The sequence below is a fragment of the Pseudoflavonifractor sp. SW1122 genome, from assembly GCF_012027765.1.
Lineage (GTDB): Bacteria > Bacillota > Clostridia > Oscillospirales > Oscillospiraceae > Enterenecus > Enterenecus faecium.
The window spans coordinates 1-57671 of sequence record NZ_SJOS01000004.1 but is presented as its reverse complement, the minus strand read 5'-3'; the positions used below and the strand labels follow the sequence as shown (position 1 = coordinate 57671).

Annotated in this window: 44 protein-coding genes and 1 pseudogene (1 of these 45 running past the window's edge); 40 read left to right on the top strand and 5 right to left on the bottom strand. The window is 59.4% G+C overall.

All coding sequences use genetic code 11. From position 1 onward, the window contains the following. From E0L15_RS01940 to srtB, 16 genes and pseudogenes are all read left to right on the top strand, one after another. Positions 1–508: the 3' portion of a hypothetical protein gene (locus tag E0L15_RS01940; RefSeq protein ID WP_168124378.1), read on the top strand. The gene continues 629 nt to the left of window position 1, outside the view; 508 of the gene's 1137 nt are visible here — the last part of the coding sequence; its start codon lies beyond the left edge, outside the window; it ends in the stop codon at positions 506–508. 52 nt (positions 509–560) lie between these two features. Then, entirely contained in the window at positions 561–905 is a 345-nt protein-coding gene (locus E0L15_RS01935) for a hypothetical protein (protein WP_087369089.1), read from the top strand. Positions 906–1242: 337 nt separating this feature from the next. Then, positions 1243–3225 carry an InlB B-repeat-containing protein gene (locus tag E0L15_RS12205; RefSeq protein ID WP_206020523.1) on the top strand — a complete coding sequence of 661 codons (1983 nt, stop codon included), beginning with the start codon at positions 1243–1245 and terminating at the stop codon, positions 3223–3225. 249 nt (positions 3226–3474) lie between these two features. Beyond that, the gene (locus E0L15_RS01925) at positions 3475–5280 is read left to right on the top strand and encodes an LPXTG cell wall anchor domain-containing protein (RefSeq protein WP_168124377.1); all 1806 of its coding nucleotides are present in this window, start codon (positions 3475–3477) and stop codon (positions 5278–5280) included. A 1197-nt stretch (positions 5281–6477) separates the two neighbouring features. After that, positions 6478–6947: pseudogene (locus E0L15_RS01920) on the top strand (lysine--tRNA ligase); the annotation flags it as partial. Between the two features lie 119 nt (positions 6948–7066). Further along, positions 7067–7939 (top strand): hypothetical protein, encoded by an 873-nt coding sequence (locus E0L15_RS01915; protein WP_168124376.1) that lies wholly within the window; start codon positions 7067–7069, stop codon positions 7937–7939. Positions 7940–8132: 193 nt separating this feature from the next. Beyond that, the gene (locus E0L15_RS01910) at positions 8133–8987 is read left to right on the top strand and encodes an undecaprenyl-diphosphate phosphatase (protein ID WP_087229391.1); all 855 of its coding nucleotides are present in this window, start codon (positions 8133–8135) and stop codon (positions 8985–8987) included. A 196-nt stretch (positions 8988–9183) separates the two neighbouring features. Next, on the top strand, positions 9184–10071 hold the full coding sequence (locus tag E0L15_RS01905) for a hypothetical protein (protein ID WP_168124375.1): 888 nt from the start codon (positions 9184–9186) through the stop codon (positions 10069–10071). A 400-nt stretch (positions 10072–10471) separates the two neighbouring features. Beyond that, positions 10472–16867, top strand: a complete 6396-nt coding sequence (locus E0L15_RS01900; RefSeq protein WP_168124374.1) for a family 43 glycosylhydrolase — start codon at positions 10472–10474, stop codon at positions 16865–16867. A gap of 9 nt (positions 16868–16876) precedes the next feature. Next, positions 16877–18790 (top strand): family 43 glycosylhydrolase, encoded by a 1914-nt coding sequence (locus E0L15_RS01895; RefSeq protein ID WP_168124373.1) that lies wholly within the window; start codon positions 16877–16879, stop codon positions 18788–18790. Positions 18791–18808: 18 nt separating this feature from the next. Further along, positions 18809–22018, top strand: coding sequence for a LamG-like jellyroll fold domain-containing protein (locus E0L15_RS01890; RefSeq protein ID WP_168124372.1), 3210 nt, complete (start codon positions 18809–18811; stop codon positions 22016–22018). Between the two features lie 186 nt (positions 22019–22204). Further along, on the top strand, positions 22205–23863 hold the full coding sequence (locus tag E0L15_RS01885) for an ABC transporter ATP-binding protein (protein ID WP_168124371.1): 1659 nt from the start codon (positions 22205–22207) through the stop codon (positions 23861–23863). Positions 23864–23878: 15 nt separating this feature from the next. Then, positions 23879–24448, top strand: a complete 570-nt coding sequence (locus tag E0L15_RS01880) for a DUF4886 domain-containing protein (protein WP_168124370.1) — start codon at positions 23879–23881, stop codon at positions 24446–24448. Next, positions 24445–25584 carry an exonuclease SbcCD subunit D gene (locus E0L15_RS01875; protein WP_168124369.1) on the top strand — a complete coding sequence of 380 codons (1140 nt, stop codon included), beginning with the start codon at positions 24445–24447 and terminating at the stop codon, positions 25582–25584. Before E0L15_RS01880 ends, E0L15_RS01875 begins: the two co-directional genes overlap by 4 nt. Beyond that, a complete protein-coding gene (locus tag E0L15_RS01870; RefSeq protein WP_168124368.1) occupies positions 25581–28358 on the top strand; it encodes an SMC family ATPase in 2778 nt (925 codons plus the stop codon). Before E0L15_RS01875 ends, E0L15_RS01870 begins: the two co-directional genes overlap by 4 nt. Positions 28359–28433: 75 nt before the next feature. Continuing rightward, complete coding sequence (srtB, locus tag E0L15_RS01865) at positions 28434–29237, top strand: class B sortase (RefSeq protein WP_087229419.1); 804 nt, start codon at positions 28434–28436, stop codon at positions 29235–29237. A gap of 43 nt (positions 29238–29280) precedes the next feature. Here the strand turns inward: srtB and E0L15_RS01860 are convergent, their stop codons facing one another. Further along, positions 29281–29985: a hypothetical protein gene (locus tag E0L15_RS01860; RefSeq protein WP_168124367.1), complete on the bottom strand. Its 705-nt coding sequence runs from the start codon at positions 29983–29985 to the stop codon at positions 29281–29283. 506 nt (positions 29986–30491) lie between these two features. Between E0L15_RS01860 and E0L15_RS01855 the strand changes: the two genes are divergently transcribed. The 21 genes from E0L15_RS01855 to E0L15_RS01755 all read left to right on the top strand — a co-directional run bounded on the left by E0L15_RS01855 (position 30492) and on the right by E0L15_RS01755 (position 51448). Next, a complete protein-coding gene (locus E0L15_RS01855) occupies positions 30492–31763 on the top strand; it encodes a potassium transporter TrkG (RefSeq protein WP_243155353.1) in 1272 nt (423 codons plus the stop codon). A gap of 13 nt (positions 31764–31776) precedes the next feature. Next, entirely contained in the window at positions 31777–32424 is a 648-nt protein-coding gene (locus tag E0L15_RS12610; protein WP_087229428.1) for a TrkA family potassium uptake protein, read from the top strand. Beyond that, positions 32421–33191 (top strand): RNA methyltransferase, encoded by a 771-nt coding sequence (locus E0L15_RS01845; RefSeq protein ID WP_168124365.1) that lies wholly within the window; start codon positions 32421–32423, stop codon positions 33189–33191. Before E0L15_RS12610 ends, E0L15_RS01845 begins: the two co-directional genes overlap by 4 nt. Positions 33192–33216: 25 nt before the next feature. Continuing rightward, positions 33217–34461, top strand: coding sequence for a DNA-processing protein DprA (gene dprA, locus E0L15_RS01840; RefSeq protein ID WP_168124364.1), 1245 nt, complete (start codon positions 33217–33219; stop codon positions 34459–34461). A gap of 6 nt (positions 34462–34467) precedes the next feature. Next, positions 34468–36792: a type I DNA topoisomerase gene (gene topA / locus E0L15_RS01835; protein ID WP_087229437.1), complete on the top strand. Its 2325-nt coding sequence runs from the start codon at positions 34468–34470 to the stop codon at positions 36790–36792. Between the two features lie 15 nt (positions 36793–36807). After that, complete coding sequence (trmFO, locus tag E0L15_RS01830; RefSeq protein ID WP_168124363.1) at positions 36808–38109, top strand: methylenetetrahydrofolate--tRNA-(uracil(54)-C(5))-methyltransferase (FADH(2)-oxidizing) TrmFO; 1302 nt, start codon at positions 36808–36810, stop codon at positions 38107–38109. Positions 38110–38127: 18 nt separating this feature from the next. Continuing rightward, positions 38128–39189 (top strand): phosphate acyltransferase PlsX, encoded by a 1062-nt coding sequence (gene plsX / locus E0L15_RS01825; RefSeq protein ID WP_087370362.1) that lies wholly within the window; start codon positions 38128–38130, stop codon positions 39187–39189. Positions 39190–39275: 86 nt separating this feature from the next. Beyond that, a complete protein-coding gene (locus E0L15_RS01820) occupies positions 39276–39509 on the top strand; it encodes an acyl carrier protein (RefSeq protein WP_087229446.1) in 234 nt (77 codons plus the stop codon). Between the two features lie 60 nt (positions 39510–39569). After that, entirely contained in the window at positions 39570–40250 is a 681-nt protein-coding gene (rnc, locus tag E0L15_RS01815; protein WP_087229450.1) for a ribonuclease III, read from the top strand. A 103-nt stretch (positions 40251–40353) separates the two neighbouring features. Further along, a complete protein-coding gene (locus E0L15_RS01810; protein ID WP_168124362.1) occupies positions 40354–41145 on the top strand; it encodes a segregation/condensation protein A in 792 nt (263 codons plus the stop codon). A 2-nt stretch (positions 41146–41147) separates the two neighbouring features. Next, positions 41148–41750 (top strand): SMC-Scp complex subunit ScpB, encoded by a 603-nt coding sequence (gene scpB / locus E0L15_RS01805; RefSeq protein WP_087229453.1) that lies wholly within the window; start codon positions 41148–41150, stop codon positions 41748–41750. Next, positions 41750–42412 carry a DUF2953 domain-containing protein gene (locus E0L15_RS01800; RefSeq protein ID WP_168124361.1) on the top strand — a complete coding sequence of 221 codons (663 nt, stop codon included), beginning with the start codon at positions 41750–41752 and terminating at the stop codon, positions 42410–42412. Before scpB ends, E0L15_RS01800 begins: the two co-directional genes overlap by 1 nt. Next, entirely contained in the window at positions 42387–42788 is a 402-nt protein-coding gene (gene ytfJ / locus E0L15_RS01795; protein WP_087370369.1) for a GerW family sporulation protein, read from the top strand. Before E0L15_RS01800 ends, ytfJ begins: the two co-directional genes overlap by 26 nt. 46 nt (positions 42789–42834) lie before the next feature. Beyond that, on the top strand, positions 42835–43971 hold the full coding sequence (locus tag E0L15_RS01790) for a D-alanyl-D-alanine carboxypeptidase family protein (protein WP_168124360.1): 1137 nt from the start codon (positions 42835–42837) through the stop codon (positions 43969–43971). A 17-nt stretch (positions 43972–43988) separates the two neighbouring features. Then, positions 43989–44693, top strand: coding sequence for a pseudouridine synthase (locus E0L15_RS01785; protein ID WP_168124359.1), 705 nt, complete (start codon positions 43989–43991; stop codon positions 44691–44693). Between the two features lie 137 nt (positions 44694–44830). Beyond that, a complete protein-coding gene (locus tag E0L15_RS01780; RefSeq protein WP_168124358.1) occupies positions 44831–45703 on the top strand; it encodes a MurR/RpiR family transcriptional regulator in 873 nt (290 codons plus the stop codon). A 32-nt stretch (positions 45704–45735) separates the two neighbouring features. After that, the gene (locus E0L15_RS01775; protein WP_347565964.1) at positions 45736–47001 is read left to right on the top strand and encodes an NAD(P)/FAD-dependent oxidoreductase; all 1266 of its coding nucleotides are present in this window, start codon (positions 45736–45738) and stop codon (positions 46999–47001) included. Next, positions 46998–47690, top strand: coding sequence for a (d)CMP kinase (cmk, locus tag E0L15_RS01770; RefSeq protein WP_087370378.1), 693 nt, complete (start codon positions 46998–47000; stop codon positions 47688–47690). The genes E0L15_RS01775 and cmk overlap by 4 nt, the downstream gene beginning before the upstream one ends. Then, positions 47687–48277 (top strand): lysophospholipid acyltransferase family protein, encoded by a 591-nt coding sequence (locus tag E0L15_RS01765; protein WP_168124357.1) that lies wholly within the window; start codon positions 47687–47689, stop codon positions 48275–48277. Before cmk ends, E0L15_RS01765 begins: the two co-directional genes overlap by 4 nt. Then, a complete protein-coding gene (locus E0L15_RS01760; RefSeq protein WP_168124356.1) occupies positions 48274–50223 on the top strand; it encodes a bifunctional 4-hydroxy-3-methylbut-2-enyl diphosphate reductase/30S ribosomal protein S1 in 1950 nt (649 codons plus the stop codon). Before E0L15_RS01765 ends, E0L15_RS01760 begins: the two co-directional genes overlap by 4 nt. Before the next feature lie 73 nt (positions 50224–50296). Continuing rightward, positions 50297–51448 carry a DUF362 domain-containing protein gene (locus E0L15_RS01755; protein ID WP_168124355.1) on the top strand — a complete coding sequence of 384 codons (1152 nt, stop codon included), beginning with the start codon at positions 50297–50299 and terminating at the stop codon, positions 51446–51448. A gap of 35 nt (positions 51449–51483) precedes the next feature. Here the strand turns inward: E0L15_RS01755 and E0L15_RS01750 are convergent, their stop codons facing one another. Together E0L15_RS01750 and E0L15_RS01745 are read right to left on the bottom strand one after the other, a co-directional pair. Then, positions 51484–53199, bottom strand: coding sequence for an ABC transporter ATP-binding protein (locus tag E0L15_RS01750; RefSeq protein WP_168124354.1), 1716 nt, complete (start codon positions 53197–53199; stop codon positions 51484–51486). Continuing rightward, positions 53196–54095 carry a helix-turn-helix domain-containing protein gene (locus E0L15_RS01745; protein ID WP_168124353.1) on the bottom strand — a complete coding sequence of 300 codons (900 nt, stop codon included), beginning with the start codon at positions 54093–54095 and terminating at the stop codon, positions 53196–53198. The genes E0L15_RS01750 and E0L15_RS01745 overlap by 4 nt, the downstream gene beginning before the upstream one ends. A gap of 176 nt (positions 54096–54271) precedes the next feature. Here E0L15_RS01745 and deoC point away from each other — a divergent pair, with 176 nt between their 5' ends. The 3 genes from deoC (at position 54272) to E0L15_RS01730 (ending at position 55997) form a co-directional block, all read left to right on the top strand. Then, positions 54272–54919: a deoxyribose-phosphate aldolase gene (deoC, locus tag E0L15_RS01740; RefSeq protein ID WP_168124403.1), complete on the top strand. Its 648-nt coding sequence runs from the start codon at positions 54272–54274 to the stop codon at positions 54917–54919. Between the two features lie 99 nt (positions 54920–55018). Next, positions 55019–55375 (top strand): sporulation initiation factor Spo0A C-terminal domain-containing protein, encoded by a 357-nt coding sequence (locus E0L15_RS01735; protein ID WP_087229490.1) that lies wholly within the window; start codon positions 55019–55021, stop codon positions 55373–55375. Between the two features lie 25 nt (positions 55376–55400). Continuing rightward, positions 55401–55997, top strand: coding sequence for a carbohydrate-binding family 9-like protein (locus tag E0L15_RS01730; RefSeq protein WP_168124352.1), 597 nt, complete (start codon positions 55401–55403; stop codon positions 55995–55997). 51 nt (positions 55998–56048) lie between these two features. Here E0L15_RS01730 and E0L15_RS01725 read toward each other — a convergent pair whose 3' ends face one another. Then, positions 56049–56858 (bottom strand): putative ABC transporter permease, encoded by an 810-nt coding sequence (locus E0L15_RS01725; protein ID WP_279280422.1) that lies wholly within the window; start codon positions 56856–56858, stop codon positions 56049–56051. Continuing rightward, positions 56855–57403 (bottom strand): DUF4364 family protein, encoded by a 549-nt coding sequence (locus E0L15_RS01720; RefSeq protein WP_087229499.1) that lies wholly within the window; start codon positions 57401–57403, stop codon positions 56855–56857. Before E0L15_RS01720 ends, E0L15_RS01725 begins: the two co-directional genes overlap by 4 nt. Positions 57404–57671 lie beyond the last annotated feature (268 nt).

Sequence of the window (57671 nt, the reverse complement as noted above, 5' to 3'; positions counted from 1 at the left end):
CGAGGGGATGTTCGCCGCGTCGGTGGTGGACTTCGGAAGCGTTGATATTGCCGCAGGACTGCCGGTAGGATATATCATCCCCTGGGCGGACGGCGGCTACTACATGGCATACAACGTCATGGCGGTCACCGCCGCGAAGGATACCTTCATCGAATGGGAGAGCGTCCTCACCAAATGCCTTGGAACGCTCGCCTATTCTGAGAGTTTCGTAAAAGCCACTGAGCAGGCCGGTGAAGAAAAGGTGGCGATGTCAAAGGAAATCAGCCGCATCACCAATGAGAGGCTGGAAATCATCATGGCGGCCTGGGAGGACCGGAACGTCGAGCAGGACATCACCAGCCAGATGCAGAGCGACGAAACCGGCGGCTACGAGCGCGTGTACGACACGCAGACCGGCGAAATCTACCGGGCGGAGGCCGGATGGTATGAAAGCACCGGCAGTGACCGCTACAAGCCGGTGACTGAAACCAAAATGTATGCAGAGCCCATCAGCGGTTACATCGAATAGGGAAGCGGCGGAAAACCGCAAACAAGGAATACATGACAAGGAGGGAAACGGAATGCGTCAGGTGAAAAGGCTCCTTCCCTATGTCCGGCGGTATGTGCAGATGGCTGTTTACGATGTGCTGGACGCGGAGGGGGCGGAATACTGGAAGAATGAAAGCGGCGCGGTGGTCGCCCGGCTTTCGGTTTACGGGAACGTCAGCACCTTCAGCCTTTCGACAGAGATACAGGATGTGGGGACCGGACTGACGGTTTCCATGCGTGAACCCTGTCCCGGCCTGTCGGCCCAGGGAGAGGAACGGGCGGTGACCGCCGTAGCCGATAAGGTTGCCCAGTACCTTGAGAACGAGCTGATGATCAACCGCCGCTGTTTCGTGCAGGATCGGCATTATGCTGTGTAAGGAACAGCGGCCGGCCCCAAGCGTGAAATTCTGTCCGAAATGCAGGGCGCCGCTCTCCCGCAGAGCGCTCCAGTGCGATAAAGGGCAAAACGCCGTCTATATCGTTCTGCTGGTCTCCTGCGGCGTACTGGGAATACTGGACTGCAGGCGGAAAAAGGTGGTGGTCGAGGAATAAGGCTGAGAGATAAAACAAAACCGGCAAAAGCGCCTGCAGGCGGGGCTTCATGCAAAACCTGTCCCAGGCAGCCGGCAGGAAAAATTTTTAGAAGGGGCGCCCCTTCTATCCTTTGCTTACACCAAAGGATAAACAATCTTATTTGACAAGGAGGAAACAATCATGAAGCGAAAAATACTTGCAGGTTTGCTGACGCTTTGCATGGCGGCGGGAATGGCCGTACCGGCAGCCGCAGCCACTACGCCTGCTGAACAGGAGCCGGGCGCGGAGGGACCGCAATACACACACGTAGACCACGTTTTGAATGAGGATACGCCTAGTACCAACATGGATATACTGGTTATGCCCGGCGAGAGTTTCACCGCACAGCCCAACATTGATATTCACAAGGGCAATTGCGCGTGTATCACGGCGGACTATCAGTATTGGAAGTATGTAACTACGGTTCAATTCATGAATGCAGACCTGTATTTGGGATATGTTAATAGTCCTAATTACAGTGCTCATGAACCGAGGTATGTAAGTGATGGCTATTTAACAACCAGCACGCCGGATTTGTCAAAGCTGGAACCCATAACAAAATATTATGACAATGCGATAAAGATTGCCTATGAAAATAAGTTATTAGAGATCGACCCATCAGCCTATGGGGAAGAAGAATATAGTAATTTACAGTCCGCTTTGGAAGCGGCACGCGAACTTCCGGGGCATACTTTCAATGCAGGATATGTTAACAATACTGGTTTACCCATGCGTTTAGACGCTTGTTATGCCGGCGGTAAAAAACCCGAAGGCGAGGAAGTGGGCACAGAAGGCTGCGGACACGTCGGTCATGGGGCTGTACGATCGATGTATGGCGGAGGTTTCTCTGAGTTCTATGTTACCTTTTATGAGCCTTATTACAATATAAACTATGAAGGCGTGGAAAACTATTTTACCGAGGAAGAATTGGCGGATTTGCCTGACCGCTATTATATCCAGCGGGAAGAGCAGCAGATTGTTCTGCCAAATCCTGTTCGGCCCGGCTATCATTTTAAAAACTGGAGAGAATCAGGGTATGATATAATTATTGGTTTTGGTGAAACAATAACGGTAAAAGACGGTAAAACCTTTATAACCTTTGATTTTGAAAACGGTTTAAAAAACGGGGCAGGGGACAAAAACTTGGCGCCAATCTTTACAAGCGGCTGTACGGTTACTTTCAATCCCAACGGCGGAGCATTGAAGGACGGGGAAAAAGCTGTCCGTGAAATTGACGAGACAGGCACAGAAGACAGCAAGTTCTTCGATGTCAGCACAGTAGCTCCTGTGCGTGAGGGTTATACCTTTGCGGGCTGGTCTTTCTCGCCGTCTGGCGAACGTAACAGCATAATTGCAAACACCGCAAATTCTAACTGGTTTGCCGATTGGGAAAGCTATTACCGCAGCTTACAATACGGTGAAAACCCCGCTTCCACCAGTATCTATGACATACAGCTTTATGCTGTGTGGGAGAAAAATGTTACCGAGCTGACCGACTCCGACACCAACGTTTCCATCTCCCTGACCGACGGTGTGCCGGAGGACGCGACCCTTTCCGCTGATACTATCGCGCAGGAAAGCGTACTGGGAAGCCGTCCGGAACTGAAAGAGGAGCTGCCGGGCCTGCTGTCCATTTACGACATCAGCGTCCGCCAGAATGGGGAAACCCTTGAAATCAAGGACAATCCCATGACGGTGAAAATCCCGCTGAACGACCACCTGAAAGGCTACAAATACTATCAGGCGGTGTATCTGGGCGACCCATTGGAACGCTTTGACGCGGTGGTGGAAGGAGACTTCCTCGTGTTTGAAACCGACCATTTGAGCCAGTACGCAATCCTTGGTTCTAACCCCACCGACCCAACTGACCCCACTACTCCAACAGATCCCACCGATCCGGCTGGGCCGACTGACCCGACCACCCCGACAGACCCCGCTGACCCGGCTGACCCAACCGACCCAGCCAAACCCGAACAGCCGGACAAAACAGACACAGTAACGGAAGTTCCCCAGACCGGGGACAGCAGCAACATGATGCTGTGGATCAGCCTGATGCTGGCCTCCTGCGGCGGATTGCTGGGGATGCTGTTCTACAAACGGGAAAAAACAGCGGCCGGGAAATAAGGCTTAAAGATAAAACAAAACCGGCAAAAGCGCCTGCGGGCGGGCTTCGTGCAAAATCCACAGCCCGCCCCGGCGCAGCCGGTATCCTTTTCAAGAAGGGATATCCCTTCTTTATCCTTTGGTATGCACCAACGCACCGGGGAACGGATGGCATAGAACACCGAGAAAAAAGGGGGGGTGACACACCAAAAAGAATGATCAAACCCGTGTATTCACATAAATGTTATCTTGAAAGGAGAAAAATCAGTTATGAAATTGAAGCGAAAACTGCTTGCAGGACTGCTGACGCTTTGTATGGCTGTTGGAATGGCTGTGCCGGCGTTTGCGGAGAACGGCCCCTCGTCCGGGGACATGAGCGCCGCATGGGTGCAGCTGTATGATAGCAGTGTAGAAGAACCCGATGGCTATGTACTTTATAGCAACGGCGGCGAGGCTGACACGGTGGAGGGCGCTGTCTATGACAAGGCTACCAACACCATCACCCTGACAAACTACAACCACCCGGAAATGACCCTTGCCACCAACGAGATGGGCGACGATTTGAAGCTTCATCTGGTGGGTGACAATCATATCGCCGAACTGGTTGTATGGGGCTTCGGCTGGGGCGGCAATCTGGAAATTACCGGAGACGGCTCCCTGACCATCAATGAAAACAAAACGTCTCAGACTGCGGCGATCCGCTTTATGGCCGAGGGAACACAGGGTCTGCTCAAGGTCGGCTCAAACGCTTCTGTGACAGCGTATAAGAGCGCAGGTGAAAACACTTATTCTGCGGCCTTTGTATCGACAACATCCTCAACCCTTCCCTTCACAGGTAATCTGGAAACAGAGCTTGCCCTGACCGCCAATTCCGGCATCGAGGGGGAGACCACCGAATGGGAAAATGTCATATATGAAAGTCATTATGTTGCTCAAGACTGGAAGGTTCTCACCAAGGGCGAGGACGGAAAGAAATACGGCGTTAGTTACGGAACAATCTACACCGACAGCGATTTAACAAACGGCAAGCCTGTGGGCTATATCCACGAGCTGGTGAAGGTGGAAGGACTTCCTAGCCAAAAAGAATATCTTGCCGTTCAAATTGCTACCGTTGACGGACTTGAAAAGGACGCTCTGCCTGAGGGATATACCGACTCAGGGGAAACCATCAGCGCCAAAATAGGCGATATCAGCTCTATGACAGTGCTGATCAAGGACGGGCAGAGGTTTTATTGGGGAGTAGACCCGAATCAATCCCAGTGGTTGGTCTATCAGACCGCCGTTGATGACGTAACTGCGGAGGATTGGGGTCAGACAATCCTGACAAAAATTGTAGTGCCTGTGGCTGGAGAAGGCGTCAGCGGTGCGACCGAAGAAGATATTCCGGCAGGCTATACCACCAACGTGGTAAAGACCGGCATGTATAGCTACTACTGCACCAACGATGTAATCAAGGCAGTGCCCGTTAAAGACCCGGTAGAGCCGACTCCGACGCCCGGTGATGAAGGAAAAATTAAGGATCTGACCTATTCCGATACCGGCGTTTCCATCTCCCTGACCGACGGCGTACCAGAGGGTGCAGAGCTTTATGCCGACACCATTGCACAGGAAAGCGTGCTGGGAAGCCGTCCGGAACTGAAAGAGGAGCTGCCGGGCCTGCTGTCCATTTACGAGATCAGCGTTAGAAAAGACGGTAAAGCTCTGGAAATCAAGGATAACCCCATGACGGTCAAAATCCCGATGAACGACCACCTGAAGGGCTACAAATACTATCAGGCGGTATATCTGGGTGACCCGCTGGAACGCTTTGATGCAGTGGTGGAAGGTGACTTCCTGGTGTTTGAGACTACCCATCTGAGCCAGTATGCTATCCTTGGCTCCAACACGCCGTTTTCAACCAGTACGGTTCAGGACGGAGAGCAGACCGGCGCGGGCGATCAGTCTTCCGATACAACGATTCCGCAGACCGGGGACGGCAGCAACATGATGCTGTGGATTGGTCTTCTGGCTGCATCCGGAGCCGGCGTCTATGGCATGACGCTTTACAGCAGAAAGAAAAAGGAACAGAATATCTAACATTTTACAGCCGCCATCAGACAGATGGCGGCTGTTTTTGAGCCATAAAGTCTTTTCTTACGGTGCAGTATTCAAAGGGCGGTAAAATTTGACATTATACAGCATTTTGTTGTTTGTTCTTGTCTAAACTTGCGACCGACTACGAAAATTCTACGGAAAATCTCGGAAAAATCTACAAAATTAGACGGTATAATCCCTATATCAACAATTATGAACGGGGATAAACATACCGGGCGGTTGTCCTATCCCCGCAGGGGGATAAAATGCCGGGGATAAAAAAGCAAACGGAAGCGTGATCTCAATTGGAGCGAATCTGAAATGAGGGCAACGAGCGAAAAGTATCGCCTTAATTCCTATGACGGCGAAGAACTGCCGTTTGAGAACTATATGAAACTTGACAATACAAATCCGGCTCCAGATGAAGTTGCAAAAATGATTAAAGCACTCTTTTCAATCAAGGAGTAATTTACCGAAAGGAGAAAGCACTCTTTTTTATGCAAAAATCAAATGTCCCAAAAATAACATAAAATTTGGGACAAAATTAATTCGACTATTTTTTGATGCTTATTAACCCTTCTTTGCTCTGGAAAGTGCGATACAAATAAGTTAAACATAAGCCGAAATGGAGAAAGTGTTAAAACCACATTGTCCACACTATGACGGAGTCAAGTTCATTCCGGATACGTATAACGTGCCGGAAGAGGAACTGATATGCTGGAGTGAGACGTCTTTTTTGGCCCCTATTAAAGAAGCGGGTTATAAGAGATATATGGAAGTCTTCAAAAGCGTGTTCCCTGAGAAAAGCAAACAACTCTTACGATTTCATTAAGAAATACTGTGACTCTTATCTCGGAGACACTTCGCATATGCCCATTGTTCGTATCGTTCCCCATGATGCAGCCGGCCATTGCCCGTTGCTCGAAAATAATAAGTGCGTTGTACATGAGTGCAAGCCCGTGGTTTGCGCTATGTACCCGATCGGCAGAACCATCTGCATTGACACCTCGGTGAAGAATTCCAAGGATATGAATGTCAAGGATATCGAGTTTCTGTTTACTCATCCTATCCGCTGCGGCAAAACTGAGACGCATACGGTGAGAGAATGGCTGACACAGTTTGGCATTCCTATGAAGTTCGGGAAAGTAAGCAAAACAAAGGATTTGAATGAATATGACGATGTACGAATTGTTGGGAAAACTTTTCCCCACCATGAAGCCTCTGGATATGCCCAAGAAGTCCGAGAGCGCCGCTGTGGCCGCTCCTGCTGCCGCTGAGAAGGTGGAGGAGAAGATCGACTTCTCCAAGGTGGAGATCGAGCCTCTGTTCGCCGATTTCGTGGACTTTGAGACCTTCTCCAAGTCTGATTTCCGTGCCGTGAAGGTGCTCTCCTGCGAGGCCGTGAAGAAGTCCAAGAAGCTGCTGAAGTTCACTCTGGATGACGGAACCGGAACCGACCGTGTGATTCTGAGTGGAATCCATGAGTATTATGAGCCCGAGGAGCTGGGGGCAAGACCTGCATCGCCATCACCAACCTGCCTCCCCGTCCTATGATGGGCATCGATTCCTGCGGCATGCTGATTTCCGCTGTCCACCACGAGGAGGGCGTGGAGAAGCTGCATCTGCTGATGGTGGATGACCACATCCCCGCCGGCGCCAAGCTGTACTAAGCATCCCAACCGAATTTGAGATGTTAGAGAGCCCCGTGAACGATCTGGTTCACGGGGCTCTTGCCTGTGTATGGAGAACGGTGTATGATAGATGCACGTGTAGAGCGGAGGGATGATGTTTGAAGAGAGAATATGCAGAGGCATACGTCAGGTGGAGTGACACAAATGCGATTGACTTAGATTTGTTAAGTATACTTTCGGGACTCTATGGGATATTTTCATGCATCATTTTAGGCCTAGCCGCAATGGCCCATAGATTTGTACTACCATCCATTTTGTTCGCTCTGTTTTTAGCCCATTGCATCCTGACGGCGGCACTCAAACAGAAGTATCGAGAATTTACCTATTATCAGAAATTTTTAAATATCGGTGGAAGCGGACTATTTACCAGACTGATGTTTTTGCTAATGTCCTTGTCGTTTTTGGAGATTTCACAAATGTATGGGGACTGGTACTATCTGCTTGTCATAGGTGTGTGGTTGCTTGTCAATATTCTGGACTTCGGTACCGTATGGTGGCGCATCCAAAGCGGACGCTTTTATGCAGCACAAGAGCGAAAGAAGGAACAGGAGAAGCAGAAGAAAACACAGAGAAAGGATGTGCGTAGAGGTCCTGCAACGGCCATTTTCGGGATTGGAGGACTGGCTGGTATCTTGGGGATGAGTTTTGCTAAGACGTTCTTTTCCCATGTCAGCCAGGTGTTTGTAGTCAATTTCCTGGTTTGGTGTTCGCTTTTGATTGGCATGGTATTAGGTCTGGCAGGAAGCAATCTGTGGAAGGCCTACTATGTGAAGAAGTACGACATCCAGGGGAAGAGCATCCCCGCATACACGCCCAAGCCTGGTCAAAAGCAGACGGTGCTTCACAGCATTCTGCGTACCTTAGGAATCCTTGGGCGCATTCTTCTCGGTATAATTGCTTTTTCTGTGCTTGCGACCGTTGCTATGTATTTCTTCATGAGATGGCTGCCAGCGTGGTTGGGCCACAGATAAAGAAACCAAAGGACCAGCCTAAGAAATTTCTTAAGTTTTCGATTTACACTGGATTAATGGCGCGCCAAATGGTATGATGTCAAAGATAGGCTCAGCCGTTGTGCAGGAACGTTGAGGGGATGTGTCCCCATGATACCTGTGCACCAAAACACGGCGAACGTGTTGGAAATCTGACATACAAGGGAGTTTTTCTATGCTAGTATTGGAACTGTTGAAGTCTCTGTTCCTAGGCGTGGTGGAGGGCATCACGGAGTGGTTGCCCATCAGCTCTACGGGACACCTCATTTTGGTGGATGAGTTCATCAAGCTCAACGTCACCACGGAATTTATGGATATGTACCGCTATGTAATTCAACTGGGCGCTATTCTGGCGGTACTGCTGCTGTTTTTCCACCGGCTCAATCCATTTTCTCCCCGCAAGTCTGTCCGCCAGAAACGGGACACTTGGAACCTGTGGGGCAAGGTGGTGCTGGCCTGTATCCCCTCTGCGGTGGTGGGCCTGCCCTTGAACGACTGGATGGATGAGCACCTCATGACCCCCTGGGTGGTGGCCGCTGCTCTGATCATCTATGGCCTTGGGTTCCTCTATGTGGAGAACCTGCACCGGACCCCCTCTGTTCGCAGTACCGGAGACATCACCTGGAAGACCGCTTTACTTATCGGCCTGTTCCAGACCCTGTCCATCATCCCCGGTACCTCCCGTTCTGGAGCCACCATTCTGGGCGCCATTCTCATTGGCTGCGCCCGACCCGCCGCCGCTGAATTCTCCTTCTTCCTGGCCATCCCCACCATGGTGGGCGTGAGCATTCTGAAGCTGGGCAAGTTCTTTGCCGAGAAGCTGATGGCAGGAGAGCCCGTCTTCACCGGGGAAGAGGCCGCCATTCTGGCTGTGGGCTTTGTGGTGTCCTTTGTGGTGTCGGTGGTGTGCATCCGATTCCTCATGAACTTTGTGAAAAAACACGACTTCAAGATTTTTGGCTGGTATCGCATTGTGCTGGGCGCGCTGGTGCTGCTGTTCTTCGGCGTGCAGGCGCTTCTGGCCCACTGATTGGTACAAGAGAGACGGTTTCTCCCATGGGAGGAACCGTCTCTTGTCATTTGACTTTATTTCTGGAACTGTGGTATGATAAGGGCCAATTCCAGAGGCAGTGTGAGAGACGCCGCCCAAGAAGGCGAAAGTGGTGAAATTAGAATTGAATCCAAATCATGGGCTACAACCCAGAGAGGAGTCAAGAGAGAGTCACATGCAGCGCAATGGGCAGGGCGAGGCCCAGCAAGCGCTGCGGGAGTTGGTACGTCGCTACGGCACCAAAGTGCTGGGCGACCCCCAGATTGGCCAGCTGGCCCGGGCCAATCCGGCCCTGGCCCCCTATGGAGCGATGTTGGAGGCCTTTGCCAGAGCTGGCCTCTATGCAACATATCTGGACCATGTGGAACAGGGCAGGGAGAAGGACGCTGCTATCCGTGCAGCGGCGGACCTCCTGGCCCCCGCGTGCACGCCTCAGCGGGCTGCCGCAGAGTGGGTGTGCCGCGTCAACTGGCGGGTGGTGGAGCGCCGCCGTCCCGGTCCCAGCGCGCCCGCCCCACAGCAGCGCACCAAGCAGCGGCGGAGTGCACCGTCCCGGTCCATCTCCCTTCCGTCCTTCAAATTCAGAAGGTCTAAAAAGAAAAAAGAGGAGAAGGACGGGCATCCTCTGTGGGCCACGGTGCTGTGCATAGCACGAATGCTGTTGGGCCTGGGGCTGATGGCGGTGGTGCTGTACAAGAGCGGAGCGGTGTCTCTGCTGGCCCGGATGGACGAGAATTTGTGGCTTCGTCTGCCGGAAACGGTGCAGCAGTTTATCCTGCACGCCCCGCCCGTAGCCTGGGAGCGATGGCTGGTGGAGAGCTTGGCCCAGCGGCCACCCATGCTGGAGTTTGCAAAGCTGGTGTTGCGCCAAGCATGGTATCCCGCTGGAATCGCCTGCCTGATGCTGTGGGGCGGCTACCTGACGGTATTTGCCCCTCTGGCAGCCCATCAGGGCCAGGGGCTGATTCGGCAGATGTTGGGCGGGGCAGTGGCCCTGGTGGTGCTGGCCATGTTGTCTCTATTTGGCGTGTCGGCGCTCTATGCCATTGCCTTTCTATGGTGAGAACCCCAGCTACTTCTATCCTGATGAGAAGTCCGGTGCAGAACGCGACGTTCTGCGCCGGACTTTTGCTATCTTCATGTTTTGTAGTGGTAATATTTCCTGCACGATAGAAACCGATAGGGCGGAAGGAGGAGAAAAGAGAGAATATTTTTAGGGAAAATATAAAATTGTATAATAAAACCAATTGAGCAAAGTTGCCTGTGGGTATCCAGAGGGCTGGATTATATTTCTTTTTGGAAACAATCAAAGGGACATAACATGTGATGTACCGGAAATTGAGTGAAATCTACAAAATTGTATTGTTGGCTCCTCACAAATCTGTAAAAAATGTGCATTTTTCGTTGACTACAAATTTAGGAAGTTGTATGATGAAATCAATCTTATCACATAGGAGGGGCATATGAAAAAGCAAGTTCTTTCAATGTTGCTGGCGGCAGGTATGTTGTCCAGCTACGTGGCAGTTCCTGGCATGGTGCAGGCCAAAGCGGCTTCGCCAGAGGACAGCCTGGTGGCCAATTACCAGTTCAATGGTAACTGGCAAGATTCCGTCCATCCCGGCACCGTGGGTACTGGAGAAGGCTCCAGCCAGCCCACCCTTGTCACCGATGATACCCGGGGCGAGGTGATGAAGTCGGGCAGCGGGAAGAGCTGGGTCAAGACCGACAACCCGCTGTACGGCGAAGATTTGTCCGGGGGGTTCACGGTGAGCGCATGGATTGACGCCAACGCCGTGGACACCTGGCTGGGCATTTGGAGCTTCTCTTCCGGCACAGGCAACGCCGATGGATTCTATGGCATGTCCAGTAACGGCAGCATCTACTTCAACGACAATCCCGGCGCCGCCACCTATCAGGACATGAAGGAGTTTGGCGGTACCGTCACCAAGGACGGCGGCTGGGAGCATGTCACCGTGGTGATGGACAACCAGCAGATTCGCATGTATAAGGATGGGGCCCTGGTTAAGGAGCTGACTCCCTCCACCCAGGGCGTCAACCCGGGGAAGGGCACCGACTACATGCTGGACTTCGTCTCCACCACCCAGTTTATCTATCTGGGCACAGCCAGCCCCCACTACTGGAACTCTGGGGACTTCAAGATGGATGACTTCAAGGTCTATTCCAAGGCTCTCAGCGAGGACGAGGTACGCACCGAGTACCTGTCCGACGAGACCGAGGCCGCTGCCATTGTGGCGGGGGACAAGGCCGCTCTGACCGTGGCTGACATGGCCAGCATGGACCTGACCCTGCCCACCGTGGGCAGCAGTGGCTACACCACCATCTCCTGGGCCTCCAGCAATCCCGCTGTCATCGCCACCGATGGCACCGTAGTGCGCCCGGAGGAAGACACCCAGGTGACCCTCACCGCCACCATCTCCCTGGGTCAGGTGTCTGACACCAAGGAGTTTACCGTGACGGTGCCCAAGCAGGACCCCAATGGCGATCTGGCCATTTATCGGGACCAGCTGACTCTGGGCGCTGGCTATATTGCCGGAGACCTGGAGCTGCCCGACTCCATCGGGGCTGCCTCCATCACCTGGACCTCCAGCGATGAGGAGTTTGTCACGTCTGAGGGTAAAGTGACCCGCCCCCAGAACGGCAACGCCGCTGTGACCCTCACCGCCACCCTGAGCCTGGATGGGGCCGACGATGTGACCAAGGACGTCAAGCTGGTGGTGCTGGAGCAGGGCGCGGACATTGCCTCCTATGTGAGCAATGACCCCGATCTGTCCACCGATGGCCTGCGTGGCCAGACCGGCGGCATGAAGGTTGCTCAGGAGGAGGCAGACGGCACCTTTACCGCTCTGCACAAGGACCAGCCCATCCTATACACCACCCTGGGGGCCAAGGCCTATGTGTCTCCCGTGCTGCTGCGCAAGGCAGATGGAGACCGCTTTGCCATGATCGCCGGGGATGGCGGCAACAACTCCACCATCCTGGTGTACGACTCGGACGACCTCATCGACTACACCAACGAGCGCACGGTGTCCCTGCCCGGCGTGTCCAGCATCGCCAAGCTGGCGTGCGTGTACGATTTGACCGCAGAGGAATACCTTTTGTATGTAGAGGATAAGGCTGGGACCGTGTACCAGTACACCTCCAAGGATTTGTCTGTGTTTGAAAAGGCGGATAGTACAAATTATACCTTCTCCAGCCTGTCTGGTGTGCCCTCTGACGCTGTGTGGGCCACCTCTATCCCCCTGACCCAGGCGGAGTATGACAAGCTCACTGCCAAGTACTCCAACCCCTACAACACCTCCATCACCCCGGTGACCCAGGAGGTGACCGTGGAGGAGAACGGCGATGCCCAGCAGGCTCTGGATGAGGCTGTGGGTGAGCTGATCGCTCAGTACTCCAACGGGGAAGAGCGCACCTACGATGTGCGCTGGAACACCTCCGACCTGGACAAGGTGGACACCAGCCGTCCCGGCGTGGAGTACACCATCCGGGGCACCATCGGCGGCAGTGCCTACTACACCGACGCCCAGGACCCCCTCATTGAGGAGCGGGCAGACCCCAGCATCACCTACGACGAGGAGCGGGACCTGTACTACTTCACCGCCTCCTATCCCGTCAACGGCAAGGACGGGGCGGACGGCTATGACCGCCTGGTCATCCGTGTGGCGGACACCATCGAGGGTCTGGCCGACACCCAGGAGTATGTGATCTGGGACGAGAGCGAGAGCAACGGGTTCGGCCAGTTCATCTGGGCCCCTGAGCTGCACAAGATCGGCGACTCCTGGTACTTCCTGAGCACCGCCGCCCGGGTGGAGAGCGGGTACAGCTTCGATCTGCGCCCCTTCCTGCTCAAGTGCAACAACGCCGATGACATCACCAACCCCGACAGCTGGGGCGAGCCGCAGCGCATCAACCTCAAGGCCGGGGATACCACCGCCCTCAACGCCATGTCTCTGGACATGACCTACTTTGAGGTGGGGGACAAAGCCTACTACGCCTGGGCCGACTTTACCCGCAATGCGGACAACCCCAACGGCGTGTCCAGCATCTACATTGCCAGCGTGGACCCCGCCAACCCCACCCAGCTGACCAGCAACTGCTCGGTTATCTCGGTGCCGGAGTACTACTGGGAGCTCCAGCGCTACACCGTCAATGAGGGCCCCTCGGTGCTCCAGAACAATGGCACGGTGTACATGGCCTTCTCCGCCTCTGGCACCGGTGCGGAGTACTGCATCGGCCTGCTCACCGCCGATGCCTCCAGCGATCTGCTGAACCCCGACTCCTGGACCAAGACCCCCTATCCCATCATGACCAGCGGCGACTTCAACGACGAGCTGTGCGGCCCTGGCCACAACTCCTTTACCGTGGATGAGGACGGCAACCCCGTCATCGTCTACCACGCCCGCAACGCCGCCGAGCACGCCAACCACAGCGGCGACCCCCTGTACGACGCCTGCCGCCACGCCTACGTCAAGCCCGTGTTCTTTGATTCCGAGGGCGTGCCTGTGCTGAACATGTCCGATGAGGAGTTTGTGAAGGGCGGCTCTGAGATCACCGTGACCCTGAAGGTGGCCGGCGAGGCCCAGGAGGCCCAGCCCGTGCTGGAGTACAGCTTTGACGAGGATTGCAACGGCGAGACCGCCAAGGACAGCGTGGGCGACAACGATGCCAACCTGGAGGGCGGCGCTGTGTACGCCCAGGACCCCGACTACGGCCAGGTGCTCTACTTGGACGGCGACAGCAGCGACGGCTGGGGCGGCAATGACAGCTATCTGGCCTTCCCCGAGGGCTTCTTCGACGGCATGGACAGCGTCACCATCTCCATGGACGTCAAGGAAGTGACCCGCTGGGGCAACTTCTTCACCTTTACCATTGGTCAGGACAACCAGAAGTACCTGTTCCTGAAGACCATGCCCACCAACCTGAAGCTGGCTATCACCACTGGTAGCTATAGCACCGAGCAGATTGCCTCCTGGAGCGGCGCCTATCCCGACAACAGCCGCACTTGGATCAACCTCAAGCTGGTGGTGACCCGAGACAGCATCAGCATCTACCGGGACGGTGAGCTGGTGGCAGAGAAGCAGAACACCGGCATCAGCATCTCCGATCTGGGCGACAACCTGAAGGCCTATCTGGGCAAGTCCTTCTATGGGGAGGACCTGTACTTCCGTGGCTACTTCGACAACGTGAAGGTATTCGACTATGCCATGTCTGAGTGGGAGGTCAAGACCTCTTATGAGCAGGACGAGGCGGACCGTCTGGCCATGCTGGAGGACGTGCAGCGGGTGGCCGAGACCTTTACCATCCCCAACGCCGACGACATCCGGGGCAACATCACCCTGCCCCAGGAGCAGGACGGCGTGAGCATCACCTGGACTTCCTCCAACGAGGACGTCATCAGCACCGCTGTGGTGGAAAACGAGAACTACGACGCCACCCCCGCTGGTGTGGTCACCCGCGGGGAGAAGGACCAGACCGTCACCCTCACCGCTGTGTTCTCCAAGGAGGGCCAGACTTCCGTGACCAAGACCTATGACGTGGTGGTCAAGGCCAAGGCGGAAGCCGTCACCGAGGACGACTATGTGGGCTACCTGTTTGTCCACTTCACTGGCAACGAGGCCGCTGCCTCCCACGAGCAGACCTACTTCTCCATCAGCGAGGACGGCCTGAACTGGACCGACCTGAACAACAACCAGGCGGTGCTCACCAGCAACATCGGTGAGAGCGGCCTGCGGGACCACTTCATCGCCCGCGCGCCCGAGGGCGACAAGTACTACATGATCGCCACCGACCTGAGCATCTACCACAACGGCGGCAACTGGCCCGGCGCTGGCGGCAGCGGCAGCCACGGCATTGTGGTGTGGGAGTCCACCGACCTGGTGAACTGGAGCGAGCCTTGGATTGCCGAGATCGCCCCCGAGAACGCCGGATGCACCTGGGCCCCGGAGTTCATCTACGATGATACTACCGGTGAGTATGTGGTGTACTGGTCCGCCACCTCCATTGAGCTGGACGAGGAGGGCAACATCGCCCAGGAGTATGAGAATCACGCCATCTACTACAGCAAGACCCGTGATTTCCGCACCTTCACCGATCCCGTGCTCTACCACGCCGGTGGCACCGATGCCAACGGCAAGCGCATCAAGGTCATCGACTCCACCATGATCGAGAGCGATGGCAAGTACTACCGCTACACCAAGAACGAGAGCCGGGGCATCATCGAGATTGACGTGGCCGACTCTGTGCTGGGCACCTTCACTCCCATTGAGTCTGTGGACTTGAGCAGCAATCTGCCCGCCGCTCAGGGAGCTGTGGAAGGTCCTATCATCTTCAAGCTCAATGAGAAGAATGCAGAGGGTGAGGACCAGTGGTGCCTGATGGTGGACCGCTTCGCCAGAGGCCAGGGCTACTATCCTCTGATTACCACTGATTTGTCCTCCGGGGAGTTCACCATGCTGGACGACAGCCAGTACTCCATGCCCAGCAAGTACCGCCACGGCTACGTGATGCCCCTCACCGCCAAGGAGTATGACGCTCTGCAGCGCGCCTACGGCTCTGAGGACTATGTGAGCACCTACCTGCTGGAGCAGACCCTTGAGGCCGCCAAGAGCATCGACATGGACGCCCTGTCCCAGGACAGCGCCCAGGCTCTGGCTCAGGCCATTGCCGCCGCGGAGGAGGCTCTGACCACCGTTCAGACCACCCACGAGGCGGACGCCGCTGCCCAGGCCCTGCAAGAGGTCATGGACAACCTGACCTATCAGGAGGACGTGGTGCTGGAGTCCATCCAGGTCACCGCCCCCAACAAGACCGAGTACACCCAGGGCGAGGAGTTGGACCTCACCGGTATGACCGTTACCGCCGTGTACAGCGACGGCACCAATCAGGATGTCACTGCCCAGGCCAGCGTCACCGGATATGACAAGGACCAGGTGGGTGCACAAACCATCACCGTCAGCTACACCGAGGACACCATCACCGTCACCGATACCTTTGTCGTCACTGTGACAGAGGTGGAGCAGCCCAGCAATGTGGACAAGACCCTGCTGGAGAAGACCATTGCCTATGCAGAGAAGCTGGACACCACCGGGGTCACCGACTCCGCCGTGGCTGTCTTCCAGAAGGCGCTGGCTGAGGCAAAGGCCGTGATGGCCGACACCGATGCCACCCAGGAGCAGGTGAACACCGCTTGGGACAACCTGCTGGAAGGTATCTGGGGTCTGGGCCTTGTCCAGGGCGACAAGACCCTGCTGGAGCAGCTCATCACCAAGGCCGACGGCATGATGGCTGAGGCCGACAAGTATGTGGAGGCTTACTGGCAGCAGCTGGTGGACGCTCTGGCCGCTGCCAAGGATGTGGCCGCTGACGGCGATGCCATGGACGAGGACATCCAGCCTGTGGCGGAGGCTCTGTTGGACGCCATCCTGGCCCAACGCTTCAAGGCGGACAAGTCCATCCTGGAAGGCCTCATCGGCCAGGCCGAGGGCATGGACCTGACCGGATACACCGCCGAGTCTGTGGCCACCTTCCGCACGGCCTTGGTCACTGCCCAGGCTGTGATGGCGGATGCCACCCTGTCTGAGGAGGACCAGAAGACCGTGGACGAGGCCGTGGCCGCCCTTACCGCTGCTATGAACGGCCTCACCGCCCAGGGCGAGACTCAGCCCTCGGACAAGCCCGAGACCACCGACCAGCCCCAGGCTACCCAGAAGCCCGACTCTGAGGGCGGAAGCGTTCAGACCGGGGACCAGGCCAATGTGGTGCTGCCCGCAGTAGTGGCTCTGCTGGCTCTGGTAGGACTGATGTTTGTGGTCAGCTTTGGAACAAAGAAACGGGGGTAAAGACAGCATATGAAACAAAAACGGTTTGTGGCGGCTGCCACGGCAATGCTTATGTGCATTGCCGTGGGCGGCTACGCCGCCGTGGCAGGGCAAGAGACCCAGCCCCAGGTGAAAGTCCTGGACAAGAGTGTGTCCGGCAATCCCATGCTGGGCTTTGATGAAAACGGCGACGTGCTGTACGGCGGCGACCCCTCCATTTTGGTGGACGGGGACACCGTATACTGCTACGTAGGCCACGACACCTCCACCGGTGAGTACTATCACATGCCGGACTGGCGGTGCTACTCCTCCACTGATATGGAGAACTGGACCTATGAGGGAGAGATCCTCAACGCTGCTGACATTGCTTGGGCGGCGGATGACGTGTCCGCCTGGGCCTCTCAGGTGGACAAGGGCAGCGACGGCAAGTATTATCTGTACTACTGCACCGAGGCCGACCGGGCCAACGGCGGCGGTAAGTCCATCGGCGTGGCGGTGGCCGACCAGGCCACAGGCCCCTTTGTGGACATTGGCCACCCCCTGGTGCGCAACATCGACACCCCCAACGGCCCCCACACCTGGGAGGACATCGACCCCACCATCTGGATGGAGACGGATGAGAACGGAGTGGAGCACCGGTATCTGGGCTGGGGCAACAACCGCTTCTTCGTCTGTGAGCTCAACGAGGACATGGTCTCCATCCTGGACCGGGACGGCGACCCCGCCCACCTCTCCGTGGGCTACTACTCGGAGGACGGCACCCCCAATGACATCGTCATTGGCAAGATGAACGGCATCGAGATCTTCAACGACCAGGACAAGTTTGAGGGCCACAGCTACACCGAGGCCCCCTACTACTACCGGCAGCAGGACGAAAACGGCAACTATTTTGGCCCCTACTACATGTTCTTTGCCACCGATTGGCGGGAGCAGATGGCCTATGCCACCACCGATGACATTATGACCAACGAGTGGGAGTTTGGCGGCATCCTCATGGAGCCCTCTGCCACAGGCAACACCAACCACATGGCAGTCTTTGACTTCCAGGGTCAGACCTATTTTGTCTACCACGACGGCAGTCTGCCCCACGGCAGCGGCTTCCGCCGGGTGGCCTGTGTGGAGAAAATGGAGATCAATGCCGATGGCACCATCGACCCCATCGCCAAGACCGCTGTAGGCCTCACCGGCACGGTGAGCACCATCACCGACTACACCGGGGCCTATGTGGCCAACGAGCCCTTTGAAAACTCCCTGTCCGACTCCTTCTACCCCATCACCGACTGGAGCACCGCCAGCCTCACCGCCCGGGGCAGCAAGGACATTCTGGTGGACTTCTTCCAGACCGGCACCGAGAAGGAGTGGGAAATCAACCCCGGCAAGGCGGACAAGAGTGTGGAGGAGTACGTCTCCATTGAGTCCAACAACAAGCCGGGCCTGTACCTCACCGCCGGGGACAGCTCCGGGGACACCATCCCTGTGGTGCTGGCCCAGGACGCCGGTGGCACCCAGGACGAGGCTCTGCGCATGACCTTCCGCACCCTGGAGGGTTTTGCCGGAAAGGGCGTGAGCTTTGAGAGCGTGAAGTACCCCGGTTACTATCTGGTCAGCCGGGACGGCGATCTGCTGCTGGCCCAGGACGTGGGGGATGAGGAGGCCACCTTCTTTGTCTCCACCGAGGACACCGCCGCCACCAGCCAGCCTGCCGACGTGCAGAAGACCACCCGGATGTACACGGTGGGGGAGACCCTGAACACCGACGACATCCGCATCCTGCTCCAGACGGGGGACGGCCAGTATGTGACGGTGGACACCTATGCCACCAATGCCTCTGAGGTGGACATGAGCACCACAGGCAAGAAGGAGCTGCGGGTCACCTACGAGTACGCAGGCAGGCAATATGAGGCCTCCATCACCATCACCGTGGTGGACCAGGACTACCGCTGAGAGGAGGAAGACAGGGATATGAAACACAATAAATTCATCTCTGCCCTGTTGGCCGGGGCCATGGTGTTTACCAGCACCTCGTTGCCGGGTTACCTCCAGGCCAGCGCCCAGGGCGTGGCTCTGGAGGACGGACTGGTGGCCGCCTATTCCTTTGACGGCGAAACCCTCGCCGATGAAAGGGGGGGCAGCGGTGCCTCCGCCATCGTGACGGGGCTCAATGCCTACAGCGGCGCCCCCGTCTATGAAGCGGGTAAGGAGGGCAAGGCCCTCCGGCTGGGGGACTACGGCTTGAAGCTGAACCGGGAGGACCTGGGGGACAACTTCACCGTGTCCCTGTGGCTGAACTGGGACGGCTCGGTGGTGTATAACCAGAGCGTCCTCTTCCTGGGCTATCATAACCCGGAGAAGTGGCTGGCTGTGGGCGGAACAGAACACGACGGCCTGACCAACAGCCGTTTCTGGGCCAACGGCAACGGCTATTCCTGGACCACACTGGGCAGTGCCGACCTCAGCGGGGGCTGGCACCAGCTGACCCTGGTGGGCTCCTCCGGCGGCGTGGCCGCCTACCTGGACGGGGAACTGTGCGGGTCTGGGACCAGCAACGGACCCCTCACCGGGGCAGACCAGGACATCTATGTGGGTGTCAACAACTGGGACGAGGAGTTTACCGGGCTGGTGGACGAGGTGAAGGTGTACGACCGCACCCTCAGTGAGGCGGAGATCTACCGTCTCTATGACAGTGAGACCTCCACCGAAACCCTGTTGGACCAGACTGGCATCACCGCCACCTCCAGCTTGAGCATGGTGGTGGGGCGCACCCAGTCCATTGAGGTCTCCATGCACCCGGTGGTGGCAGCAGCTGTCCCCACCGTCATCTATGAGACCAGCGATGACACCGTGGCCCAGGTTTCCCAGGACGGCGTGGTTACCGCGGTGGCCTCCGGCAACGCCGTCATCACCACCACCGTGACCCTGGGCTCTGTCACCAAGACCGCCCAGACCAACGTGACGGTGGGCGGCACCCTGGATGACCGCCTGGTGGCCTCTTTCGACTTTGAGAACACCCTGGACAACGGAGTGGAGGGCGGCACCGATGCCCAAGCCCTGGGGTACAAGCTGGGCAGCTACACCGGAGAAGTGAGCTATGAGCAGGGCCGGGACGGCCAGGCGGTCCGCCTGGGCGATTACGGTCTGAAGCTCAACCAGCAGGATATGGGGGAGGAATACACCGTGTCCTTCTGGGTGAAAAACCATTCCGCGCTGGCGGAAAACCAGGTGCTGCTCCTCCTGGGCTATCACGACCCGGAGAACTGGATGGCCCTGTCCGGCAGCCAGAGCAACACCTCCAAGCTGAAGTTCTGGGGCAATGGCGGCGGATTTAGCTGGACCACGCTGGCCACCACCTCCGTGCCCGCCGACACCTGGCACCAGATCACCATCACCGGCACCCAGGGCCAGGCCACCCTGTATCGGGACGGCGTGAGCCTGGGTACCGTCCAGAGCAACAACCCCCTGACTGGGTCCAATGCGGACATCTACCTGGGCGTGAACAACTGGGACGCCCTGTTTGACGGCCTGGTGGATGAGGTCCGGGTGTACAACATCGCCCTGTCCCAGGAGGAAGTGCAGGAGCAGGCCATGGATGAGTTCCAGGCTATGTTCCAGCAGAGTGTGGAGGGGACCCTTGAGGCTGCCCAGCTGCTGGGGGACAACGACAGCGCCCAGAATGTGCGCTATGACCTGACCCTGCCCCAGACTGCCGGAGGCATGGATGTGACCTGGACCAGCAGCAATCCCGACGTCATCGCCACGGACGGAACTGTGACCAGCCCGGAGGTGGACACCGACGTGTCCCTCACGGCAGTGTTCCAGAACGGCCTGCTGCGCTATGAGGTGAGCTTTGACTTCACCGTCACTGCCTTTGACCGTTCCCAGCTGGACACTCTGCTGGAGCAGGCACGTGCGGTGGACACCACATTGCTCACCCTGGAGAGCGCCCAGCGTCTGGCTCAGGCCGTTGAGGCTGCGGAGGGTGTGGAGAACACCTTTGCAGCGGTGGACCAGGCGGTCCGGACCCTGCGCTTTACCCTGGACCACCTCTACTACCGGGATGAGGCGGTGAACCCCTTCGCCTTCATCCAGGAGGCAGAGGCCCAGGTGGAGCTGGAGGCAGGGAAGACCGCCCAGGTGTTCACCCTTCCCGACAGCGTCAAGGACTATGTCACCGTGACCTATACATCTGAAAATGAGGACGTGGCCACGTATCAGGACGGCGTGGTGACCGTAGCGGGCTCTGGAAAGACCATTGTCACTGCCACCGTCACCGCCAAGTATGACGGCTTCCAGATGGCCTATTCCACTGCTGTGGAGGTGCTGGGTCAGCCGGAGCCCACTCCCGAGCCCGGCGATGTGGACAAGACTCTGTTGGAGAAGACCATCGCCTATGCCGAGACCCTGTCCACCGACGGTGTCACCGACTCCGCCGTGGCCGCCTTCCAAAAGGCTCTGACCGAGGCTAAGGCCGTGATGGCTGACGAGAACGCCGACCAGGCCCAGGTGAACGCCGCTTGGGACAACCTGCTGGAGGGCATCTGGGGTCTGGGCCTCACCCAGGGCGACAAGACCCTGCTGGAGCAGCTCATCACCAAGGCCGACGGCATGATGGCTGAGGCCGACAAGTATGTGGAGACTTACTGGCAGCAGCTGGTGGACGCTCTGGCCGCTGCCAAGGATGTGGCCGCCGACGGCGATGCCATGGACGAGGACATCCAGCCTGTGGCGGAGGCTCTGTTGGACGCCATCCTGGCCCAACGCTTCAAGGCGGACAAGTCCATCCTGGAAGACCTCATCGGCAAGGCTGAGGGCATGGACCTCTCCGGCTACACCGCCGAGTCCGTGGCCACCTTCCGCACGGCCTTGGTCAATGCCCAGGCTGTGATGGCGGATGCCACCCTGTCTGAGGACGACCAGAAGACCGTGGATGAGGCTGTGGCCGCCCTCACCGCTGCCATGAACGGCCTCACCGCCGAGGGCGAGACTCAGCCTTCGGACCAGCCGGAGTGCTCTCAGAACCCTGAGACCACCGACCAGCCCCAGGCTACCCAGAAGCCGGAGAACGTGCCTCAGACGGGCGACTCCGCTCAGCTGATGGGATATGTGGCCGCTCTGGCCACTGCCGCGATGGCGCTGGGCGCTGTCGCCGTGGTGCGTCGTCGCCGCCGCAACTGAATCTATTTAGGATGAGAAAACAGCCGAAATAAGAAAAAGGGATGCGCCGCAAACCTGTCAGGTTTGCAGCGCATCCCTTTTTGTCTGATTGTGCAGGAAGGAAACTTACCCTTCATGGATGGGGGCGGGTGTGCTATAATAAACGGTATCTGTGTGTGGAACCCTTGCGAGAAAGAGAGGAACAAGATGAACGAGAGAAAGCGCCCCCTGTGGCTGTTTTTTACCTATCTCAGACAGGGAAAAGGACACCTGGCCCTGTATCTCCTGTTGGCGCCCCTCAACGCTCTGGTGGAGATCGGCTTGGCGGCGGCTATGGCCTCTGCTGTGGACTATGCCATGTCCGGCCAAGTGCAGGACATGGGGCGGTATGTGGGCCTTTACGCCCTCTATGTGCTGCTGGGCTTCGGGGTGGGCTACGGCGTGAAACGGGCCCGGATTTTGCTGTTGGGCCGGGTGATTGCCGCCTTGAAGCAGGACGTCTATGAGCATGTGATGTATCTGCCCTATCCCAAGTTTCGGGAGAACAATTCCGCGGAGTACCTGGCGGAGCTGACCAGCAACATGGAGATCGTCCGGGAGTCCTATTTCACCGCTCTGTTGCGCCTCTATCCCGAGGTGTTAAAGTTTGTGGTGGCCACCGTGGCCATGATATGGCTGAGCCCCTGGTTGGGGATATACGTACTGCTGCTGGCAGGACTACAGATGGTGGTGCCCGCTATTTTCTCCAAGAAAATCACAGAGAAGGGGCGGTATTACGCTCAGTGCAATGAGGGGTATATGGTCACCGCTAAAGAGGACCTGCTGTCCTATGAGACCTCTATGCTGTATCAGATTTTGGGCTTTCTCACCGGGCGGCACCGGAAGAAGAGCGTGGAAACCGAGCGGGCCCGCAGCGACTCCAAACTGATCAACGCCATGTCCTATGAGGTGTCCTTTGCCATCGGCAACGTGATGTACCTGGGCATCTACGTCATCGGCGCCTTTCTCACCCTCACCGGACACCTGGGTGTGCCTGCCATCATTGCCGCTGCCCAGCTGATGGTGTACATTGCCTCTCCGCTGACCACCATCAGCGGGGACATTGCCGAGCTGAAATCGGCCCTGAAGGTGGTGGGGCAGTATGTGCAGCTGGTGACAGGGCCTCAGCGTCCCCAAGGGGGTCTCCAACCCGGCCCCTTTGCCCACAGCCTGTCCCTGGACCACGTCACCTTCTCCTATGGGGATCGCACGCTGCTCAGCGGCCAGAGCTACGCCTTTGAAAAGGGGAAGAAGTACATCATCCACGGGGAGTCTGGCTGCGGAAAATCCACCCTGCTGAAACTCTTGCAGCGGCTGCTGCCGCCCCAGGCCGGGGCTGTGACCCTGGACGGGGTGGAGGTGGAGCAGGTGGACCGGACAGCCTATGCCGCCAAACTGTGCTGTATTCCCCAAGAGCCATTCCTCTTTGATGACACCATCCTGGAAAACGTGCGGCTCTACCGGGATTACACCCAGGAGCAGGTGATGGAGGCTTTGGACAAAGCGGGGCTTGCCCAAATGGTGGCCCGGCTGCCCCAGGGGGTCCACACCCCCATCGGGGAGAACGCCTCCTTCCTCTCCGGCGGAGAAAAGCAGCGGCTGGCCATTGCCCGGGCCCTGCTCTCCAACCCGGAGATTTTGCTGGTGGACGAGGGCACCTCCCACTTGGACCCGGCCACCGCCCAGGAGATTGAGACACTGATTTTCTCCATCCCTCACCTGACGGTGATTGCCGTGTCCCATATCCTCCACCCCTCCACGGTGGAGATGGCCCACAAGATGCTCCATCTCCACGGGGGCATGCTGGAGGAAGAACCCATACCATGAAAGAAGGGAACATCCATGAGAATTTTAATGCTGGGAAACAGCTTTACCTTTTTTAACGATATGCCGGACATGCTGGCTGAGCTCACTGGGGCGGAGGTGGTAGCCCACACCCGAGGTGGGGCGCGCCTGTCCGAGCAGCTCAACCCCAACACCCGGATGGGGGCCGCCACCCAGGCGGCGCTGCGGGAGGAGAAATGGGACTATGTGGTACTCCAGGAGATGAGCAACGGCCCCATCACCAGTCCGGCGTCCTTTTTCAGCAGCGTCACCCGCCTGTGTGAGCAGATTCGGGCCAATGGAGCGGTACCGGTGCTCTACGCCACCTGGGCCTATCAGCGGGGCGGGGCGAAGCTCCGGGCCTTTGGCATGGACTACGACCAGATGTACCAGCAGCTCCACCAGGCCTACGCCCAGGCGGCCCAGGACACCGGGGCGTTGATGGCGGATGTGGGTACCCGGTTTTACCAGCTGGCGGACCAACAGGAGCTGTACGCCCAGGACAGCTACCACCCCAGTGAGGCTGGCTCCCACCTGGCCGCCCAGGTGCTGGCCCAGACCATCCAGCGGGGGAGCGAAGACGTATGAAATTCATCCATCTGTCCGACTTGCACCTGGGAAAGCGGGTCAACGAGTATTCCATGCTGGAGGACCAGCAGTATATTTTGAAAGAAATTATACGTATTGTAGAGGATGAACAGCCTCAGGGGGTGCTCATCGCCGGGGACGTGTACGACAAGTCGGTACCCACAGCGGAGGCAGTGGCCCTGCTGGATGACTTCCTGGTCCAGCTGTCCCGGCGGGGGCTCCAGGTCTATCTCATCAGCGGCAACCATGACTCCCCGGAACGCATGGCCTTTGGCGGGCGGCTGATGGAGCAAAGCGGCATCCACATCGCCCCGGTGTACAACGGCACGGCGGCGGTGTATACCCTCGTCGATGAGTATGGCCCGGTGCACATCTATCTGCTCCCCTTTGTCAAGCCCGCCCATGTGCGGCGATACTTCCCGGACCAGGAGATTGCCAGCTACACCGACGCGGTCACCACCGCCATCCAGGCCATGGAGGTGGACTGGAGGGAGCGGAACATCCTGGTGACCCACCAGTTTGTCACCGGGGCTACCCGGTGCGACTCGGAAGAGGTATCGGTGGGAGGCACCGACCAGGTGGATGTGTCCGCCTTTGACCCCTTCGACTACGTGGCCCTGGGCCACCTCCACGGGCCCCAGACGGTGGGGCGGGAGACGGTGCGCTACTGTGGTACCCCTCTGAAATACTCCTTTTCCGAGGCGGGACACCACAAGTCTGTGACGGTGGTGGAGCTGGGGGAGAAGGGAAATGTGGCGGTGCGCACCGTGCCCCTCACCCCGCTGCGGGACCTGGTGGAGCTGCGGGGCAGCTATGAGCAGCTCACCCTCCGGGACTTCTACCAGGGCACCCGCTATCCCCAGGACTATGTCCATATCACCCTCACCGACGAGGAGGACATCCCCGACGGAATGGCCAAGCTGCGGATCATATATCCCCACTTGATGAAGCTGGACTATGACAATTGCCGCACCCGGGCAGAGCATTCCATTGAGATGGAGGAAGACCAGGAGAAGAAGTCCCCGCTGGAACTGCTGGACCAGTTTTACGCCCTGCAAAACGGGCAGCCCATGGGGGAGGAGCAGCGGACCTTTGCCCAGAAATTGATGGAATCCATTTGGGAGGGTGAGAGATGAGACCATTACACTTGACCTTGTCCGCCTTCGGCCCTTACGCCGGGCAGATGGAGATTCCCCTGGAGCAGCTGGGGGAGCGGGGGCTGTACCTCATCACCGGGGACAACGGGGCGGGGAAGACCACCCTCTTTGATGCCATCACCTATGCGTTGTACGGAGAGCCCAGCGGGGACAACCGGGACCCCTCCATGTTCCGCTCCAAGTACGCCCAGCCGGACACCCCCACCTGGGTGGAGCTGGTGTTCTCCTACGGCGGGCAGACCTACACGGTCCGGCGTTCCCCGGAGTATGAGCGCCCCGCCAAGCGAGGGGGCGGCACCACCCTCCAGCGGGCGGAGGCGGAGCTGCACCTCCCTGACGGCCGCCTGGTCACCAAGACCCGGGAGGTTACCGGGGAGATCGTGAACATCATCGGACTGGACCGCAGCCAGTTTGCCCAGATTGCCATGATCGCTCAGGGCGACTTTCTCAAGCTGCTGCTGGCAGATACCCGCAGCAGACAGGAGATTTTTCGCAAGCTCTTTCCCACCCGAGGGTACATGGTGTTCCAGGAAAAGGTGAAAAGTGAGAGCGGCGCATTACAGAGGGAGTGTGAGGCGGCTCGAGCCAGCGTCAAACAGTACATCGACGGGGTGCTCTGCCCCCAGGAGGACCCGATGTACCCCCAGTGGGAGCGGGCCTGGGCGGGAGAGCTGCCCATCCAGGAGACGGTGGAACTTCTGGAGGCCCTCTTGGAGCAGGACCGGGAGCGGGACACCCAGTGCAGTGAGGAGCTGGAACAGCTGGACGGAGAGTGGAAGGCTGTCACCGCCCTGTTGGCTAAGGCGGAGGAGCTGGAAAAGGCCCAAAGCCAGCTGGAAGAGGCCCAAGCCCGGCGGAAGACCTGTGCCGCCCAGTGGGAGGCGGCGCAACAGCAGCTGGAGGCCCAGACGGCACAGGCACCACAGTTGGAAGGCCTGCGGGCTCAGTTGGCGGACCTGGAAGCGGAGTTGCCCCGGTATCAGGAGCTGGAGCAGCTGCGCCAGAATCTTACGGCTCAAACCCAGAGCATCCGACAACAGAGCACCTGGCTGGAGGAGCAGGAGAACGAGCAGCGGCGGCGGGAAAAGGAGCTGGAACTCTGGCGGCAGGAGCGGACGGGCCTGGAAGAGGCAGGAGCCCAGCGGGAGCGGCTGCTGGGACAGCAGACCCGGGCCCAGGAACAGAGCCAGCGTCTGGAGGAATTAAGCACCCTGCTGGCAGGATGCCGTCAGGCCCGTGCGAACTTGGAGAGTGCCCAGAAACGCTATGGTGTGGCCCGGCAGAAGGCTCAGGCGGCCCAGGAGGACTATACCGGGAAAAATCAGGCCTTTTTGGACGAGCAAGCTGGGGTTCTGGCCCAGGACCTGGCAGAGGGCCAGCCCTGTCCCGTGTGTGGGTCCCTGACCCACCCCACCCCTGCCCAACTCTCCCCGGGGGCACCCACGGAGGAGGAGCTGAACCGGGCCAAGCAGGCCTGGGAGACGGCCCAGCAGACCGCCAGCACCTGGAGTGTGGAGGCGGGAAAGGCCCGTACAGCTCTGGAGGAGCGGGAGCAGCGTCTGCGCAGTCAAATGGCCCACGTGCTGCCAGAGCAGGGGGCAGACCAGCCTTTGGACCAGGTGGCCCAATCCATCCAGGAGGCCCAGGGTGAAGCTCAGGAGGCATTGGCCCAGGTGAAGGGACAACTGCGCCAGGTGGAGGCTGCCTTGGCGCGCAAGCGACAGCTGGACACCCAAATCCCCCAGCAGGAGCAGCGGCTGGGGGAGCTGGAGCAGGCCATGTCCTCCGCTCGGGAGCAGCTGGCAGGAGCAAACAGCCGGCGGGAAGAGCTGGAGGGGCAGATTCACACCCTGGAAGGGCAGCTGCGCTACCCTCAGGCGGAACAGGCCAGACAGGAGCAGAGTGACCTGAAAGGGAAGCTCCAGCGGCTGGAGGAGGCTCAAACTCAGGCTCAGCGGCGGGCCAATGCCGCCCAACTGGCCCTGACGGGGGCAGAGGAGGCGGTGAAGCAGCTGACCCACCTGGTGGAGCAGAGCCAGCCGGTGGACTTGGTGGCCCAGCGGGCCCGCAGCCAGGAGCTGACCCTGCGGCGTGCCCAGTTGACTGCTGTTCAGCGGGAGCTCCACACCCGCCTTACTACCAACCGCACTGCCTTGGAACAAATCCAGGGAAAGACCGCCCAGCTCACCCAGCTGGAGCAGCGGTACACCTGGGTACGTGTGCTCTCCAACACCGTCAACGGCACCTTGCCCGGGAAGGAGAAAATTGCCTTGGAGACCTATGTGCAGATGACCTTCTTTGACCGCATCCTCCGCCGAGCTAACCTGCGGCTGCTGGTGATGACTGGGGGCCAATATGAGCTAAAGCGCCGCCGGGAGGCGGCGGGCAGCCGGGGCCAGAGCGGCTTGGAGATGGACGTCATCGACCACTACAACGGCACCCAGCGCAGCGTCAAGTCCCTGTCCGGGGGCGAGTCCTTCCAGGCCTCGTTGGCTTTGGCCCTGGGGCTGTCCGATGAAATCCAGTCCTCCGCAGGGGGTATCCGCCTGGATACCATGTTCGTGGACGAGGGCTTCGGCTCCCTAGACGAGGAATCCCTGAGCAAGGCCATGGGGGCGCTGGGAGATTTGGCCCAGGGCAACCGCCTGGTGGGCATCATCTCCCATGTGTCCGAGCTCAAGGAGAAAATCGACAAACAGATCGTGGTGCGCAAGGACCGCACTGGCGGCAGCCGGGTGGAGATTATGGTGTGACACAGCATTGAAATTTGCCTATAGTTATGGTATGGTAAATACGTTCAATTTTACCACAGGGAAAGAAGGGTACACATGAAGTGGTTGTATCGAATCATCTGCGCCATCCTCATTGTTGTGATGGCGGTGTCAGGGTATAAGATTTGGAGCATCATGTCGGAGTACAAGGAGGGCGAGGACGCCTACGGAGAGCTGGAGCAGTTTGTGAGCATCCCCAGCGAGCTGCCTGTGCTTCCCTCCGAGTCTGGCGAGGAAGAAAACCCGGATGGCACTCCGGCCCCCCAGGCTACCGAGAATTTGAATCAGTTCCCGGTGGTGGATTTTAATTCCTTGAAGGGGATTAACCCGGACGTGATGGCCTGGATTTACATCCCCGGCACCCATGTCAACTATCCTGTGGTGCAGGGTTCGGACAATGAGTACTACCTCAACCGCCTGTTCACCGGTAAGTGGAACAGTGCGGGCGCCATTTTCATGGACTACCGCAACGAGGCAGACCTCACCGACCCCCATACCATCATCTACGGCCACCAGATGAACAACAAGACCATGTTCAACGACCTGCGCCACTATGCCGACCAGAGCTTCTATGAGGAGCACACGGTGGGCTACCTGATGACCCCCGACCAGACCTATCTGCTGCAATTCTTCTCCGGCTATGTCAGCAGCGTGGACACCAACGCCTGGCAGCTGAACTTCACCGAGGAGGGCAGCTTTACCAGCTGGCTGGAGGATATCCAGGGCCGTTCTGCCTTTACCACCGATGTGCAGCTGCGGGAGGAGGACCGGATTGTCACCCTGTCCACCTGTAGTTCCGCCTTCGAGAATGCTCGTTTTGTCCTGCATGCCCGTTTGGTGCCTGCTGAGGTCAACGGATAACAAATGCCCCGAGAGCTTCAAGTCTCTCGGGGCATTTTTGTAATTATTGGACCGTCTGGGCCGAGGAGCCGAAGCAGATGCGGCGGATGGGAGGGAGGACCACCTTCTGAACGGGACCCATGACGGTCCCCACGCCCACGGCGCTCACAATGGTGCCCACAAAGACCAGGCTGGTGGGATAGCCTGTAATACCCTGATTGAGCTGAATCATACCCATAAATACCAGAGACAGCACCAGAGCGATGACCACGGTGGCGGTGTCCACCACCACCTTGACCTGGCGGAAGGTCTTGTCCTTCACGGCTTGGGTGATGGCTAGGGTCATGCCCTCCATGGGCATGTTGATGAGATCGGTGGCCACATAGGCGGACACCCCAATGGCGATGAGCACCAGGCTGATGAGCATCATCACCACGCGCCCCGCCACAGTGGGCAGACAAAAGCCGCCCATAAGAAAGTTAGTGAAGTCCACGAAAAAGCCGAAGATGGTGGAGAAAATCAGCTGTGTCAGGTCAATGAGGCGAAATTCCCGCCGCTTGATGAGAATCTGAGCCACAATAAACAGGGAGAAAATGAGGATCACACAGGTGCCCATCTCGATGTTGGTGATGGCGCTGAGTACGGCGGGAATGGAGTTCACCGGCGACATTCCCAGGTTGGAGTTGGCCGCGAAGGTGACCCCAAAGGCCATGACAAATAGGCCCAGCACATAAAATAAAATCCGACAGCAAAATTTTCGTCCGTCCATATAATATGAAGTCTCCTTTTTTAGGCAGGAAGGAAACCACGGAAAACCAGATGGTTTTCCGCGGTTTCTCCCAATAAGCCGGTGATTATGATACTTAATTATACGCATACGCCTGAGAGGACCTGGAATCAATACATAATTTGCATCATGCAAGATATAGGGTGATTGAAAAATGCGGGGAGATTCCAAAAAGGGGTTGAAATTTCTCAAGGTTATTTGTACAATGTAGGGGATCGCCTGCGAAGAAGCGAGTGCGGGCGAAAAAGAAAGGGAAACCGTCAGAGTTTCCCAATCAGAAACGGGGAGGGCGAGAACCATGAAGCAACGATGTGAACTCGTTGGCCCGTGTTTGAACAGATCTGCGCAAAGGCATACCGGAAGAGGGCTCTGACGGTATGCCTTTCCTATGGAATGGAGAGGTGTGGAACATGAGAGGCAGAGGGCGGCGGAGACGGGTGGTCAATTCCACCAGAGTCATCGCCTTATCGTTTGCTGGAGTCATTCTGATGGGAGCACTGTTATTGATGCTCCCCATTTCGTCTCGGTCTGGGGTGAGCTGTGGGCCCATCACGGCCCTGTTCACCGCCACGTCCGCCACCTGTGTGACGGGCCTGATCGTGGTGGACACGCTGACGCAATTTACCTTATTTGGACAAGTTGTCATCTTGGCCCTGATTCAGTTGGGCGGCCTGGGCTTTATGAGTGTGATTTTCCTGTTGGCCAGCCTGGTGAAAAAGCGCATGTCCTTGAGTCAGCGGCTGATGATGGTGTCCGCCTTTAACCTCAACGACATGCATGACGTGGCCCGATTGGTGGGAGGAGCCTTCCGCCTGACCTTCCTGGTGGAGGGCATGGGCGCCATTGTGCTCACGGCGTGTTTCTGGCCCCGCTATGGACTGGGGGCCATTTGGAAGGGCGTGTTCACCGCCGTGTCCGCCTTTTGTAATGCGGGCTTTGACCTGTTGGGCCCCGACGGCTTGGGCAGCCTGTCCACCTATTCCGACAATCCGGTGGTGCTGCTCACAGTGGCCTGCCTGATTGTGTGCGGCGGCCTGGGCTTTTTTGTGTGGGAGGAGATCATACACAAGAAGTCCTTCCACCGCCTGTCCCTGTACAGCCAGATGGTGATTGTCATCACGGCATCCCTCATTGTGGGCGGCATGCTGTTTTTCCTGCTGGTGGAGCATGACAACCCTGAGACGCTGGGGGGAATGCCCTGGTGGCAGCAGGGGCTCAACGCCCTGTTCCAGTCCATCACCCTGCGTACCGCCGGTTTTTTGAGCATTTCCCAGGGCGGACTGCGAGAGGTGTCCCAGTTTGTGTGTGTCCTCTTCATGCTGGTGGGCGGCTCTGCCGGGTCCACCGCTGGTGGTATTAAGACCGTGACCTTGGGCGTGCTGGTGCTGGCCATGCGGGCCGGGCTCCACGGCCGCAGCGAAGTGACCATCCGGGGCCGCACCATCCCCCTGACCAAGGTGCTCTCCGCCGTGACCTTGGTGCTGGTGGTGTCTGTGATGTTCCTGTTCTCCTCCATCACCATCTCGGTGGTGGACGAGGTGCCTTATCTGTCTGCCGCCTTTGAGACAGCCTCTGCTCTGGGCACGGTGGGTCTGACCACCGGAATCACCCCAACCCTGTCCACCTTCTCCCACCTGTTGCTGGTGGCGATGATGTACTTGGGCCGTGTGGGTGTGCTCTCTCTGTCCGTGGCATTCTTGACCCAGGGTGGGCGGCAGAGCCGCATTAGCTATCCGGAAAGTGACGTTATGATCGGTTAATGGAGGAATTGACGTGAAGAATTTTGCAGTGTTTGGCCTGGGCCGATTTGGAACGGCGGTGGCCAGAGAGTTGTTCGAAGTAGGCCATGACGTGTTGGCCGTGGACACGGACCGGGATCGGGTGCAGAGTGTAGCCGACCTGGTGACCCACGCCGTGGTGGGCGATGCCCGAGACCCGGCGGTGCTCAATGCCCTGGGGATTGGCGAGTACGACTGTGCCGTAGTGGCTGTGGGTAACGACGTGGGCAGCAGCGCCCTCATTACCATGCGCCTGAAAGAGGCCGGGGTGCCCCGTGTGGTGTGTAAGGCTATGAGCCACGTCCACCAGCGCCTGCTGGAGAAGGTGGGGGCGGACCATGTGGTGTTCCCCGAGCATGAGATGGGCATCAAGGTGGCCCAGGGTCTGGCCCGCTCCAACATCCTCAACTACATCGAACTGTCCGAGGACTACGGCATCGTGGAGGTGGACCTGCCCGCTGCGTGGCAGGGCAAGACCATCCGGGACCTGGACATCCGGGCCAAGTACGCCCTGAACGTCATTGCCGTGCGCCGGGGCCAGGAGGTCAACGTCTCTCCGGGGGCAGACTATGTGCTTTTCCCCAATGACAAGATGATGGTGCTGGGCCGGGATGAGGACATTGCCAAGATATGCGACAAATGAGACATGAAGTGATATCCAGCCGCTCCAACCCCCTGGTCACCCGGCTGCGCAAGCTGGGCAGCAAGCGCAGCGCCCGCCGGGAGGAGGGCGTATTCGTGGGGGAGGGGCCCAAGCTGCTTCAGGAGGCGGTGCGCTGGCGCATTCCCCTGGAGACGGTGGTGTACGCCTCCGGGGTCACCCTGCCCCAGCTGCCCGACGACGTGCGGGTGGTGGAGGTACCGGACTCTCTGCTGGAGGCGGTGGCTCAGACCCAGACCCCTCAGGGAGTGGTGTTTGTCTGCCGCACCCCCGCTCTGGAATTGCCGGAGCAGCTGACGGGGAACCGCTATCTCATTTTGGAGGGGTTGCAGGACCCGGGCAACGTGGGCACCATCTGGCGCACTGCTGACGCCTTCGGGGCGGATGGCCTCATTCTGTGCTCCGGCTGTGCCGACCCCTGGAGCCCCAAGACGGTGCGGTCCACTATGGGGGCAGCGTTCCGCCTGCCCGTGTGGGAGTGCACCCTGGAGCAGGCGGCGGCACGGCTCCGGGCAGCGGACATTCCTCTGTATGCTACAGCCCTGCAGGAGGACACCGTGGACGTGCGGCAGGTGTCTCTGACCCGCAGCGGCGTCATCATCGGCAGCGAGGGCCGGGGCGTGTCCGACCTGAGCTTGCAGCTGTGTGAGAAGACGGTGAAAATTCCCATGGTGGAGCGATGCGAATCCCTCAATGCCGCCGTTGCGGCGTCGGTGGTGCTCTGGGAGATGGCCAGAGACCAATTATAAAGGAGAGAGAAGGGGGAGGGGAACGGTGTCCCACTTGAAATACTGGGTGTGGTTGTCCACTCGGCGAGGCCTGGCGGGGGTGACCATGCAGCGGGTGCTGGACCACTTCGGCGGGCCGGAGCGGGTATACTACGCCCATGCCAAGGACGTGGATGAACTCACCGGGCTCAGCGGTCTGGCCCGATCCTCTCTCAAGGACAAGTCCATGAGAGAGGTGGAGCGGATTTTGGACCGCTGCGACCAGCTGGGCATCCGGGTGATGACCCGTCAGGATGCGGTGTATCCCCAGCGCTTGGAGAACATCCCCCAGCCGCCCCTGGTGCTCTACGCCAAGGGACGCCCCATCTCTCTGGACGACCAGGTGGCCATTGCCATGGTGGGCACCCGCAGCTGTACCCCTTACGGGGAGCGGGTGGCGGGAAAGCTGGCCATGGAGCTGACCCACGGCGGCGCTATGGTGGTGTCCGGTATGGCCCAGGGCATTGACGCGGCCTCCATCCGGGGAGCGCTCATGGCCGGGGGCACGGTGGTGAGCGTACTGGCCGGAGGGCTGGACGTTATTTATCCCCGGTACCACCGATTTCTCTACGAGGATGTGGCGGCCTCCGGGCTCCTTCTCTCGGAATATCCCCCAGGGACCGAGCACAAGGGCAGCCACTTCCCAGTGCGCAACCGCATCATCAGCGGTCTGTCTCTGGGCGTTGTGGTGGTGGAGAGTCCCCGGCGGGGCGGCGCTCTCATCACAGCCAGCCATGCTCTGGACCAGAACCGGGACGTATACGCCGTGCCCGGTGCCATCGACGCCCCGGCCAGCGAGGGCACCAACCGCCTCATCCAGGAGGGAGCCGCCAAACTGGTGACCTGTGGGGAGGATATCTTGTGTGAATGGCGGGATCGCTTCCCGGAAAAATTAGGGGTACAGCCCCCTCTGAACCCCCAGGTGGTGGAGCAGAGATTGCAGCAGTTGGAGCAGGTACAACCGGCTCCCGTTTCCCCCCAAACAGCCCCCGCTGCGGAAAAAGAGGTTGACAATCCCGAAAGCATGGAATATATTGACTGGAAGGAGTGCCGGAAAAACCTGACCGATGACGAGCAGGTGGTGCTCCTGGCTCTGCAAGAGGGAGCCAAGGGAGCGGACGGCCTGGTGGAGCACACCCAGCGCTCTGCCAGACAGGTTCTGGCTGCTCTGACCATGTTGCAGCTGCAAGGGTACGTGACCCAGGGAAAGGACAAGCGATTCCTGGCAGCGGTGAAACTGAAAATGGAGTAAGAATCTATGGGAAATACGAATTTGGTGATTGTAGAGTCACCAGCTAAGGCAAAAACCATTGGAAAATATTTGGGACCGGACTATCAGGTGAAGGCGTCCATGGGCCACGTGCGGGACCTGCCCAAGAGCAAGCTGGGCGTGGACGTGACCACCTTCGAGCCGGACTATCAGGATATTAAGGATAAGGAAGAGACCATTTCCGAGCTGAGAAAGGCCGCCAAGGACAGCCAGCGTGTCTATCTGGCCACCGACCCTGACCGAGAGGGAGAGGCCATCTCCTGGCACTTGCAGTCGGTGCTTGGAGTACCCAAGGAGAAGACCTGCCGGGTGACCTTCAACGAGATCACCCGCAAGGTGGTCACCGAGTCCATCGCGTCCCCCCGGGAGATCGACCAGAACCTGGTGGACGCCCAGCAGGCCCGGCGTATTCTGGACCGCATCGTGGGCTATCAGCTCTCCCCCTTGCTGTGGAAGAAGATCCGCCGTGGCCTGTCTGCGGGCCGTGTGCAGTCCGTGGCCACCCGTCTGGTGGTGGAGCGGGAGGAGGAGATTCGCGCCTTCGTGCCCAAGGAGTACTGGTCCATCACCGCCGACCTGGGCCGCATCGCCCCCAACATCGGGGCCTTCCGGGCGGAGTTCTACGGCCGGGACAAGAAGATGGAACTGGGCAACGCCCAGGAGGTGCAGGAGGTCATGGATGCTGTGAAGGCAGACACCTTCACAGTGCGGGCAGTCAAGCGCCAGGACAAAAAGCGTAACCCCGCCCCGCCCTTTATCACCTCCACCTTGCAGCAGGAGGCCTCTCGAAAGCTGAACATGACCCCTCGGCGCACCATGTCCGTGGCCCAGCAGCTGTATGAGGGCGTGGACATCACCGGAGAGGGCACCGTGGGTCTGATTACCTACATGAGAACCGACTCTCTGCGCCTGTCTGAGGAGGCTCTGGCTTCCGCCAAGACCTTCATCGAGGCTCGGTACGGCAAGGACTATTATCCCGAAAAGACCCGCCGCTTCAAGGCCAAGGACTCTGCCCAGGACGCCCACGAGGCCATCCGTCCCTCGGATGTGAACCTCACCCCGGAGCAGTTGAAGAAGGACCTGACCAGCGAGCAGTATCGGCTGTACAAGCTCATCTGGAGCCGGTTTCTGGCCTGCCAGATGGCCCAGGCCGTCTATGACAGCGTGTCCATTGAGGTGGAGAGCGCCGGGTACCAGTTCCGGGCCAGCCACTCTTCCATCAAGTTCTCCGGCTTCACTGCCGTGTATGAGGAGAGCCGGGACGACGAGGACGAGGCGCCTCAGTCCCCGCTGCCCGACTTGAAGGAGGGGGAGGCCCTGCGTCTGGACGACCTGAGCCCCTCTCAGCACTTCACCCAGCCCCCCGCCCGATTCACCGAGGCCACCCTCATCCGGGCTCTGGAGGAGAAGGGCATTGGCCGACCCTCCACCTATGCCCCCACCATCTCCACCATCACCGATCGGGAGTACGTGGTCAAGGAGGGCAAGCACCTGCGGCCCACTCCCCTGGGAGAAGTGGTCACGGGGCTGATGAAGGACAAATTCTCCGACATTGTGGACCCCGCTTTTACCGCCCAGATGGAGGAGCGGCTGGATAAGGTGGAGACCGGCGAGGTAAATTGGAAGCAGGTGCTGTCCGACTTCTACACCGACTTTGACCAGGAGATGAAGAAGGCGGAGAGCGAGCTGGACGGGGAGCGCATCAAGGTCCCCGACGAGGTCTCCGAGGAGATCTGCCCCGAGTGCGGGCGCAACCTGGTGGTGAAGTCCGGACGGTTTGGCCGTTTCCTGGCCTGTCCTGGCTGGCCGGAGTGCAACTTCACCATGCCTCTGGTGGTGGAGATGCCGGGCAAGTGCCCCCTGTGCGGCGGCCGCCTGGTCAAGCGCACCGGAACCAGCAAGAAGACCCACAAGCAGTACACCTACTACTGCTGCGAGCACCTCAACAGCAAGGACGAGAGCCGCCGCTGTGAGTTCCGCACCTGGGACGTGCCGGTGAAGGACTGCTGCCCGGAGTGTGGCCACACCATGTTCAAGAAAGCGGGCCGGGGCTACAAGCGCCCCTTCTGCATCAACGAGAAGTGTCCCAACTTCCTACCGGAAGAGAAGCGGGGCGGCTTCCGCAAGAAGACCGAAGAGGGCGAGGCAGCCCAGCAGGTGGAAGGTCAGGAGCAGGCCGAGGGCGAGACCAAGAAGAAGACCACGGCGAAAAAGACCACCGCCAAGAAGAGCACGGCGAAAAAGACCACCACGAAGAAGACGACCACCAAGAAAACTACGGCCAAAGCCGCCAAAGAAGCGGACGAGGCCTGAGATAAAGGAAGAACTATGAATGCAACCATCATTGGCGCAGGCTTGGCGGGCTGTGAAGCCGCCTGGCAGCTGGCCCAGCGGGGGATTGGGGTGACCCTGCACGAGATGAAGCCCCACAAGATGACCCCTGCCCACCACAGCAACGGCTTTGCGGAGCTGGTGTGCTCCAACTCTCTCCGCTCCGACCAGCTGGAGAATGCGGTGGGGCTGCTGAAAGAGGAGCTGCGCCGCTGTGGCTCCCTCATCCTGCGCTGTGCCGACCAGACCCGTGTGGAGGCGGGCGGCGCTCTGGCCGTGGACCGGGAGGCCTTCTCCCAGGCGGTCACCGACGCCGTGCGCAGTCACCCCAACATCACCGTGGTGGAGGGGGAGGTCACCCACATCCCGGAGGGGGAGGTCATCATTGCCAGCGGACCCCTCACTTCGGAAGGGCTGTCGGAGGAGATTGCCAAGCTCTTTCCCAACAGCGGGTATTTGAATTTCTACGATGCCGCCGCTCCCATTGTCACCTTTGAGAGCATCGACATGGACCACGCCTGGTTTGCCTCCCGGTATGACCGGGGCACGGCGGACTACATCAACTGCGCCATGAGCCAGGAGGAGTACCAGGCCTTCTGGAAGGAGCTGTGCCAGGCCGAAGAGGCCCCCGTCCACGGCTTTGAGGACGGTCGGGTGTTTGAGGGGTGTATGCCCGTGGAGGTCATGGCCCGACGGGGAGAGCAGACCCTGTGCTTTGGCCCTCTCAAGCCCAAGGGCCTGCCCGACCCCAAGACGGGGAAGGAGCCCTATGCCGTGGTGCAGCTGCGCCGGGACAACGCCCAGGGCACCCTGTACAACATCGTGGGCTTCCAGACCCATTTGAAGTGGGGAGAGCAGAAGCGGGTGTTTTCCATGATTCCCGCCCTGGCCCATGCCGAGTACGTGCGCTACGGGGTGATGCACCGCAACACCTACCTGGATTCTCCCCGGCTGCTGGATGCCTACTACCGGGTACGGGGCCAGGAGCGTATCTGCTTTGCCGGACAGATCACCGGCGTAGAGGGGTATGTGGAATCCACCGCCTCCGGCTTTGTGGCCGGGGTGGAGCTGGCCAACCGCCTGCTGGGCAAGCCCCCCGTGGACTTCCCTCGGGAGACCGCCTTGGGCGCTCTGGCTCAGTACGTGAGCAACGAGAGCGTGGTGGACTTCCAGCCCATGAACATCAATTTTGGAATCATGCCGCCCCTGGACCACAAGGTCAAGGGCAAGCGGAACAAAAACGCAGAGCTGTCCCGCCGCTCTCTGGAGCTGGTGGACGCCCTGCGAGAGAAGCTGTAACGAGAAGGAGGGCCGGAGATGAAGATCATTGTAGACGCCATGGGCGGTGACAACGCCCCTCAGGCACCGGTGCGAGGTGCTTTGGATGCCATTGCCGAGTACGGCGTAGAAGTGGTACTGGTGGGCCGTGGAGAGGAGATCCTGGAGGCCCTGCACAAGGAGGGGGTCACAGAAGTGCCCCAGGGCCTGGAGATCACCCACGCCAACCAGGTGGTGGAGATGTGCGACAACCCCGCCACCGCCTTCAAGGAGAAGAAGGACTCCTCTCTCACCGTGGGCCTGAACCTGCTCAAGGACGGCACCGGAGATGCCTTTGTCTCTGCCGGCTCCACCGGAGCCCTGCTGTCCGCCGCTACCCTGATGACCAAGCGCATCAAAGGCATTCGCCGGGCGGCTCTGGCCCCCGTGGTGCCCACGGGCAACGGCGGTGCGGTGCTCATCGACTGCGGCGCCACCGCCGAGTGCACCCCCGAGTTCCTGCTCCAGTTTGCCTTTATGGGCAGCTACTACGCCGAGCGGGTGCTGGGTCGCCCTGAGCCCAAGGTGGGCCTTCTGAACATCGGAGCGGAGCCCTCCAAGGGCACTGACCTGCAGCGGGAGGCCTATGGCCTGCTGCAAAAGGCCTCGGACGAGGGCCGTATCAACTTCGTGGGCAACGTGGAGGCCCGGGAGGCGGTGTCCGGCTCGGTGGACGTCATCGTCTCCGATGGTTACTCCGGCAACATCTTCCTCAAGACCATGGAGGGCGTGGGCATCTACATGGCCCGGGAGATCAAGAAGATGTTCCTTTCCAGTCTCAAGACCAAGATTGCAGCTCTGCTGGTGAAGGACGGCCTGCGGGAGTTCAAAAAGAAGATGGACTCCGGCGAGGTGGGCGGCACGCCCCTGATGGGTATTTCCCACCCCGTGATCAAGGCCCACGGCTCCTCCGACGGCTATGCCATGAAGAACGCCATCCGTCAGGCCATGGAGTACAGCAAGTCCGGCATCATCGAGGATATCACGGAAAACGTGGAGTACATGCGCCTGCCCGTGAAGGGCTTGGCAAAAAAGCAGGAGACAGACGGGACTGCGGAGTAAAAACTGTCAAAAAGACACTTGACAGGGACGCATCAAGCCCCTATTATGTTGTTACCAAAGCAACATAAAAGGAGCTTGAGAAAAGTATGTTTGAAAAATTGTGTGCCTTGATTGCCGAGCAGTTTGGCGTGGACGCTGACGCCATCACCAAGGATACCGCCTTTGTGGACGAGCTGGGCGCGGATTCTGTGGACCTGGTGGACCTCTCCATGGCTCTGGAGGAGGAGTTCGGCATGGAGGAGATGGAGGAAGAGGAGATCAGCTCCATCGTCACCGTGGGCGACCTGTACAAGTACATGCAGGAGCATCTGGATCTGTAAGAAGTCATTTGATTTGGGGAAAGCCCTGCCACTGGCGGGGCTTTTTCCGTGGAGGGTAGTATGAAAAGTTTGGAAGAGAAGTTGGGGTATCAGTTTAAAAACCTATCGCTGCTGGAGCACGCTATGACCCATAGCTCCTACGCCAACGAGCACCGCTCGGAGGGCGTGACCAGCAACGAGCGGCTGGAGTTTTTGGGGGATTCGGTCCTGGGCCTTGTGGTGGCACAGCATTTGTTTTCCTCGCATCCCAACATGCCGGAGGGGGAGCTGACCCGGACCCGTGCAGCGTTGGTGTGTGAGGAAAGCTTATACGAGGTGGCCAAGGTCCTGGATTTGGGCGCCTATTTGAAGCTGGGTAAGGGCGAGGCCGCCGGAGGCGGGCGCACCCGTCCCTCCATTCTGGCCGATGCCACCGAGGCCACGCTGGCGGCGGTGTATCTGGACGGCGGCATGGCCGCCGCGGAGAGCATCATCCGCACCTTTATCCTGGACAAGGAGCGGGAGAAAGCGGTGGACCGGGACTATAAGACCGCCTTGCAGGAGCTGGTGCAGCGCAAGCCCGGAGTGAGCGTGAGCTATCGCCTGGTGCGGGAGATTGGACCGGACCATGCCCGGATTTTCGTCATGGAGGCCGCCGTGGACGGCGTCCCTGCCGGACAGGGGAAGGGCCACACCAAGAAAGAGGCGGAACAGATGGCGGCCCGAGCCGCCCTGGAGAAGCTGGCCGGAGCGAAAGCCTGATGGACCCCAAGGGCACCGACGGGTTTGACCCGTGGGTGCCCTTGTATTTTTGTGTGAAATTCGATATAATAATCTCGATTTCATCCCAGGAGGGGGGAAAAGTATGGATGTCCCGGTATACCATCTGGACAAGGTGGTAAAAGTAAGACAGGAGGGCATGGAGGACTTCGACGGGCCTCTGGACCTCATTCTCCACCTGCTGAGCAAAAATAAAATTGAGATTCGGGACATCTCCATCACTCTGCTTCTGGACCAGTACCTGGATTGGATGGAGCAGCGGGAGCGGCTGAACCTGGAGGTGGCCAGCGAGTTTGTCATCATGGCCGCCCACCTGGTGTACATCAAGACCCGCATGCTCCTCTCCATCGACGACGAAGAGGCTTTGAGCGAGATGGAGCAGCTCATAGCGGCCCTGGAGGAGCACCAGCACAAGGAGAGCTACGAGCGCATCAAGGGTATCACCGGTGTGCTGGCGGGGCGGTACGAGTTCGGACGGGACTACCTGGTGGGCCAGCCTCAGCCTCTGCCCCAGGAGATGACCTATCGCTATCAGCATGACCCGGCAGACCTCACCGAGGCCTTTCGCCGTCTGTTCCAGCGGGGGGATGGAAATGTCCCGCTGCCCACCCGGGCCTTTCACGGCATTGTGGGCCGGGAACCCTACCCGGTGGAGACCAAGGCCCGGTGGATTCTGGACCAGCTGACCACCCTGGGAGTCACCCACTTCCGGGCTCTGTTTCGGGGCAGCAAGAGCCGCTCCGAGATTGTGGCCACCTTTCTGGCGGTGCTGGAGCTGTGTAAATCCAATCAAATTTATCTGGCTGGCACCGGGGAGGACAGCACCTTGACCTGTACCCACCCGGAGCCCCAGGCGGCAGAGGACGGAGGAGCCTGAGCATGGAATTGAAGGAGTTGGAATGCACCATAGAGGGCATCCTATTTGCAGCCGGGGACCCGGTGCCGGTGGAGCGCATGGCCGCCACCCTGGAGCAGGATGTGGAGACGGTGGACAGCGTGTGCCGGAAGCTGGCCGACGAGTACCGCTACCAGCGCCGTGGCATCTGCCTGGTGCGCACCGAGCACAGCTGGCAGATGTGTACCGCCCCGGAGTACGCAGACCCCATCCGCAAGACCTTGGAGCACCGCAAGCCCCCCAAGCTGTCCCAGACCGCCCTGGAGGTGCTGGCCATTGTGGCCTACTTCCAGCCAGTGACCCGGGCGTACATTGAGCAGATTCGGGGGGTGGACAGCTCCTACACCGTGGGAATTCTGCTGGAGCGGAAGCTCATCGAGGAAGCGGGGCGGCTGGCGGTCCCGGGCCGTCCCATGCAGTTTCGCACCACCCACCACTTTTTGCGCACCTTTGGCCTGACCAGCCTGGACGAGCTGCCCGAGCTGCCCTCGGCCAGCCAGGAGGGCACCCAGCTGACCCTGGATTTGGAGTCGGCCATTGCCAAGATGCAGGAGGACGAGGGGGAAGAACCCTCGGGTGAGGCATGATGATTTGGATTGTACTGGGCTGCGTGGTCCTGGCCCTGGCGCTGCTTCTGCTGGTGCCTGTGCGGGCCAAGGCCAGCTACAGCCAGGAGGGAGTTCGGCTGGCCCTGGCGCTGGGGCCCATCACCGTTCCGGTGGTGCCCAGACCCGCCAAACGGCCCAAGAAAAAGAAAAAGCAGCCCAAGGAACCGAAAGAAACACCCCAGTCGGAGAAAGAGAAAAACCAGAATTTGCTGGAGACCCTTTTGAACCCCGGCTCGTGGAAGAAGTTTCGACGCTATCTGCCCCTCATCTGTGAGGCGGCAGGGGAGCTGCGCCGGAAGATCATCGTGCGCAAGCTAAAGATGCACCTGATCTGGGCAGGGAAGGACCCCGCCTCCGCTGCCATCGGCTACGGAATGATCAACGGGGTCATCGGTGGCATCTGGAACCTCATCGACGGCAGCTTCCGGGTGAAGGACCACAAATTTGTGGTGGACCTGGACTACGATAAAAAGGAGCCCCAGGTGTCAGCTCAGGCAGAGCTCTCCCTGACCGTGGGCCAGTGCCTCAGCTTTGCCCTGCGATATATCAAAAAACTGGCGGCCATTAAGGCCGAAGAGGGTGGAACCACCCAGCACTCCAAGGAGGTAAACAGTCATGAGCGAACAAAAGCATCCCATTAATGAAGTGTTGCAGACGACCATGAGCCGGATTCGTGAGATGGTGGACACCAACACGGTGGTGGGCCAGCCCATCGTCACCGCCGATGGCGTGACCATCATCCCCGTGTCCAAGCTGTCCTTTGGCTTTGCCACTGGCGGCTCCGACTTCGGCAAGACCCCCAACGTGGAAAAGAACTTCGGCGGTGGCGCCGGGGCCGGGGTCAACGTCACCCCCGTGGCCTTCCTCATCGTCAAGGATGGCAGCGTGCGGCTGCTGCCCGTGGCGCCTCCCGCTGGGGACTCGGTGGGCCGTGTGGTGGACCTGGTGCCTGAGATGTTTGAAAAGGTCACCGGATATATCGACAAAAAGACCGGCACGGATAAGAGCGGAGAATAAAGGTGATACTACTCCCATCTGATACCTTGGATGGGAGTGACCTTTTTTGAGGAAGATTGCGGCCCTGTTGCTGGCCTTGACGCTATTATTTGGCATGTCCGCCCCGGCGGGAGCGGTGTCCACCTCCGCCTCGTCGGCGGTGCTTATGGATGCGGGGTCCGGGCGTGTGCTCTTTGAAGAGGACATGCACACCCCCCGCCCCATTGCCAGCATCACCAAGCTGATGACCGCCTTGGTGGCGGTGGAGGAGACCTCCGAACTGTCCCAGACCATTACCGTGGAACCGGAATGGCTGGAGGGGGTGGAGGGCTCTTCCCTCTATCTCAAGGCGGGAGACCAGCTGACCCTGGAGACTCTGCTCTACGGGCTGCTGCTCCAGTCGGGCAACGATGCCGCCCAGGTCATTGCCTGCTGGATTGGGGAGGACCTGGAGGGCTTTGCCCGGCTTATGAATGAGAAGGCCCGGGAGCTTGGCATGACCAACACCCACTTTACCAACCCCAGCGGCCTCAACCAGGAGGAGCACTACTCTTCCGCCTATGACATGGCCCTTCTGGCCTGTGCCTGCCTGGAAAACCCCACGGTGGCCAACATCTGCGCCACCCAGAATATCTCCCTGGAGGGGCGCACCTTCGTCAACCACAATAAGCTTCTGTGGCTGGAGGAGGACTGCGTGGGCATGAAGACCGGGTATACCGAGGCCTCCGGCCGCACTTTAGTGTCGGCGGCCACCCGGGGGGCGCAGACCCTGGTGTGCGTCACCCTCAACGACCCGGACGACTGGGACGACCACCAGGCCCTGCTCCACTACGGCTTTGATACCTACCCGGTCACCCAGCTGTGCGGGGAGGGGACAACGGTGGGCCAGGCGGCGGTGGCGGGCAGTGTGCAGCCCACGGTGTCTCTGGTGGCCCAGGGGGACTGCTGGTATCCCCTGGCGGAGGGAGAACAGCTGGACATGCAGCTGGACGTATACTCGCCCTTGACCGCCCCCATCCCCGCCGGGACCCAGGTAGGTACCGCCCGCTGGATTCTGGACGGGGAAGTGGTGGCGGAGATGCCCCTGGAGACCGGGACCGGGGTGGAAGATGATCGGTGGAAACCCAATGCCCTGGTGCGCTGGTGGATGGGCCTGTGGGGAAAGAGCTGGGAGACCACCGTGCCCGGCATGGGACTGATTTAGACAAGGAGCGTGAGCGCGTGGAGGAACGGATACAGAAGATTCTCTCCGGGGCCGGGATCTGTTCCCGGCGCAAGGCGGAGGAGTATTTGAACGCAGGGCGGGTGCAGGTCAACGGACGGGTGGCTGCCCTGGGAGAGAAGGCGGACCCCCAGCGGGACCACATCCAGGTGGACGGGGTGGCATTGACCCAGCCCCGCCGCCATACATATCTCATGCTCCACAAGCCCAGGGGGTACGTCACCACCCTCTCGGACGAGAAGGGGCGCAAGACGGTGGCCCAGCTGGTGGCAGACTGCGGCGTGCGGGTGTGGCCGGTGGGACGGCTGGACATGGACTCGGAGGGCCTGCTGCTGCTCACCGACGACGGAGACCTCACCCACAAGCTCACCCATCCTTCCCACGAGGTGCGCAAGGAGTACCACGTCCAGGTCACCGGAGATGTGGCGGCGGCCCTGCCTGTTCTCTCCAAGCCCATGGTGGTGGACGGGGAGGACATGGTGGCCGACGAGGTGGAGCCTCTGGGGCCCCAGAAGCTGAAAATCGTCATTCATCAGGGGAAAAACCGCCAAGTGCGGCGGATGTGCGCCGCCGCCGGGGTCACCGTCACCCGTCTGGTGCGGGTGCGGGAGGGCAATCTCCGGCTGGGAAACCTGAAACGGGGCACCTGGCGGACCCTGACCGCAGGGGAGATGCAGGAATTGTTTCATGAAATTTGCAAGTGACGGTAAACTTCTTGCAAAACCTCTTGCATTTTACCAAAAGAGCGAGTATGATAGGACAGAGAAACAATGATGGAAATCGGCGGCCCTTGGTGGTACGCCGATTTTCTTGGGCAAGGAGCCAGTGAGGGGGAACCGCTGTGAGTCGGGATATTTTGACGCTAATTCAGAGCAATATGGGCACATTTTCCAAGGGGCAAAAATTGATTGGCCGTTTTATTTTGGAGAATTACGACAAGGCGGCGTTTATGACGGCAGCCAAGCTGGGGCAGACGGTGCGTATCAGTGAGTCCACGGTGGTGCGCTTTGCCGCCGAGCTGGGCTTTGACGGTTACCCTGCCATGCAGCGGGCCTTGCAGGAGATGATTCGCAGCAAGCTCACCACCGTGCAGCGCATTGAGGTGTCCAACGACCGACTGGGGGACCACGACCTGCTGGAGAAGGTGGTGCAGTCGGACATTGAGAAAATCCGTACATCCCTGGAGGAGCTGAGCCGGGAGGAGTTCTCGGCGATTGTGGAGGCCATTGTCAAGGCCAAACATATCTACATCCTGGGCGTACGCTCGGCGGCCGCCCTGTCCGATTTCCTGGCCTTTTATTTCAACCTGATTTTTGACAACGTGCGCCAGGTGCACACCACCCTGGCCAGCGAGATGTTTGAGCAGATGCTCCGGGTGGGAGAGGGGGACGTGGTCATCGGCATCAGCTTCCCCCGTTACTCCACCCGCACGGTGCGGGCCATGGAGTTTGCCCGGGACCAGGGGGCCACGGTGGTGGCCCTCACCGACAGCGCCATGTCGCCCCTGTATGATACGGCCAACCTCCGCCTGCTGGCCAAAAGCGACATGGCCTCCTTTGTGGACTCCCTGGTGGCTCCGCTGTCCATCCTCAACGCCCTGATTGCTGCGGTGGGACGGAAGAAGGCGGCGGAGGTCACCGCCACCTTTGAGCGGCTGGAGAACATCTGGGACGAATATCAGGTGTATGAGAAGGTGGAGTATGACGGGAAGTAATCAAACACGCCCGGGAGAGGAATGGAACGACGGTGAGTAGAGAAAGTGTAATCGTGGTGGGAGCGGGAGCTGCCGGAATGATGGCGGCCATTTCTGCCGCCAGAGGCGGGGCCCAGGTGGTGCTGGTGGAGCCCAATGAGAAAGTAGGGCGCAAGCTGTACATCACCGGAAAGGGGCGGTGCAACGTCACCAACCACTGTTCCACGGAAGAGCTGATGGCCTCCATTCCCCGCAACGGCAAGTTCTTGTATAGCGCCCTGTCCCGGTTTGATGCCCAGGCCACCATGGACTTTTTCCAGGGCCTGGGGGTCAAGCTGAAGGTGGAGCGGGGCAACCGGGTCTTTCCCGTTTCGGACAAGGCCGCCGACATCATCGACGCCCTGTTTTTTGAGCTGCGTCGCCTGGGTGTGGAGCTGCGCCGGGACCGGGTCACGGGCTTGAAGCTCCAAGACGGCCAGGTGGTGGGGGTGACCACCCAGCACAGCCCCCAGGGCCTGGAGGCGGGCTGCGTCATCCTGGCCACCGGAGGGGCTTCCTATCCCCGTACCGGCTCCACCGGGGATGGTTATCGACTGGCCCAGCAGGCGGGGCATGAGATCATCCCGGTGCGGGGCTCTCTGGTGCCCCTGGAGTCCTCCGACCCCTGCTGTAAGCAGATGCAGGGGCTGTCCCTGCGCAACGTGGAGGTGCGGGCGAAAAATAAAAAGGGAAAAGTGGTCTACCAGGAGATGGGGGAGATGCTCTTCACCCACTTTGGCATGTCCGGGCCCCTGGTGCTCTCTGCCTCTGCCCATATGAACTTCCAACGGGACCACTATACCCTGCACATTGACTTAAAGCCTGCCCTGGATGCGGGCAAGCTGGACGCCCGACTGGTGCGGGACTTCACGGACCGGGCCAACCAGAACATGGGCAACGCCCTGGGCGGGCTGTTGCCCCAGTCCATGATTCCGGTGGTGGCCAGCCGAGCGGGCATTCCCTTGGACACCAAGGCCCATGATTTGCGGCGGGAGCAGCGGCGCAGCCTGCTGGAGACGCTGAAGGACTTTTCCGTGGAGGTGTCCGGGCCCCGTCCGGTGGAAGAGGCCATTGTCACTGCTGGCGGGGTGAAGGTGGGGGAGGTAGACCCCAAGACCATGCAGTCCAAGAAGGCACCGGGGCTCTTCTTTGCCGGGGAGCTGTTGGACGTGGACGCCTACACTGGCGGATTCAACCTGCAAATTGCCTGGGCCACCGGCTGGGTGGCGGGACAGGCAGTCACAGAATATTTAGAGAAAAAGGACGGCGCAGCGCAATGAAGTATTACAGCATAGCCATCGACGGCCCGTCCGGGGCGGGGAAGTCCACCCTGGCCCGGGCTTTGGCCCAGGAGATGGGATATCTCTACGTGGACACCGGGGCCATTTACCGCACGGTGGGATTGGCGGTCCAGCGACGAGGCGTGGACCCCAGCGACCCCCAGGCGGTGGAGCAGGTGCTGGGCCAGGTGGATATCACCATGGGCCACGGGGAGGATGGACAGCAGCGGATGTATCTGGACGGGGAGGACGTCTCCCAGGCCATCCGCCAGCATGTGATCTCCGGCTACGCCTCCAAGGTGGCGGCTCTGGCCCCGGTGCGGGCCTTCCTCTTGAACAAGCAGCGGCACCTGGCGGACAACCACAACGTCATCATGGACGGCCGGGACATCGGCACGGTGGTGCTGCCCCAGGCGGACGTGAAGATCTTCCTCACTGCCGACGCCAAGGACCGGGCCCAGCGCCGCTATCTGGAGCTTCTGGAGCGGGGCCAGCAGGCCGACCTGGAGCAGATTTTGGCCGACGTGGTGGAGCGGGACCGACAGGACATGGAGCGGGCCATTGCCCCCCTGAAACAGGCGGAGGACGCCACCGTGGTGGACACCACCGGCAAGGACCTGGAGGAGAGCCACAAGCTGCTGCTGGAGACCATTGTGGCCAAGCTGGGAAGGGAGGGCGTGCGCCCATGAATCGACTGTATGCTGTGCTGTATCCTCTGATCTGGATTTTCATGCGAATCTTCCACCCCTGGAAAGCCGAGGGCCGGGAGAACGTGCCGGAGGGAGCCGTGGTGATGTGCGGCAACCACACCACCTTGGGAGACCCCATTTATGTGGTGTGCGCCTTAGGCTGGAGGTGCCAAACCCGCATCATTGCAAAAGAAGAGCTGATGAAGATTCCCGTCCTGGGCTTTTTACTGGGAAAGGCGGGCATCATCGGCATCAAGCGAGGCAAGGCGGATGTGGCCGCCATCAAGGAGGCCATGCGGGTGCTGCGCAACGGGGAGAAGCTGCTGCTCTTCCCCGAGGGAACCCGTGTGAAAGAGGGGGAGGACGCCGCGGCCCACACCGGAGCCGCCATGTTTGCCACCCGTACCGGAACTATGCTTCTCCCGGTGTACATCTCCCCCAAGAAGAAGCTGTTCCGCAAGACCCGGGTGGTGTTTGGTAAGCCCTATGCCCCCGTCTACGAGGGGAGAAAAGCGGGACCAGAGGATTATCAGCGCATTGCTGACGACCTCATGGACCGGATTCATCATTTGGGAGGTAGCGTATGAAGGAAGTGCTCCTTGCCAAGTCCGCAGGCTTCTGCTACGGCGTGCGCCGAGCCGTGGAGCAAGCCCAACAGCTGGCCCAGACCCAGAAGATCTACCTGCTGGGAGAGATCACCCACAACGCCCATGTGATTGCCAAAGTGGAAGAGCTGGGGGCGGTGACCGTCCACAGCTTGGAGGAAGTCCCCCAGGGGGCCACGGTGCTCATCCGGGCCCACGGAGAGCCGGACCGGGTGTACGCCCAGCTTCAGGAGAAGGACTGCCAGGTGGTGGACGCCACTTGTCCCAACGTCACCCGCATCCACGACATTGTCCGCAATGCCGCCGCCCAGGGCCGGGTGCCTGTGATTGTGGGCGACCCGGACCACCCGGAGATTGTGGGCATTGCCGGATGTGCAGAACATTCTGTGGTGGCAGCAAACTGGGAAGAGCTGGAAAAAATCTTCCAAAATCGCCCGGAATTGGTCCATCAACCCCTGACGTTTGTCTCCCAAACCACGGCCATTCGGGCGAATTGGGAAAATTCCGTTGAAAACGCAAAAAAAGTGTGTACAAATGCGGAATACTTTGATACAATATGTGGTGCTACGTCTAAGCGTCAAACTGAGGCGGCTCAATTGGCCGGCAGGTGTGACAGTATGATCGTCATCGGAGACCCCAAAAGCTCCAATACCCGGCGTCTGACCCAGATCTGCCAGGAGTCCTGTGCCCACGTGGTGCAGGTGGAGCAAGCAGACGCTCTGTCCCCGGAGGACTTTTGCTCTGTCCGGACGCTTGGCATCACTGCCGGTGCATCCACACCGGAGTGGATAATAAAGGAGGTCTACAACAAAATGAGCGACGAAATTATGGAGATTGAACAGTCCTTTGCTGAAATGCTGGAGGAATCGTTCAAAACTTTGAATACGGGGGATAAGGTCACTGGTACTGTCGTTGCCATCACACCCACCGAGGTGCAGGTGGAGCTGGGCATCAAGTATCCCGGTTACATCCCCGTGTCCGAGCTGAGCGATGATCCCGACGTGAAGGTGGAGGACATTGCCAAGGTTGGCGAGGAGATCGAGACCTACGTCATGCTGGTCAGCGACCGCGACTGCATGGTGAAGCTGTCCAAGAAGCGTCTGGATGCTGCCAAGAACTGGGAGACCATCGAGAACGCCGTGGAGAGCAAGGAAGTGCTGGAAGGCATCATCACCGAGGAGAACAAGGGCGGCCTGGTGGCCAACGTCAAGGGCATCCGCGTGTTCATCCCCGCCTCTCAGTCCGGCCAGCCCCGTGGTGCTGACCTGTCCGGCATGGTGAAGACCCGCGTGCAGCTGCGCATCACTGAGGTCAACCGTGCTCGCCGCCGCGTGGTGGGCTCCATCCGTGCCGTGGCCGCTGAGGCCCGTGCCGCTGCCGCCGCCGAGATCTGGAATAACATCGAGGTGGGCAAGCACTACACCGGCACCGTGAAGAGCCTGACCTCTTACGGCGCCTTCGTGGACATCGGCGGTGTGGACGGCATGGTCCACGTCTCCGAGCTGTCCTGGTCCCGCATCAAGAACCCCGCTGAGGTTGTCTCCGTGGGCGACGAGGTGGACGTGTACGTCATCGGCTTCGACCCCGAGAAGAAGAAGATCTCTCTGGGCATGAAGGACCGCAGCCAGGAGCCCTGGACTGTGTTCACCAGCAAGTACTCCGTGGGCGATGTGGCCAACGTGCGCATCGTCAAGCTGATGACCTTCGGCGCCTTCGCCGAGATCGTTCCCGGCGTGGACGGCCTGATCCACATCTCTCAGATCGCCGATCACCGTGTGGAGAAGCCCGGCGACGAGCTGACTGAGGGCCAGATGGTGGACGCCAAGATCATCGCCATCGACGAGGAGAACAAGAAGGTGTCCCTGTCCATCCGTGCTCTGCTGGAGGGCAACGACGTGGAGGAGACCGAGGAGTCCGAGGAAGCCTAAGTTTCTCAAATCGCTGTACCAACTCCCCCGGCTGTATCGGCCGGGGGAGTTTTTTGTCCAAAGGAGGAATCGTATGAAACCGGATGTGGTGCTCACCCCCTGCAAGGACTATTCCCAGGGGGAGGTGGAGTCCGCCCTGACACGGGTGCTGGAGCCCCTGGGTGGCCTGTCTTGGGTCAAGCCGGGGATGAGAATCGCCATCAAGGCCAACCTGGTGACCTTTCTCAAGCCGGAACGGGCGGCCACCACCCACCCGTCGTTGCTGTGTGCCCTGGTGCGCATGCTCTCCGAACGTGGAGCAGACGTGGTGGTGGGGGACAGCCCCGGCGGGCTGTACAACGCCGCCTATGTCAAGCGGGTATACCAGGCCACCGGGATGGAGCAGGTGGAGCAGGCGGGAGGCCGTCTGAACTGGGATTTCAGCCATGCCCAGGGGGAGTACCCGGAGGGCAAGGTGTGCCGCCAGTTCACCTATACCGCCTACCTTTCAAAGGCGGATGCCATCATCAATTTCTGCAAGCTGAAGACCCACGGCATGATGGCCATGACCTGTGGAGCCAAGAACATGTTTGGGTCCATCCCCGGCGCCATGAAGCCGGAGTATCACTTCCGGTTTCCTGACCCTCGGGACTTCGCCCGGATGATCGTGGACCTGGACGAGTATTTTAAGCCTCGCTTGACCATAGTGGACGCCGTGACATGCATGGAGGGTAATGGGCCTACCGGAGGTACTCCGCGCCATGTGGGCCTTCTGGCGGCCTCTGAGAGCCCTCACAAGGCGGACCTGGTGTGCGCCCAGCTGTTGGGCCTGCGCCGGGAGGAGGTGCCCACCCTGGAGGCGGCGCTGGAGCGGGGGCTCATTCCTCCCACCGTGGAGGAGCTGACCGTCCAGGGCAACGTAGAGGACTTTGTGGTCCCAGACTTCCAGCGCATTGAGACGGGCAACGGCCACCTCTTTGAGGGGGACGGGAAGCACCTGTCCAAGCGGCTGCGGGGCGCGGTGATGGCCAAGGTGTTCAGCCAGAAGCCCAAGGTGGTGAAGCAGCACTGTGTGGGCTGTGGCGTGTGCGCTAACATCTGCCCGGCCAAGACCATCACTATCGAGAAGGGGAAGGCGGTGGTCCATCGGGACAAGTGCATCCGCTGCTTCTGCTGCCAGGAGTTCTGCCCCAAAAGCGCCATGGTGGTCCACCGCACCTGGGTGGCCAGACTGCTGGAACGATAAAAAACGGCCTGACGGTATCCGTCAGGCCGTTTTCGTTAGGTAGGCTGTGCCAGGGTGAACAGGGAGTAAAAATATCCCTTTCGCTCCATGAGATCGGAGAAGGAGCCTTGCTCCTGAATGCGTCCGTCCCGGAGGACCAGAATTTCGTCGTACTGAACCATGAGCTGGGGCTCCAGGCGGTGGGTGACCACAATGCGGGTGGTACCCGTCAAGTCCAGAATGGACTGGGTGACCGCGGCAGCGGTGGCGTTGTCCAGGGCGGCGGTGGCCTCATCCAGCAGCAGCACCGGGGTGCGGCGCAGCAGGCACCGGGCAATGGAGATGCGCTGGCCCTCGCCGCCGGACAGGTTCACGCCGTTTTCCCCGCAGCGGTAGTCCTCGCCTCGATTTTGAATTAGCTGGGACAGCCCGGACCGCTTCACCGCATCCGCCACCTCCTCTGGGGGGAAGGAGCGGAACATGGTGAGGTTGTTGCGGATGGTGTCGTCAAAGAGGAACACATCCTGCCCCATAAGGCTCATCAGGTCATAGAGGCTGTGGGCATCCACCTCCCGCAGCTCGGTGCCGTCGATGGCGATGGAGCCGGTATAGGCCCCGCTGGCCCCCATGAGAAGGTGGAGCAGGGTGGACTTGCCGGAGCCGGAGCCGCCCACGATGGCGTAGGTCTTCCCGGCCTGGAACTGGGCGGTGAAGTCTTGCAGAATGGGCTTGTCCGGCTCGTAGCCGAAGGACACGTGGTCCAGGGTGATGGCCTGGCTCAGCGTGGCGGGGATGGATACGCCGCTCTCCTGCTGGTTCTGAGCGGTGAGCTCTGCCAGCTTGTCCATGAGGGCCAGGGCGGCTTTGCGGGCGGCCCAGTACTGGGGCACCGTCTGGATGGGATTGAGAAGCAGGCCGCACAGGTTGACCATGATAAGCACGGTGCCCGGGGTGATCTCCCCTCGGATGGCCAGATAGGCACCGAAGAGGAAGATGCCGAACTGGACCAGGAAGCCCAGACAGCTGCCCAGAATGGAGATGAAGCTGGCATACCAGCGGCGGCCCTCCTTGGTGTGCTCCAGGCTGGCATTGGTTTGGGTAAAGCGGGAGAGGACCTGTCCCTCTGCTTTGAAGCTTTTGATGACAGGAAAGCCGCTGAGCAGGTCTTTGAGCATGGCAACATAGCCCTCGTTTTGCTCACTGACCTGCTTTTCCCGGGCGGCCAGCCTTCCACCGGTGGCCAAGGTGGCGGCGATGGGGACCAGGCTGAGCAGGATGGCGGCCAGGGCCAGCTTCCAGCTGTACCACAGCATCATGAGGAGAGAACCTAGGAACATGAGAATCTGGGAGAGGAGCAGGAAGAACTGGTTGAGGTAATTTTCTTCGATGGAGTTGGTGTCGTTGGTGAGGGCGGAGAGGTACCGCCCGGTGTTTTCCTGGGCGAAGGCCCGGATGCTCTTCTGGGACAGCTGAGCAAAGGCCAGGTCCTTGTACTGGGCCAGGGCGCGGTGGATAAATCGTCCCTTAAAGCGATACATGATGAGTTCGCTGATCAGAATCACGGCGGTCAGGCCCAGACAGAACCAGAGGGTATTGAGAAGCTCTTGCAGATCTCCGGTGGTCATAATATCCAGGATGTGGCCCAGGAGATAGGAGACGATCAGATTCCAAAAAGAGCCCAGGCAGATGAGCGCTGTGGCGATGACAAAGCAAAGCCGATTACCCCGGAACATGGCACGGGTGTAGAGGGTGCGGTCAAGTTGTTGTTTCATGATTGGTTCTCCTTTTTCTCAGGGGGTGGTGCGAGAATGGGGCGTTTGCGGATGTCACAGGCAAACACATGGGCGTCTTCCGGTTGCGTCAGCCACCGTGCGAAGAATAGAAAGGGGACAAAGGCATAGTTGTCGTGGAGAGTATAGACCTGGGTGGGGCCATCCTCCAGCTCCAAATCCTTTTTCTTGAGTAACTCACACTCTGCCATTTGAGGAAGAGCGGACAGCACATCGTCCAATGGTAGGCCTGTGTGTTTCGCAATGGCAGAGGGGTGGTAAAAGCCCTCTTCTCGTCTGTAGAGGAAAAGGAGTATTTCCATGGCGCCAGGAAGTGCCAGAGCAGAGAAGAGCTTTCGGCATTCTTCCGGGGAGGGAAGGTTGTTTTGATACCCTTCGGATGGCTCCGGCATCAATAGGTAGAGCGGGAAATCCTTGGCCAGTACCCCCAAAAGCAGTCCCTCCTCTGCATGGACATAGGCTCGCAGCCAGGTGCGGGAAGTGGCGTTCGGGATGATGTTATCCATATAGCAGGTATCACCCAGGGACATAGGGGGGAGAATGCCAGAGCTCATCAGATCACTGCCCAGGCAGGTAGAAGTAGCGGCCAAGAGTTCAAATAAGGCAGAAAACCGTTCCTTTGAGGGGATGGACAGCAGCCACTGCTGAAACTGGGTGGTCATATCGGCGGTGGATGGGTCTGCCCGGCCAAATAGGGTGTCTATGCTCACCCCCAGACGGTCGGCCAGCACCGGCAGCAGCTCCACATCCGGGGCACCGCCCTTTTCCCATTTACTCACCGCCTGGGCGGATACACCCACCAGCTGGCCCAGCTGCTCCTGGGTCAGGCCCCGTTCTTTGCGCAGGCGGGTGATGGTGGCACTCAAAGGCTGGTTCATTAAAATCCCTCCATTCGCTTGATGGTTGTATTATAGGAAAAATGGCGGTTGAGTGCAATGGAGAAAATCTTGAGTAAATTCAACCAATGGTTAAGCAGAAAGGGAAAACCTCTTGCAATGGGGCAGAAGGGAGGGTATGATGGGGAAGAGATAAAACCATGGGGGAGGTGAGAGAATTGGACGAACGGCGCATCTTGGCGTCGGTGGACCACACCCTGCTGCGCCCCACCGCCACCTGGGAGGAGATTCGCCAGATTTGCGACGACGGGGTGGCCTATGGCTGCGCCTCGGTGTGCATCCCGCCCAGCTATGTCAAACAGGCCAGCGAGTATTTGGCGGGAAAACTTCCGGTGTGTACCGTCATCGGGTTTCCCAATGGCTACTCCACCACAGCGGTGAAGGTGTTTGAGGCTCAGGACGCCATGGCTAACGGAGCCAGGGAGATTGACCTAGTGGTCAATCTGGGCTGGGTGAAGGATGGCCGCTGGTCGGACGTGTTGGCGGAGCTGCGGGCGGTGAAGGAGGCCTGTGGGGAGCATATCCTCAAGGTGATCGTGGAGACCTGCCAGCTGACCCAAGAGGAGAAAGTGAAGCTGTGTGAGCTGGTGACCGAGAGTGGGGCGGACTTTATCAAGACCTCCACCGGATTTTCTTCTGGGGGCGCCACGGCGGAAGACGTGGCCCTGCTGCGTGCCCATGTGGGAGCACAGGTGCAGGTGAAAGCTGCCGGAGGGATTACATCCCTGGAAGATGCCCAGACCTTCCTGGACCTGGGGGCTGCCCGGCTGGGTACCTCCCGCATTGTGGCCTTGGTGAAGGGCTAAATTGGGGTGTCGAATCACGTCGAAAAATCAGAATGAAATTTCTTTCGTTTTTCTGGGAGTTATAGTAAAATAGACCTGAGAAAAACGAGGGAAGGCGGGATGACATTGAATCAACAACGGGCGATTCGAGAGGTCCTGCGCTCCATGGGATTGATTGGCGAGTCTTTGTCCCTGCGACAGCTGGTGTGTGCGGTGGAGTTGGCCCACACGGAGCCGGAGTTGCTGCGCCGCATCACCAAGGGACTGTATCCGGCTGTGGCCGCCCACTTTGACCAGGCCACCCCGGCGACGGTGGAACGGAATCTGCGGCTCATTCGGGACCACCAGTGGAACAAAGGCGACCAGGAGCGACTGAGAGAGATGGCGGGATTCCCCATCCGTGTCAAGCCCACCACAGGCGAATTTGTGGATATTATTTGCTATTACATGGAGGCCAACGGAGCCTTTGATGACTGAGAACAAGACTGGAGTTGACAAATCTATGAAAGAGACCTACCGTGTGCTCCGGGGAGATGGGGCTCATTGGGATAACATTCCCCGTGCAGAGCTGAAGGAGACGGGCTGGCTGGAGCCTGCCGGAGTGAAGGCCTGGATGCAGCTGTGCCACGACGGAGAGAACCTGTACGTGCGCCTGGAGGCCCAGGAGAACCCCATCCGTGCCACCCTCACCGGGACCTTAGACCAGGTGTGCAACGACAGCTGCCTGGAATTTTTCTTTGCCCCCGTGGAGGAGGACACCCGGTACTTCAACTTTGAGTGGAACCCCCTCAAGTCCCTGAACCTGGGCTTTGGCGGCACGCGCCCCACCCGGGTGCGCCAGATCGTCAAGAAGATGGACGAGCTGTTCTGCCCCCAGAGCTGGCAGGAGGAGAACACCTGGGGCATCACCTTCCGCATCCCTGCCGAGTTTTTGGGCCGCTACTTCCCCGGCTTTACCTATTCCGGCACTTGCTGTGCCAACGTCTACAAGTGCGGCGATGAGACCGAGCATCCCCACTATCTGGCCTGGTCCCCGGTGACCAGTGACAAGCCGGATTTCCACCGCCGAGGCGATTTCGGCACCCTGGTGTTTGAATAAATAGAACAAGCAGGCCGCCTTTTTTGGCGGCCTGCTTTTCTGTTGCTGAGATTATTGTTTCTTCTTGCGATTCTCCCGCTTTTTCAGAATCTCCTTGCGGGCGGCGGCAGCCGATGCCCGGAGATCATCGGTGAGGCTGGCATAGCGGCTGGTCAGACGCATGTTGGAGTATTTGCGGCGGAAGGAGCGGGAATACCGTTCCAACCGGGCCACTTGCTGGCTGTAGTTGCTGCGCAGGGCGGCGGACTGGTTTTCCAGAATTTGACCCAGCTCGGCCTTGCCCAGAGAGAACTGGACCTGTGCCTCGTCCCGGGCGGCGGCCAGCTTCACCACCAGCTGAGACACCAAAGCCAGGTGTCGGATGGTGAGGGTGGCGTCCACCAGCAGAATGACCAGTAAGACCACGCACAGGGTGTTCACCAGCCAGCCGGGGATGGTCTGGTAGATGCCGTCCACGGCGGGGTGAATCCAGAAGATCACCACATAGGACAGCGCGCCCCACACCAGGGCCACCCACAGGCATACCCGGCCCTTGATGTTGAAGCGGAACCGGGAGTAGTCCCAGTAGCGCACGTGGGTGGTGGTTTCCAGAAGCCACGCCACGAAGTACTCCCACGAGGTCATCACCACCACAGCGGTGAGATAGAACACAAACAGGTTGTGCTTCAGCGGGGTGAAAAAGAGGACCATTAACAGAACGCCGGCGCCGTAGATGGGGCAAATGGGGCCGTAGAGAAAGCCCCGGTCCACCAGACGGTGCTCCAGAATGGAACAGTAGCAGGTCTCCATCAACCATCCTAGAAATGAGTAAAAGATAAAGTAGAGAAACAGTGCCTGAATGGGATAGCCCAGGATGGTCAATGGGTTTCACCTCTCTTTTCTGGGTCGGACAGTAGGATACCCAGCACACCGTTATAGATGCGGTCGGGGTGTTGGGTGAAGCGCTGGGCGATGTCCTCTCCCTCCTCCCGGGTAGCGGTGAGCAGTGAGAGGGTAAAGAGGTTGTCCCGGTCGTCGTCCAGCATCAGACGCACGGTGTAGAAGGTGCCGTCGGGGGAGGGGTCCACCCGGCTGCGCACCTGGGCCTTCCGCTTCAAAGCGGCGTTGAAGGGGGCCAGGCGCTGGTCGCAGCGCTTGCGAATGACCGGGGAGAGGCTGCTCTCGCCGTCGGCGCAGTTACGGCGGCCCTTGTCGGTGGGGGAGTAGTAGTCCCCCTCACGCACCAGGTGTCCGCTCTCCAGAAGCTCCGACAGGGCCTCAGCAAATTCAAAGTAGTCCACGCCGTCGTCGCACATCACCAGATCGGTGAGGGTGGCGAAGTCAATGGGGCCCGCCACACGGGTGAGAATATAGAGAATGAGCAATTTGGTGTCCAACTTGCTGTGGATGAATCCAAAACGAGCCATGGTCTTGTTCCTGCCTTTCCTGGGATAAGGTGGCCCCATGGGCCACTTCTATATTATACCGAAAAAGGCCCAGGCTTACAAGGGAAACCTGGAGGCTCACAGGGCGGCCAGGGCGTTTCGAACCACTAAGGCATGGTACAGCCGAACCAGCAAACTCCAAGTGGGGCGGTCCAGAATACCAGTGACAGGCAGCTGTCCCAGCCCCTGCAAGTGACGGATGTGGTCGGTGGGGGTGGAGGTGGAGGGGAAATTGGTGAGAATGTGGGAG

Coding starts and splice junctions, on each gene's coding strand:
- E0L15_RS01935 (WP_087369089.1), top strand. CDS start 561: ATGCGTCAGGTGAAAAGGCTCCTTCCCTATGTCCGGCGGTATGTGCAG.
- E0L15_RS12205 (WP_206020523.1), top strand. CDS start 1,243: ATGAAGCGAAAAATACTTGCAGGTTTGCTGACGCTTTGCATGGCGGCG.
- E0L15_RS01925 (WP_168124377.1), top strand. CDS start 3,475: ATGAAATTGAAGCGAAAACTGCTTGCAGGACTGCTGACGCTTTGTATG.
- E0L15_RS01910 (WP_087229391.1), top strand. CDS start 8,133: ATGCTAGTATTGGAACTGTTGAAGTCTCTGTTCCTAGGCGTGGTGGAG.
- E0L15_RS01905 (WP_168124375.1), top strand. CDS start 9,184: ATGCAGCGCAATGGGCAGGGCGAGGCCCAGCAAGCGCTGCGGGAGTTG.
- E0L15_RS01900 (WP_168124374.1), top strand. CDS start 10,472: ATGAAAAAGCAAGTTCTTTCAATGTTGCTGGCGGCAGGTATGTTGTCC.
- E0L15_RS01895 (WP_168124373.1), top strand. CDS start 16,877: ATGAAACAAAAACGGTTTGTGGCGGCTGCCACGGCAATGCTTATGTGC.
- E0L15_RS01890 (WP_168124372.1), top strand. CDS start 18,809: ATGAAACACAATAAATTCATCTCTGCCCTGTTGGCCGGGGCCATGGTG.
- E0L15_RS01885 (WP_168124371.1), top strand. CDS start 22,205: ATGAACGAGAGAAAGCGCCCCCTGTGGCTGTTTTTTACCTATCTCAGA.
- E0L15_RS01880 (WP_168124370.1), top strand. CDS start 23,879: ATGAGAATTTTAATGCTGGGAAACAGCTTTACCTTTTTTAACGATATG.
- E0L15_RS01875 (WP_168124369.1), top strand. CDS start 24,445: ATGAAATTCATCCATCTGTCCGACTTGCACCTGGGAAAGCGGGTCAAC.
- E0L15_RS01870 (WP_168124368.1), top strand. CDS start 25,581: ATGAGACCATTACACTTGACCTTGTCCGCCTTCGGCCCTTACGCCGGG.
- srtB (WP_087229419.1), top strand. CDS start 28,434: ATGAAGTGGTTGTATCGAATCATCTGCGCCATCCTCATTGTTGTGATG.
- E0L15_RS01860 (WP_168124367.1), bottom strand. CDS start 29,985: ATGGACGGACGAAAATTTTGCTGTCGGATTTTATTTTATGTGCTGGGC.
- E0L15_RS01855 (WP_243155353.1), top strand. CDS start 30,492: ATGGGAGCACTGTTATTGATGCTCCCCATTTCGTCTCGGTCTGGGGTG.
- E0L15_RS01845 (WP_168124365.1), top strand. CDS start 32,421: ATGAGACATGAAGTGATATCCAGCCGCTCCAACCCCCTGGTCACCCGG.
- topA (WP_087229437.1), top strand. CDS start 34,468: ATGGGAAATACGAATTTGGTGATTGTAGAGTCACCAGCTAAGGCAAAA.
- trmFO (WP_168124363.1), top strand. CDS start 36,808: ATGAATGCAACCATCATTGGCGCAGGCTTGGCGGGCTGTGAAGCCGCC.
- plsX (WP_087370362.1), top strand. CDS start 38,128: ATGAAGATCATTGTAGACGCCATGGGCGGTGACAACGCCCCTCAGGCA.
- E0L15_RS01820 (WP_087229446.1), top strand. CDS start 39,276: ATGTTTGAAAAATTGTGTGCCTTGATTGCCGAGCAGTTTGGCGTGGAC.
- rnc (WP_087229450.1), top strand. CDS start 39,570: ATGAAAAGTTTGGAAGAGAAGTTGGGGTATCAGTTTAAAAACCTATCG.
- E0L15_RS01810 (WP_168124362.1), top strand. CDS start 40,354: ATGGATGTCCCGGTATACCATCTGGACAAGGTGGTAAAAGTAAGACAG.
- scpB (WP_087229453.1), top strand. CDS start 41,148: ATGGAATTGAAGGAGTTGGAATGCACCATAGAGGGCATCCTATTTGCA.
- E0L15_RS01800 (WP_168124361.1), top strand. CDS start 41,750: ATGATTTGGATTGTACTGGGCTGCGTGGTCCTGGCCCTGGCGCTGCTT.
- ytfJ (WP_087370369.1), top strand. CDS start 42,387: ATGAGCGAACAAAAGCATCCCATTAATGAAGTGTTGCAGACGACCATG.
- cmk (WP_087370378.1), top strand. CDS start 46,998: ATGAAGTATTACAGCATAGCCATCGACGGCCCGTCCGGGGCGGGGAAG.
- E0L15_RS01765 (WP_168124357.1), top strand. CDS start 47,687: ATGAATCGACTGTATGCTGTGCTGTATCCTCTGATCTGGATTTTCATG.
- E0L15_RS01760 (WP_168124356.1), top strand. CDS start 48,274: ATGAAGGAAGTGCTCCTTGCCAAGTCCGCAGGCTTCTGCTACGGCGTG.
- E0L15_RS01755 (WP_168124355.1), top strand. CDS start 50,297: ATGAAACCGGATGTGGTGCTCACCCCCTGCAAGGACTATTCCCAGGGG.
- E0L15_RS01750 (WP_168124354.1), bottom strand. CDS start 53,199: ATGAAACAACAACTTGACCGCACCCTCTACACCCGTGCCATGTTCCGG.
- E0L15_RS01745 (WP_168124353.1), bottom strand. CDS start 54,095: ATGAACCAGCCTTTGAGTGCCACCATCACCCGCCTGCGCAAAGAACGG.
- E0L15_RS01735 (WP_087229490.1), top strand. CDS start 55,019: ATGACATTGAATCAACAACGGGCGATTCGAGAGGTCCTGCGCTCCATG.
- E0L15_RS01730 (WP_168124352.1), top strand. CDS start 55,401: ATGAAAGAGACCTACCGTGTGCTCCGGGGAGATGGGGCTCATTGGGAT.
- E0L15_RS01720 (WP_087229499.1), bottom strand. CDS start 57,403: ATGGCTCGTTTTGGATTCATCCACAGCAAGTTGGACACCAAATTGCTC.